A 57,671-nucleotide genomic window follows, 5' to 3' on the forward strand; every position below is an offset into this window, starting at 1 on the left:
CGGGCTCGAGCCGCCGCGCGCGACCGACCCGGACGCCGCCGAGCCCGACTGGGACCACCGGAGCGGGCCTCCCTCGCCCGACCTCGGCTTCGTGCTCTCCCCCGAGCGGGAGGACGGGCTCACCCAGGAAGCCCTCAAACTGGGGCTGCGGGAGTTCTCGTACGCCGGGAAGCGGTTCCCCGACCATGTGCGGGACGAGTCGTTGCGGGCCGTCGAGACCCACCCCGACATCGCCCTGCTGCCCGTCGGGTTCGGCGTCGCCGAGCGGCGGGGCGCGGGCTGGCGACCCGCCGGAATGTTGCAGCCCACTCCGCACGAGGCGCGGCGCTCGCTCTACATGGGAATGACCGAACTCTGGGCCCTGATCTACGAGTTCGGCGAGCACAAGACCGAGCGCTACCGGCTGGCCGGCGAGCAGTTCCGCGCAGCCGGGCGGGCCAACGAGGTCCGCATCGACGACCGGCTCTTCCGGATCTGCCGCATCGAGCGGCTCGTACGGTGCGGAGAGGACGGCCCCGAGGCGCCCCGCCCCTCCGACATCGACCAGTACGGACCCATGAAGATGCACCCGACGATGGACCTGGACGGGGTCCTTCATCCGGAGAGCTGACCGTACCTCCCGCTCCTCTCCGCTCAGCTGCGCTTGAAGAACTCCACCTCCGCCACCGCTATGTGCCGGCCCTCGGAGAGGCCCGCCGATTCGTGGGGGGTGAGTTGGATCGAGACGACGTCGCTGTAGCCCGTCTGGATCGTCTGGGGGCCCGGTTTGTCGGCCAGGGTCACCGTCTTCTTGTGGACCTTTCCGTCCGCCGCCGTCACCACCAGGTCCACCTTCGTCGGGCGGGCCTGGTTGCGGAACGCCTCCGCCTTTGCCGAGACGCCCGTGTGGATGACCACGTCCACCAGGCGGAACGGGGTGGTGAATTCGAAGGAGAGTGATTCGCCCGTCTTCGGCGTACCCCAGTACGTGTTGCTGAGGCCGTCCGTCGCCAGGGTCGGGCCGTGTTTCGGGAGCGAGGCCGTCGCCGTGGTCGACGCCGGGGTGATGTGGGTCGCCTTTCCGAGTTTGTCGCGCACGTCCTCGTACAGCCAACGGCCCGCCGGGATCAGGAAGTAGCCCCCCACCAGGAGGCCCAGCACCACCAGGGCGATCACCGAGCGGCGCACCGCCTGGCCCGAGCCCGCGCGTACCTTGCGGCGGAACGGCCACACCGTGCGCCACCACGGCAGCGGCACCACCCGCGCCGCCGGCTTCAGCGGGGCCGCGCAGCGGCGGCAGAAGCGGCGGTCCGGGGCGTTGGGTGTGCCGCACTGCGGGCACGGCGGGCCCACCTGCTCGCCCTGGGGCCCGGCCGCGCGTACCTTCGGGCGCTGCGTGATCGGCTTGGCCGGTTTCACCGCGCCCACCGGCTCCGCCGACTCCGTCGGGTTCGTCAGGGCCGTCGGGGGTTCTGTCGGCGCCTGCGGCATGCGGGCGGGGGGCGCGGCGGGGCTCGGCGGGACAGGAGGGCGTGGGGGTGGCGTCGGGTCGTGGCTGGGCCTTGGCGGCAGCACGGGAGCAGGGCTCGTCGGGCGAGTTCGGTTCTCGCGCTGCTCCTCCGCAGGCTCCTCGGCGGAGGTCTCCGCTGCCGGGAGCTCCACCGGAAGCTGCGTCGGGATCTCCACCGGGAGCTCCGACTGGAATCCCCTCAGGAGACCTCTCAGGAAGCCCGGTTGGGGTTGGGTCGGGATCTCTACCGGGAGTCCCGCCGGAAGTCCCGGCAGGTCCGGTGCCAAGGCCGTCGGGATCTCCCCGACAGATGCGGCGAGCGGCGGGAACTCGGGTTGTGCTTCCTCTTCGCCCCCTCTGGAGTCCTGCCGTTCGCGGCCGCCGTCCCGGTCGCGATCGTGGTCCCGGGTTCGCGTGCGGCTCCCGTCGGCGGGCTGGTCACGCCCGTCGATGCGGTCGCTGTCGTGGTCGCCCCCGTCCTCCTCGTGCTCCCAAGCCCGCTCCCTGTCGCGCGCCTTCTCCTTCTCCTCGTCCCTCGACCAGCCCACGTACGCCCCGCAGTTCCCGCAGAAGTCGTCCGTGTCGCCGTTCGCCGTGCCGCAGTCCGGGCAGACGCGCATGTCAGTTGCCCCTCTCGTCCGACTCGCCCGTCATGATCTCCACGCGGCACGTGAGGTGGACCGGGCAGGAGGCCTGGACCACGTCCAGGACCTGGCGGGCGTCCACCGGGCCCCTGACGCGGACCAGGAGTTCGCCCGTGGGGGCCTCGGGCAGGGGGGTGTTCGGGGTGGTCGACCACGCCGCTCCGCCGCCGTCGACGATCTCGGCCTCCACGCCCAGGCAGAGGCGCAGGTGTTCCACCAGGCCCCGGCGCGTGCCGCGCAGGCGGTGGAGTTCCATCGCGCGGGCCACGACCGTGCGGGCCAGGTCCTCCGGCCGGTCCTCGTCCAGGTCGACGCCCAGCCAGCTCGCCAGCCAGCGCAGGAAGTCCGGGGGCGTGAGCGCAGGGTCGAAGTACGCCGGGAGGTTGTCCAGGGTGGAGAAGACGGGCGCCAGGACCGTGTCGAGGCCCGCCGTGAAGCGCTGCGCCAGGTCGTCGTCCGCGTACAGGGCGGGGAGCAGGGCGCCGATCGGGTGCCGGCTCGGCAGGCCGGGGATCGCCGCTCTGGTCACATCGCACCGCCGCCGAGGTCACCGGGGGTCACGACCACCTGGTGCTGGTACGAGAAGACCAGGGCGTTGCGCGCCACGTCGATCCGCTCGACCGGGGAGCCTCGCCTGCCCGTCACCGGGTCCGCGGGGAAGAGGCGGACGTCCTCCACCAGGGTGTTCTGCGCCGCCCGTTGCAGAACCGCGAAGACCTCGCCGTACTGGACCGGGCGGCCGAACGGCCAGCCCCTGCCGTCGGCTCCGCCGACCAGCGGGTTCAGGTGCCGGAAGAGCGCGTCGAGCGCGGCCTCCCGCACCCGGTCCACGTCCTGGGGCTCGGCCACGAGCCGGGCGACGACCGTGACGCCCTGGTACGCGGGCGGTTCCACCACCAGGCGCGTGCCGACCAGGCGGCGCTCGTCCAGGCGGGTCGTGATCGCCGACATGACCTGGTCGGAGGGGATCAGCTGCTCGAAGCGGAGGCGGTCGTCGCCCTCGTCCGCCACGGCGTCCGGCACGATCAGCACGCGTACCGCGCCGCCCTCCCCCGCCACCGCCGGCAGGCAGCGGACCCGCTTCACCGAGGGGGCGGCCTCGCGGGCGATGAACTCGTAGTCCTGGGCGGTGACCGCTCGGTCCCGCATCCGCAGGACGTGCGGGGTGCGGATCTTGGCGTTGTCGACGCTCTCGCCGTCCACCCCGCCGCGCGCCGCCTCCCGGTTCTCGACCCGGTCGACGTACGGGACGGAGCTGCGCAGCACGGAGATCGCGCCGCGCGCCACGTTGCCGGTGGCGCCGCCGCCGGTGCGGTAGCGCGGGACGCGTACGTGGGCGCCCTGGTCGGGGACGGCGCCGTAGGTGCGCAGCGTGCCGTCGGGTTCCCGCAGCGCGGGCGGGAAGGTGAACTCGCCGGTCGTGGCGTCCACGACCAGGTGCCGGTCGGCGGGCGTGGAGTCGCCGAAGTGGTCGACCGGCGTCCAGGTCTGCCAGCCGTCGGCCGAGGACACCTCGACCACCGGCGGTTCGCCGTCGAGCAGCAGCGGCGGGCGCGGGACCCGGAAGCGCTGGCCCGCGACCCCGTCGGAGGTACCGAGCATGGTGTCGTGCACGACCTCCGCGTGCTCGACGGTCATGGTGCCGCCGACGGTGAACACCTCGGCCTCACGGACGGTCGGGGACTCGGAGTAGAACGGCTGGCCCGCCTCGGGGGCGACCACCCGGCAGCGCAGCCAGCCGGCGCGGGTGCCCGCGAGCACCGACGCCGTGTGGCCCGCCGGTACGAACACGATGATCTCGCCCGGTCGGTTGAGGCCGCCCGTGGTGTCCGAGTCGGTCTCGCACAGCACCCATCGCGCGCCGTCCCAGGCCTCCCACACCAGGGGCGGCTGCCTCGGGTCGACACCGACGCCCTCGACGCGGCTGTCCAGCTGGACGGCGACGATGCAGCGCGGGACCGCGGTCGGCAGGCCGAACAGGACCGCGTCCCCCGGGGCCGGAGCGGCCTGGAAGCAGGGGATGTCCCGGCCCTCGGCGAGGGCGGCCGTACGGTCGGTCTGCTCGCCGCCCGCGTGACTGGTGACCAGGCGGGTCAGGGAGCTGGGCACGATCGGCAGGTCCGCGGTGGTGCCGAAGACCACCTCGTCCTCCGTCCCGCCGTGTTCGGTCGCCACCTCGACGCCCGCCGGCAGCATCACCGTGTCGGGCTGGGGCGCGGACAGCCAGAAGTCGACCTCCGCGGTGGCCGCGGTCGGCGGGAAGAGCTTGACCCCCAACAGGTCGAGGAAGGCCATGTAGTTCTTGTCCGGCACCCGGTTCAGCCGGTAGAGCAGCTGGTCCACCATGTACGCGAAGGTCTCGATGAGCGTGACTCCGGGGTCCGACACGTTGTGGTCGGTCCACTCGGGCGTGCGCTGCTGCACGTACCGCTTGGCCTCGTCGACCAGTTGCTGGAAGCGCCGGTCGTCCAGGTGGGGTGAGGGCAGCGCCATCAGCGCACTCCCCTTTCGTCGGAGCCCTCGGTGGAGGGGATGGAGTAGAAGGGGAAGACCAGGTTCCGCAGGTCGTTGGTGGACCGGATCGTGTAGCGGACGTCGATGTAGAAGACGCCCTCGTCCACGGCGTCGAACGCGACGACCACGTCGTCGACCTCGATCCGCGGCTCCCAACGCTCCAGTGCCGTCCGCACCTCGTGGGCGATCCGGCCGGCCGTCTCGTCGTCACCCGGCGCGAAGACGTACTCGTGGATCCCGCAACCGAACTCGGGGCGCATCGGGCGCTCGCCCGGAGCCGTGCCGAGGACGAGGCGGATGGCCTCCTCGATCTCCCGGTCGCGTTCCACCATCCCGATCCCGCCGGTGGGGCTCACCCGGAGCGGAAAGCCCCAACCGCGGCCTATGAACCGCTCGCTCACAGCGGCCCCCCGATGAGCACGTTCGGCGCGCCCGCCAAGACCTTCGCTCCGCACGTCGTCATGTCCGTCGCGCAGGCGGCGGGCAGTCCACCGATCAGGACGCGGCGGCCGACGGCGCGCGGGTCCGCGACCAGGTTGGTGACGGCGAGGTACGCGTGCGGCCCACAGGCGTTCACGCTTCCGGCCACCGCGGCCGGCTTGCCGCCGATGAACACGGTGGCGACCCTGGCGGTGAAGGGCCCGGGCGGCGGGACGGCGAGGACACCGCCGTGGGCCGTGGGGTCTCCTACGCGCGCTGCGGGAGGCATCGGCTTACTCCTTGCTGTACGACGAGGTCGAAGCGGTGCGGGGGGGTGGGGGTGGGGGTGAGGGTGGGGGGGGTGAGGATGAGGGTGGGGAGCCCGGTGGGCGATCAGTTGAGGTTGATCATCGCCGCCTTGACCGTCGCCGCCGTCCCGCCGGTGACGGTGACCCCGGTCTTGGCGCTGATGTTCATCGAGGTCTTGGCGTCGATGTTCATCACGGTCTTGGCGTTGATGTTCACGGTCTGGCCGTTCAGGTTGAGGGTGCCAAGACCCGCGTCCAGCGTGATCTCCTTCGGGGTCAGCGTCATCGACGTCAGCGGTGTTCTGCCGGTCGGGTCGTAGACGGTGACGCCGATCTCGTTGAGGCGTTCGTCGAGCTGCACCTCAAGACGCCCGCTGCCGGTGGCCAGGCGAAGCCCGGAGACGCCGGTCCTGGTGTCGAGCAGTTCGAGGCGGTGGCCCGAGCGGGACACGAGGGAACGGCGCTGGACCTTGCCGGTGGCCTTCTCGATGAGCGGTACGTCGTGCTTCGACGGGATGTCGACGCCGTTGTAGAGGCCGCCGATCACGTACGGGCTGTCCAGCAGCCCCTGTTCGAAGCCGACGAGGACCTCGTCGTTGACCTCGGGGCTGAAGACCCCGCCGCCGCCCTTGCCACCCCACTGGACGGTCCGTACCCAGTCCGTCTCGTACATGTCGTCGAGCCAGGGGAACTTCAGCTTCACCCAGCCGCGCTGCTGACGGCCCACCTCACGGACGTTGGTGACCACGCCGATGGCGAGACCCGGCATCCGCCCGGAGCGTGCGGGCGCTTCGGCGCCCGAGGCGATGCCGAGGAGGGAGCGGTCGGGCGAGGCGCTGACCACGACCGTCGTACGGTATCCGCGCGCCGGCTCCAGGACGTGGTGGACGGCGGTGGCCGTGTACCTGCCGGAGAAGTCCTTGCCCACGTTGCCGAGGGCGACCGGGGTGCCGGCGCGAAGCTTGGGGTTCCCGTCGACGACCGCCTCGAACTCGCCGAACCCGGAGCTCACCGACGCGGCCACGGCATCGGCCACGGCCTTCGTGGCGGCCTGCGTACGGTACGGGGTGTCGGCGACGGTGATCTCCGCCTTCTTGCCGAACGCGGACGCCTTCGACGGGGGGAGCCCCGGGACGAGGGTCTTGCTGGCGACGGAGGCCGTGGTCCCCACCAGCGGCATCTTGGTGTTCAGGTTCCAGCCCCGCACGTTCACCTTGCTCGCCCCGTCGGCGGCGGTCAGGACGGCACGGAGGGCGTGCAGGTTGGCGCCGTACTCCAGGACCATCGGGCTCGCGGTCGACCGGGTGGACGGGGCGGGCGCGGCCGAGGCGGGCTTCGGCTTCACGAACTGGAGCATGCCCTTCTCGTCGACCCGCACCTGGGCGCCGCTCTCCCCCGCCAGGTACTGGAGGAACTCCCAGTCGGAGACGTTGGGTTGGGAGATCTGCTTGTGCGCGCCCCCTGCGGCCTGGACCTTGCCGACGGGCAGTCCGGCCCCGGCGGCGATCTGCCTGACGATGGCCGCCGTCGTCATGTTGCGGAACGCGACGACCTTGCGGCCACGCTGGAGGCGGTGCGCCTTGGAGTGCGCGCGGATCACCGTGTACGAGCCCGTGTCGTCGGTGTCCAGCTCCAGCGCCGTCACCTCGCCCGTGAACAGCCGCACGTGGGACTGGCCGGCCTGGGCGGTCGCGACCGAGATCTTCAGCGGTGTGCCGATGGTGATGCCGGTGACGGTGAGCAGTTCGTGGTTCGGGTCGCGGAACGAGACCAGGGCGGTGTCCGGCATTCCGACGTTCTCGTCGACCTCGCAGATGACCACCTGCTTGTCCCAGGGGTCGGGCAGTTTGTCCGGGGCCTCGACGATCGGGTCGGCCGCGAACGACCGGCCGCCTCGGGTCGGGCTCATTCTCCCTCCTCGGGGGTCTCGTCCTCGGTGCTGGGCACGATGAGTTCCGTGCCGGGAACGAGCACCATGGGGTCGTCGATGTCGTTGGCCTCGGCGATGGTCCGCCAGGCGGTGGCGTCGCCGTACTCGCGCCAGGCGAGCAACGGCAGGCTGTCGCCCGCGACGACACGGTGTGTACGGCGTGCCTCGCGCGAGCCCGATGTCGGGTTCTGGCCCGCCGGATCGACGCTCGCCTCCTCGATGGAGAGCGAGCAGGTGGCGCGCAGCGGCTTCCCGTCGACGTCGAAGAGGCTGTAGTTGACGGAGAAGTTGGAGAGGACGCCGTCGAAGGAGGTCGTCTTCGACGTACCCCATTCGAACCGCACCCAGGGGCTGGCCGGCGTCTTGCGGGCCAGGCTCGCCTTGGTGGGCACGAGGGCGATCATGATCTGCTGCACGGCCTTCTCGACGGAGTTGTCGTGCTTGGCCGTCGCGTCGAGGAAGACCTCCAGGGAGAGCGAACGCGGCCCGCTGCCGACGAACTCGGGCAGCGCCGACTGGCCGGCCATCCGGGAGGGCGTGCGCCGCCACTCGGTGGTCTTGCTCATCGACAGGGTCGACGGGTTGAACTGGAGCTTGACGCGGGCGAGGGTGCCGCCCGGCTTGGCACCGACCTTGGTGGGCGGTTCCATGATCGTCAGTTGGGCCTGGGTGCGGTTGGCGCGGCCGCGTGCCATCGGGTACGTACCTCCTCTCGGCGTCCGGTGTCGGGGGTCAGGAGGGGCGCAGGCCCTCGTGGGCGATCTCCAGCGTCTCGATCGCGGCCTGCGAGTTGGCCGGATCGAACGAGGGGCCCTCCCAGCGGACCGGCACGATGCCCTGCACCTGCCAGCCCACGATGCGGCTGAGGTCGGGCTTGAGCGCGACGATCTCACCGTCCTTGGGCTCGACCCGCCGGACGATCTCGTCGAGCCAGCGGGCGATCTTGACGGTGTCGGCGGTCACCGGGCGGGTCAGAGTGATGTTGGACCAGGTGATGCGGCCGGGGAGCTGCCAGGCGAACCCGTTGTTGCCGCCCTCCGCGTACTGCTCCACCTCCACTTGGGCGCCGAGTCCGGAGCAGGTGTGGAAGGCGCCCAGGTCGTTGCCGCCGATCGCGAGCCGGAAGAACACGCTCGTCGCGACGATGCTGTCCGTCATCTCTTTCTCCTTGCCCGGGGGGCGCGTTCTGTGATCGTTCGGGGGGTGGCGGGGGGCTGCTTGTGCCTGGTGCGGGCTCGGGGGAGGTCAGCGGCGGTGGTCGTGGGGGCGGCCCGTGCGTTCCCGTCCGCGGCGCATGTCCGCCCGGAGCAGCCGGGCCACCGGGTCGATCAGTGCCCTCGCGAGCTCGTCGAGCTCCTTGCCACGGGGGACGGTCGAGTGGGTCTGCGTGCCCGTGGAGGTCGACGTGGACGTGGAGGTCGACGTGGACTTCGAGGTCGAGGTGGAGGTGGAGGTGGAGGCCGAGGTGGAGGTGGACGTGGGCGAGACGTCGCGGGCGACCGGGATCACCGGAACGCCGCTGAGCCCCGCCTCGGCCATCCGTTGAACGGCCTTGGCCTGGAGCTGCCGGCTCGCGGCCCCCACCACGGGGGTCGCGGGCGGTTCGGTCACCGCGCCGGGCACGGCTCCCCTGGTGTACGTCAACGGCTGGGCCGCCTGGCGCTGCACGGGGGCCGGGGTGTGCTGCGTGGGGCTCGTGTGGAGGCGTACGACGGGGACGGCCGGGGTGGGTTTCACGACCGGTGCCGCGTTGGGCCGCGGGTGGGCGGCGCGCTGGACCGGGGCCTGAACCGGGTCGGCCGGGCGCGCCGTGGCGAGCGGGTCGCGCCCGAGCGGGTCGCGGCCTGGCGGGGTCGGCCCGGTGGCGGAGCCGGTCCGGCGCGGGGGACGGCTGCCGCGCCCGCTCCCGTGCGCTTGGGCACGTTGGACGGGCGCGGTCGGCGACGCGGGGGCCGGGTCCGCCGGTGTCCCGGGGACGGGGTCCCTGCGCCAGGTGGCCGCGACCACGGGGCGCGGGGGTGCCCCGGCCGCGGCCGGGGCGACGGGCGTCGACGTGGAGAACGCCTCGGCGGCGCCGGTACTCATCGTCAGCGGCCGCTCGGCGAGCAGTCCGCGGGAGCGCTGGACGTGGGGGGCGACGGGGGCGACGGAGACGGCGGGGGTGGACCGGTTCGCCTTCCCGGCAGGAGTGCGGGGGGTGACACCAGTGCGGTCGGCGGGGGCGCCCTTTCGTGCGTCGGTGGTCGTCGGCGCGGACGGCGAGGTGGCGAGTCGGGCCTCGGACTTCTCGACCTCGCGGGCGACGGGGACCAGCGCGTCCGGCCGGGCCTCCGCCGGACCGGCGGGCGCGACCGCAGGGCCCGACGGCTTCTCGACCGCGCGGGCGACGGGAACGCGCGGCTCGGTCCCGGACTCCCGCGGACCGGCGGCCGGGGCGGACCCGGTCGAAGCGTCCGGGGCCGCCCCCAGGAGCGGAGCGCTGTGCGGGCCGGACGGCCTCTCGACCGCGCGGGACACCGGCACCAGGGGTTCCGGTCGGTCCTCCGCCGGGGCGGAGAGCGGAACCACGGGAGTGGCCGGTGACGGCGTGGCCGCGTCCGGGGCGGAGGCCCTCTGCACGGCGGGCACGGACTGCGTGAAGGACGTCGGCCCGGGCGACGTGGTCGTCGGCGCTTCGGAGGCCCGGCCGGTCGTCGGCGTGCGGTCGACGGACCGGGACACGGGTACGAGGGGCTCCGGGCGGGCGCCCGGCTCACCCGGGGCCGCGGAAGCCGCCGCCGGGCCGGAGGGGCGCTCGACCGCGCGGGACACCGGGACCACCGGGGTGGCGTCCGGGGCGCCCGCGCGCGGGCGGGCCGGTGCGGGGGCGTCCGGGGCGTCCGGGGGCGTGACCTGCCGGTTCGGGAGCGTGCGGCGCTGGATCGCCGACTCACCGCCGAGCAGGGAGGCCGCCGGCGTGGCCGTCGGGGGGAGTTGACGGAGCGGGGCGCCGAGGCCGGAGCGTCCCGGCCGGGGCGAAGGCGCCGGAGCCGGTGCGGGAGCAGGCGCCGGAGCGGGGGTGGGCGCCGGGCTGGGCGCCGTCGGGACCTCGGGCTCGGTCACCCGGCGCATGACCGGCATCGCCGGGGCCCCGCCGGACGCGGCCGGGGCAGGAGTCGCGGCCGGCGGCGTGGCGCCGGAGCCCATCGCGCGTGCCGTGGCGGGCAGTTCGCCGATCGGCGCGCCCAGGCCCGGGCGGGTCGGGGTGCGGGGGGACGGGTCCGCGGCGGCGGACGGGCCCGACTCCTCCCGTACGTCGGGGGCTTGGGGAGCCGGTCGGGTGGTCGCCCGGTCGGCGGCCGTGGCCGAGGCGCGCGGCGGAACCGCGGCGAGCACACGCGGTGCCATCGCCGGGCGCCTGGCCACGACCAACGGGGCGCCGACCGGGCGCGGCCGGACAGGGGAACCCGGCCGGGTCCGCCGGGGGGCGGCGGACGTCTCTGGGGTCCGGGGCTCCGGACCGGTGGTGCCGGGGTCACTCGTACCGGAGGCCTGCGGCCCCCTGCCCACGACGGGAAGCACGGCGGGGCCGCCGGTCGCGGCGGCGCTCATACCGCTGCCGGTCCCGTCGGAGCCGCCGTCAGCGGAGCCGCCCGCGCTGGAGCCGCCCGCGTCCGTGATCCGGCGGGAGACCATCGGAGCCGCGCCCAGGACGGGCGCCGTGGCCGACGGGCCTGCCGTGTCGGCCCGTTCGGGGACGGGCGGCGGGGTCTGCGGGCTGCCCGGCCGCGAGCCGGCAGCTGGTTCGGCCGCACGCTGGATCGGCCGCTCGGGACCCTGCTCCGGAGTGCGCGTCCCGCCCGCCGCGTCCGCGGTGGCCGGTGCCGTACGCCGAGAGACGACCAGCGGGTCCACGATCCCGGCGCCCGAGCCGGGCGCCGGTTCGGCCGCACGCTGGACCGGCCGCTCGGGCTGCCCCTGCTCCGGAGTACGGGTCCCGCCCGCCACGTCCGCGGTGGCCGGTGCCGTACCCCTAGACACGACCAGCGGGTCCACGATCCCGGCGCCCGAGCCGGCCGCCGGTTCGGCCGCACGCTGGATCGGCCGCTCGGGCCCGGAGCCCGCGCTGCCCGATCCCGTACGCGGACCCGAGCCCGACCGGGGCCCGGACACCGAGCCGGAGTCCGGGCCCAGCTCCGTCCCCGTCCCCAGCTCCTGCTCCTCCCCGCCCACCGCGCGCAGCAGCAACGGGCCGCCGCCCGCGTACGGTGCCGGGCGCGAGGCCGTGGCCGGGCGGGCGACGCCGTGGATGAGGCCCGCGGGCGCGGACGGCAGGAGGCCGTGGCCGAGTTCCTCCGTGAGCGTGGGGTTCTGCCAGGAGGCGAGCCCCGAGCGGAACCGGAGCCCGTCGCTCACGCCCAGGGCCGAGCGCGCGATCGTGAGCGGCGCCGGGGCGACCTCGCGCCAGCCGCCGTCCCAGTCCGGAAGACCGGCCGGGGCTTCGGGCGCGGTGGCGCGGGCGGGCTCCCGCTCCGCGCTGTCGCGCGGGGCCGTCTTCGACGCCGCGTCCGAAGCCGACGCGTCACCGCCGCCGTCCCGCCGGAACCTGTCCCAGAAGCCCATGCCCTCACCTCACCCGCCTTCGTTCACCCGTGTGTTGATCCGCGCTATCTCCCGCACCCACTCCTGCCGTTCGGCGTGGGTGAGGTCGAGGATGTCCTCGCGCTGCCAGTGGAAGTGGTAGGCGACGTACGCGATCTCCTCCCGCAGGCGGGGAAGGGCGTACGTCACTATTCCCCCAGGCGCCCGCCGGAGAGGTCCACCTCGAAGGGGTTGTGGCAGTGCGGGCAGGTCACCGCCGCGTGCGTGTGTCCCTCGCTGTTGATCCGCCGGTAGAAGTCCTGCAGGAAGGCGACGTCGGTGGCGTACATGCGCTCGACGACCCCGGCGTGGATGTCGGTGACGGTGCCCAGGCTGGTGATCACCTGGCTGAGCAGCACCACGCTCAGGTACGCCGGGTTCTCCTTCACCCGCAGGTCGATCTGCGGGCGCAGCTCGTCCCTGGCCGTCGCGAGCCGCATGGTCCCGCTGCGGTGGACCGTGCCCTCGTCGTCGACGTAGCCGCGCGGCAGCTCGAAGGTGAACTCGTTCTGGAGCTGCTCCCGTTGCTTCGCCGCCGGCGGGGCCGCCGGGGCCGGGGCGGCCGCCTGCTCGGCGGCCGCCGCGCGCTCGGCGGACGCGGCGGCTTCGAGGAGTTCCTCGATACCGCCGGAGGTGACCGTCCTGCGCCTCATTCGATCACGATCTCCTCGAAGGTGATGGTCACCGTCTCGGTGGCGGCGCTGGACTCGCCGGCCTTGAGCGAGGGGCCTTCCCACTTGCTCGCCCAGCCCTGCATCAGCTGGATGCGGCGGACGGTCTCGCCCGCGGCGTCCTTGACCTCGATCGTGAGGTTCTGGCGGGCGGAGTCGACCTGGCCGTTCTCCAGCGTCTCCTTCACCCACTTGGTGAACTCGGTGCTCTTGTCCATGCCGCGGGTGATCGTCACCTCGCCGGCCTGGCGCGCGCCCGGCTGCTTCTTGATGAGCAGCTTGCCGTCGGGGGTCACCTGACGGACCTCGACCACGTCCTCCTCGTAGGACAGGCCGCTGATCTCCTGGATCGACTCGACCATGTAGCCGCCCAGCTGGACCCCGAAGATATGGGTGGAAAGAGCGTCGCCCTCTGCCATGACTGTCTTCACCTTTTCCTGTTAACCCGTTGTGGCCCGTTGACGAGTTACTCGTTGACGAGGCTGGTGCTGTCGGAGAACTGCGAGAGTCGGAAGATCACGAACTCGGCGGGCTTGACCGGCGCGACACCGATCTCACAGATCACCTGGCCGAGGTCGACCGACTCCGGCGGGTTGTTGTCGCGGTCGCACTTGACGTAGAACGCCTCCGCGGCGGTGCTGCCGAAGAGCGCGCCGCGACGCCATTCCTCGCTGAGGAAGGCGGTGACGTTCCGTCGGATGCTCGACCAGAGCCGCTCGTCGTTCGGCTCGAAGACCACCCACTGGGTGCCCAGGAGGATCGACTCCTCCAGGTAGTTGAAGAGCCGGCGGACGTTGAGGTAGCGCCAGGCCGGGTCCGAGGACAGGGTGCGCGCGCCCCAGATGCGGATGCCGCGGCCGGGGAAGGCGCGGACGCAGTTCACGCCGATCGGGTTGAGCAGGTCCTGCTCGCCCTTGCTGAGCCGGATCTCCAGGTCGACGGCGCCGCGGATGACCTCGTTGGCCGGGGCCTTGTGCACCCCGCGCTCGCCGTCGCTGCGCGCCCATACACCGGCGACGTGGCCGCTCGGCGGGACGGTGGTGTTGCGGCCCGTGGCCGGGTCGAAGACCGAGATCCAGGGGTAGTACAGGGTGGCGTAGCGGGAGTCGTAGCCCGCCTCGTCCTGGCGCCAGGTACGGATGGCCTGCGCGTTCATGTTCGGCGGGGAGTCCAGGACCGCGACCCGGTCGCCCATCTGCTCGCAGTGCGAGATGACGGCGAGCTGGACGGTGCGGAGTCCCTCGGCGTCGATCTCGCCGCGCTGGTGGGCGCTCATCAGGTCCGGTACGGCGACCATGGTGATCTCGTCGATGGCCTCCAGACCGGCGAAGCCGGTGCGTGCGGAGGAGTCTCCGACGTACTCGTTCGGGTCGAGCCGCGCGACACCGCCCGGGGCCGCGGTGGCCGCGGGGGTCGCGGCGGGGGCGGCCGGCAGCGCGACGGTCTGCGACGCGGGCCTGGTCTGGGCGGCGCCCGGCTGCTCGGCGACGTCGATGAGCTTGGAGCCGCGCACCTGGTTGAGCAGGTAGCCCTTGACGTTCTTGCGGACGGAGGCGTCGTACGTCTCCACCACCTTGTCGCCCTGGCGGACCAGCAGCTTGAAGCGGTCCTCCGGCGGGTTCTCGCCGTCGGCGTCGGCGATCTCGACCGAGACGTCCGCGCCGGCGCCGGTGCGCGCCGAGACCAGGAAGCCGCCGATCGCGGTGGGCGCGGGGGCCTGGATCGCGGCGGGCTTGGAGCCGTCGGCCGTGTCGGCCGCCGGGCCGCCGACGCGGACGACGTACGCCGTGCCGCCGCCGTTGGCGAAGTAGCCGTAGACGGAGTGGGCCAGGTAGGTGCCCTCCGTGAAACCACCGAACGTCTGGACGTACTGGTCCCAGTTGGTCACCAGGGTCGGACGGTGGAAAGGCCCCTGCTCCGCGAACCCGACGAAGGCGGCAACCGCGGTGCCCACACCTTCGATCGGCCGCGCACCGGACTGCACCTCCTCCACGTACACGCCCGGGGTCAGGTACGACGGCATACTCGCTCCTTCAAGTGGCCACTGGGTCACCACCGAGTCTCGCCGCCGTGATGTGCCTGGTCATAGGCCCGGGAGTCCCGGCGAAGGGGCAAGGGTGCTGCCTGAACGGGCAGTACGGGCGGGGCAACCCGGCAGTTCGGGACCGCGGAGCAACCCGGCACGCCGGAATCCCGTCGGCCGGTCCCGCACCCGGGGCAGCCGCCCGCCCCTACGCTCTAACCCGGCGCCACCGTCCGCTCGTTCCGCAGCCACGGGCCGAACTCGCTCTCCAGGACCAGGCGTCCGAGCTTGCGGTACTCCTGGAGCACGGCGGTGACGAGCTGCGCCATCCCGAGCGGTTTGCCCGCTTCGGCCGCGAGGTACGCCGCGGTCACCGCGCAGGCCCGGATCGAACCGCCCGCGAGCTCGAAGCGGTCCGCGCAGAACCGCAGATCGAGGCTGTCGTCCCGGGGCAGTCCGGGTCCCAGACAGCGGTCCCACAGCGCGAGGCGCTGGCGCGCGTCGGGCATGGGGAAGTCGGCGATCACATCGATGCGCCGGGTGAACGCCTCGTCCAGGTTGGCCCGGAGGTTGGTGGTGAGGACGGCGATCCCGTCGAAGGACTCCATCCGCTGGAGCAGGTACGCCGATTCGATGTTGGCGTTGCGGTCGTGCGCGTCCTTCACCTCGGAGCGCTTGCCGAAGATCGCGTCCGCCTCGTCGAAGAGCAGGACGCCGTTGACCTCCGACGCCTCGACGAAGATGCGCTCCAGGTTCTTCTCCGTCTCGCCGATGTACTTGTCGACGACGGTGGAGAGGTCCACCACGTACAGCTCCATGCCGAGTTCGGCGGCGACGACCTCCGCCGACATCGTCTTGCCGGTGCCGGACTCGCCCGCGAACAGGGCGATCACCCCGCGTCCGCGGCCGCCGCCGGGGCGCATCCGCCACTGGCCGAGGACCTGGTCGCGGTGGCGGGCGCGCAGGGCGAGTTCGCCGAGCTGGCGGCGGGTGGGCGGGGGCAGCACGAGGTCGTCCCAGCCGACGGCGGGGTCGATCCGGCGGGCCAGGCGTTCGAGGCCGGCGCCGTTCTGTCCGCGGACCGCGGCCCGCAGGTCCTGGGGGCCGACGGGGCGGCGCTCGGCCGTCGCGGAACGGACGGCGACCGTGGCCGCCTTGCGCACCTGCTCGGAGTCGAGGCGGTACGAGGCGACGGCCGGGCCGAGTTCGTCGTCGCCGGGCACGTCGACGGGTACGCCGACCGTGGTCGCCGCCGCGTCGAGCGCCTGGCGCCACTGGGCGACCGCGCGGCCGGTGCCGGCGGGGCCGACGGTGAAGGGGACGGGGCTCTGCCGGGACCACAGGGGGTCCCAGTTCTTGGTCCCGTACGTGATCAGCGGGACGTCGCTCGCGGTGGCGCACAGCTCGCGCAACCATCGGGCCCGCTCGGGGCGTTCGGGCTCGAGCGCCTCGATCGGGCCGACGACGAGGCCGCCGCCGGACAGCCGGGCCTCGGTCGCGAGGAGGTGCGGCACGCGGGCGGTCTCCGCGTCGGTGGCGAGGGCCGCGACATCGAGCACGAGGGCCCGGCGGCCGGCGGCCGCGAGCGCCTCGACGGCGGCCCGGCCGGCGTCGCCGCCCCTGGCCCGCAGGTGGACCGGGCCGCCGCCGGTGAGGGCGGCCTCCGCGACCCGCGCCACCAGCGGGTCGTACGGGCCGGGGCCACCGGGACCGCCGTGGCCCGGGGCGCCATGGCCCGGGGCGACGAGGCCGGGGGCGAGGACGCCGGCCAGTCGGGCGTCGGGCTCGTCGTCGCCGAGCAGATGCGCGGTGACCCGGTCGGGGACCCGGAGGGTCCGGGAGAGGAACGGGCGGTCGGGCTCGGTGATGTCCAGGAGCCCGCCGCTGATCAGGGGCGCGGCGGCGGAGAACCGGAACCGGCCCGGGCCCGCGACGGGCAGGCCGCACAGGTCGAGGGCGAGCCCGATGGTGGGGCGCCGCCGGGTGAGGTCGTCGTTCAGGTAGCCGTACAGCGCCTCGAAGCGGGCGTCGAGGTCGGGGGCGAGGGCGACGAGCAGCAACTCCTCGTCCAGCGGCAGGAGTCCGAAACCCTCGGCGAGCCGCCGCAGCCGGGAGCCGTCGGGGCCCGCCGGGGCGTCCGGGAGTCCGGCGGCGGAGCCGGGGTGGAAGGCCGCCGGGGCGCGCAGGATCCGCTCGGCGCCCTCCGGGGTGAGGTACTGGCCCCGGTACGGGTCGTCGGGGGCGGGGTCGGTCGCGTGGCGGGCGGCCACGGCGTCGCGCACCCGCATCTCGACCCGGCCGAGCCGCTCCCAGAGGTACGCGAGACCGGCCGGGTCCGTCCGCTCCGCGGGGGCGATGTCCATGGGTGTCCGTACGTCGTCCTTGATCACCGCACCGGCCCCCGGTGGCGGCGGGTCGGCGCGGGCTTCTCGCGGGCGGCGGCGAAGCCCTGCCCGCCGGGGTCGCCTGCGCCGTCGTAGCGGAGGCGCCGGCCGGGGGGCTGCCCGGTCGGGGTGTCGTCGCCGGTGGCCGGGCCGACCCGGACCTCCAGGCCCTCGGTGACCGGTGGCGCGGCGTCGACGAGTTCGCCCGCCAGCGGGGCGAGCACCCGCAGGTCGATCGCGGCCTTCAGCTCGCCGCCGAGGGCGGACCACACGTCGCCGGCCGAGCGGCCCTGCTGGGCGCCGCCGGCCACCTCCAGGGGTACGGCGAGGCCCAGTTCGGCGAGGGTGCCGGTGCGCAGCCGGGCGGGCAGCACGTCCGTACGGGCCATGCAGCGCAGCACCTCGGAGAGCAGCCGGTGCTCGTCCTGCGGCCGGTTGGTCCAGGCCGTGACCAGGTAGGTCAGGTCGAACCAGCGGGGCGGGGTGCGGTAGGCGACGATCCGCCCGGTGTCGTCGTACTCCTCCAGCCTGCCGGTCCGCCGCCGCTCGATGTCCTCCCTGATGTCGTACAGGAAGACGCTGATGGTCGGGGCGTTGCGGCGGGCCGCCCATTCGCGGGTGGGCGGGTCGAAGACCAGGTCGACCCCGCTGTCGGTCAGGCCGGACTCGGTGAGCAGCAGCCGCAGCCCCTCGTCGACTTCGTGGATCACCGGCGGGCCACCTCGTCGGGCGGGGCGACGTTGCCGGTGACGACCAGGAAGGGCGTGGTGACCGGGGAGAACCCGGCGCCCTTCGCGGTGATGACACGCGGGCCGGTCTGGTCCTTGGCGAGGATCAGGAGCTGGGCGATGAAGGTGCCGTCGGCCTTGGGGACGGTGGGGACGGCCGCGGCGGTGATGCCGGGCTTCCAGGACAGCGTGACCGGGGTGCCGGGCGGGAAGTCCTTGCCGCGGACGGAGGTCACGAAGCCGGGCTTGCCGATGGCGGGGACGGCCACGATCCTCGGCTGGAGGATCCTGATCCGCTGCCGGTCGGCGTTGTCCCTCGGGTCGGCGTCGGTGCCGGAGGTGGTGAGCCGGCCGGTGGCGGTCGTCGTCAGCGCCTTGTTCGGGGACAGGACGATCGTGACGACGGTGGAGGCTCCGGGGGCGAGGTCGCCGAGGGCGCACACATTGTTCACGCAGCCGGCCGGGGCCTTCCCGGCGGGGATGCCGGGCGGCAGGCCGAGCCGCAGGGACAGTCCGGTGGCGAGCGCTTCCCGGCCGTTGCGGACGGTGTACGTGAGGACCACACGGCCGCCGACGTAGCCCGGTTCGGGCTGGGCGGTGATGGTGAGCGCGGGCCCTGCCTTCGGGGCGGGCGGCGCCGGAGTGGGCTTCGGCGGGGCCGGCGTCGGCGTGGGTGTCGTCGGCGTCGGGGTGGACGGGGTCGGGGTCGGCGGCAGCGGGGCGGCCTCGACGGGGACGAGGGTGCGGGTGGCGTTGTCGGTCGGGCTGCGGTCGATGACGGCGCCCGTGACGGACCAGTCGACGACCCGGTCGCCGGGGGTCACGCCGGTGAGCCGCACGGTGACGGTGACGCTCTCGCCGGGGGTGAGGACGCCGAGTTCGCACTGCGGGGAGCCGGGCGCGCACCGCCCCTTCGACGGGGTCAGCCCGTCGACGCGGACCCCCGGGGGCACGGCGGCCGTGAAGGTGGTGCCGGGCGAGGCGGAGGGGCCCTGGTTGGTGACGGTCACGGTCACCGTGCCGGTCTCGCCCTCGGTCACCGGGTCCGCGGTGGGCGGCGCGGTCACCGTCAGGTCGACGGACTGCTGGTACGCGGGCTCCTTCTGGCGGCCCGCGAGGGCACCGGTCAGGGACGTCACGGCACCCGTGGCGACCTCGACCGTGGACAGGGCTTCGGGAGAGTTGGGGGCGAGGTCGCGGCGGGAGCTGAAGACGAGCCGGCTCGCGTCCGGCGACCAGGCCACGTCTCGCGGCTGGTAGGGCCCGGTGGCGGAGGTGTCGGGGACCTGCTGCCTGCAGCCGTCGGCGTCGCCGGAGCGGCCGGCCGGCAGGAGGACCTGGCAGCGGCCGTCGGCGAGGTCGGTCAGCAGGACGCTGTTGCGCTCGTTGACGCGGCCGCCGCCGTCCTTGCGGTTGAAGGCGAGGCGCTTGCCGTCGGGCGAGAACGCGGGGCTGTCGTCGATCACCTGGCAGGTGCCCGGGCAGAGTTCGGTGCTCAGGTTCCGCTGGCGGCCGAGGTCGTTCGCGGGCGCGGTCCAGATGTGCTTGTTGCCGCCCACGCCGTCGACGACCGCGTTGCGGGTGAAGGCGAGGGTGGTGCCGTCCGAGGACCAGGTCGGCTGGGCGTCGCCGCCGGTCTGTCCCGCGGGCGGGCGCACCTCGCCGACGAGGGCGCCGGTCGTGGCGTCGGCGACGAGGATGCGGCCGGGTCCGGAGGCCTGGCCGACGCCGCCGGGCGAGGTGCGGGTGAAGGCGAGGAACCTGCCGTCGGGCGAGAAGGCCGGGTCGGTGTCCCAGTCCTTGTCGCCGCGCCCGGCGAGCGGCACGACCTTCGGGTTCGAGCCGTCGGCGTCGGTCAGCCAGATCTGCTCGATCCGGCCGGTCTCGGGGTCGCCCTGGAAGCGGGAGACGACGATCCGCCGGCCGTCGGGGGTGTAGCTCTGCCGCTCGGTCCAGGGGTCGTAGGTCCTGGCCGGGTTGAAGAGCGGGTCGGCCGCCGGGTCGGTGTTCGTCCGGGCGGCCGGGTCCTCACGGAGGATCTTGACGCCGAGATCGCGGGGGTCGGTGCCGTCGGGCCGGATGTCCTGGAGGTACGCGTGGTTGCGGGCCTCCGCGGTGGTGCGGGTGACGAGGACGGAGCCGCCGTTCTGCGGGCCGAGCCAGGTCGGCGAGTCGACGGCCCGGTCCTCGTAGAGGAGGGACTGCGCCGTGGTCGTGGAGTGCGCGACGGCGCGGTAGACGGTCTCGTACGGGTTGGTGCAGCCGCAGGGCCCGTTGATGCTGAGGAAGAGGATGGTGTCGCCGTCGGGCTGCCAGGCGGCCTGCCGGGTGTTCCAGCCGGCCTGTTCGCCGGAGAGCAGCGGGCCGTCGGCGCCCGGCCCCGAGGTCACCCGCAGCCGGGGGCCGCTCGGGTCGGTGCCGGGCGCGGCGGTGTGGGTGTAGGCGACGAGGTCGCGGTTGACGGTGTCGTCGACGGGGTTCCAGGCGGGGTCGTCGGCGGTGCCGGCCGGGGCGTCGCTGATCCGCTCGTACGCTCCGCCGTCGAGGGCACGCCGGTAGATCTGCCGGCCGCGCAGCGGGTCGGCGTCGCTGACGTACGCGATCCTGGCGCCCTCGGGCGAGACGGTGGGCGCGGTCTCGTTCCGGCGCGGGGAGTCGGTGAGGCGGCGCTCACCGCTGCCGTCCGTGCCGACGATCCACAGGTCGCGCTGGGTTCCGCCGATGCCGGGTTCGGCCGAGTCGAAGACCACGGACCGCCCGTCCGGGGTGAGTTCGGGGTTGGCCGCGTCCCGGTCGGAGGTCAGCTTGCGGATGCCGCCCGCCGCGTCCCGCAGGTACACCTGGGGCCGCTTGCTGTCGCGGAGGCTGGTGAAGACGACCTGGTCGCCACGGGCGTAGGCCTCGGTGTCGTAGTGGGCTGGGCCCGCGCCGAGCAGCGGGGCGGCCGTGGCCGGGTCGCCGGTGACGCGGCCGATCGAGCGGTGCTCGGTGCCCGCGTAGACGATGCGGCCGGTGTCGGCCGCGGCCGCCGCCGCGCGGACGGGCGCGGCGGCGGGGGTCGCTGCCTGCGGTGAACTCACCGCGAGGAGGGGCACGATCACCGCCACGGCGACGGCCAGTCTTCCCACCCGGGTACGGCCCGCCGGGCCTGGGGTGCCGGTCACGTCCACCTCGCAGTCTGAGAACGGTTCACCGTGATCGAGCGTCACAGCCCCGGGCGGGTCGCGACAGGCCGCGAGTACCCGCACCGGGGGAAACGTCCGCTGCTCTTTCGGGCACCTGCGGGAGTCGTACGGGTCCGCCCGGGTGCCGACCGAGTCCGCGCGGAGGCCGCGCGCGACCCCGCGGGGGTCATATGAGTCCGTGCCGCATGGCGTAGCCCACCGCGTGGGCGCGGTTGCGCAGGTTGAGCCGGGTGGTGACCTCGTGCAGCACGTTCTTGACGGTCCGTTCGGAGTACGAGGTCTTCTGCGCGATCTCGACGGTGTCGAAACCCTCGGAGACCAGGCGGAGCATGTCGGCCTCACGGGTGGTGAGGGTGGAGAGGGTCAGGCCGCGCGGGTCGAGCACGGTCCGCTGGAGGCTGCTGACATGGGCCAGGAGCTTGCCGAGCAGGTCGCCCGGGAGCACGCCCTCGCCCTTGGCGAGCGCGGTGACCAGGTGGACGAGCCGGTCCTGGTCGGCCTCGGAGCGGCGCAGTACGGCGGCGACGGAGCACTCGATCATCGTCTGGAGCGCCCCGGCCTCGAACCGTCCGACGACGAGTCCGGTGCTCGTGGCGGTGTTGCGCTGGAGGCGGCGCAGCAGCTGCACGGTGGAGTCGTCGACCGTGTCCACCACGACCAGGGTCGCCCTGGCCTTGTCGGCCTCGGCCTCGGGCAGCAGTTGCACCTCGGGCCGCCGCCGCAGCTGTTCGACGATGCCCGCCTGCAGGATCAGGTCCTCGGCGTAGACCGAGACCGAGACCCTCGTATCGCACTGATCATGATTCGTCATGGTTCCCACCCGTTTTCTCGTCGTCCGCCGACCGGTTCTGGTGCGGTCGGCGGCTGGTTGTGATGTGGCGCGTGTCCCGCGCCGATGGTCCTTGGGGGCAGTCGCGCTGCCCGGTCGTTGGCCCTCACGCCCCTGGAGAAGGGCCAGTTGGCGACCTAGGTTCCGGAGCGTGACGACTTCTGCCGAACTCGATATGCCGACCGTGACGGTCTCGCCCGGTGGCGAGGCGACGACCACTCTGAACGTCCGCAACGACAGCGACATCGTCGAGGCGTACACGTTCACGGTGGTCGGCGAATGCGCCGCCTGGACCACCGTCGAACCGGCCCGTGTCTCGCTGTATCCCGGCACGTCCGAGACGGTGACGGTCAAGCTGGCGCCGCCGCGTTCCTCCGACGTCCGGGCCGGTGAGAAGCCGCTCGGTGTGCGGGTACTGCCCGTGGAGCACCCGGAGAACGTGGTGGTCCCGGAGACCACGGTGCGCGTGGAGGCGTTCCGGGAGCTCCAGCAGGAGCTGCGGCCCCGCCGGCGGCGCGGCTGGCGCGGCGGGCGGTACCGGATGGCCCTGCGCAACCTGGGCAACACCCCGGTGTCGCTGGCGCTGTCCGGCCGGCAGGCCGGTGAGGAGCTGAGCCTCAAGGCCACCCCGAGCAGGCGCCGCCTGGAACCGGGCGAGTCCGCGGAGGTCGGCCTGAAGGCCTCGGTCCGCTCGCTGATCTGGTTCGGCGAGCCGGTGAGCTGGCCCTTCCAGGTCGAGGTCGCCGACGCCGGCACGGAGGCCGGTGCCTCGCCGAAGACCGACGGTGCTCCGGACGACGTGCCCGCCCCGCCGGCCGACGCACCCGCCGTCGTCGAGGGCGAGTTCGTCCAGCTGCCGATCCTGCCGAAGTGGCTGCTGATCCTGCTCGCGATCCTGATGGCGCTGCTGGTCGCCTGGTTCGCGCTGGTCCGTCCTGCGGTGCGCAGCGCCGCGAAGGAGGCCGCGACCGCCGCGCAGAAGGAGGAGAGCGCGAAGCAGCAGGAGGCCGAGAAGGCCAAGCCCAAGCCGACCCCCGCCCCCGGTGGGGAGCAGGGTTCCGGCGGGCAGGGCGACGGCGGGTCCGGCGGCTCGGGCTCCGGTTCGGGTCCTGGCGGCACGGGTGGCGGTCAGCAGAGTTCGGCGACGATCGACATCAAGACGGGCACCGGTGCCAAGAAGGTGGGCACGTACCAGGTGCCCGCGGGCAAGGTCTTCGGGATCACCGACGTGGTCGTGGCCAACTTCCAGGGCGACGAGGGCATCATCACGTTCTCCTTCGGAGACCGGAAGATCACCACGATCGCGCTGGAGACGTTCCGCAACCAGGACTACCACTGGGTCACCCCCATCGAGATCCCGGAGAACGCCACCGTCACCGCCGAGGTGACCTGCGCGAAGCCGGGCACCCCGGCCACCGGGAAGCAGGCGTCGGACTGCCACGAAGTGCTGAACGTCAGCGGGGTGCTCCGCGACCTCCGACCGTAGAAACAGCAGTGAGGGAAGTTTTGTTCGAGGTAAGGGCCACGAGAAGGCCTGGACCACGCAGTCGACCGGAAACCGACGTCCTGACCTGCGCAGCGGTCGGCGCCACGGAGATCGTCGTGGCGTGAACCCTGCGGTGGCCACGGCACGTTCGTCCTGCTTCCCTGGTCGGTTCGGGGCAGCAGGGTAGGCAGGTCGCAGTGCCGAAAAAGTGACGCTCCCCGGGGGCGTCACCGGCCGGCTCCGGCGCGTCATCGGACACCGCCGGTCAGGTCGCCGCCGGAGAGGCCGCCGTCGCCGCCGGACCCGGGCTCCGGCAGGCGCGCGAGCCGCTCGCGCAGCTGCCGGGCGTCGGGGTGCCCCAAGTGCTCGAAGAGCGCGGCGGCTTCGCTCCAGGCGGCCGTCGCGGCCGCCGGCTCTCCGGCACCCTCGTGGCTGTCGCCGATGTGCGCGAGGGTGTCGGCCTGGAGGCTGAGGTCGCCGACGGCCCGGTAGAGGTCGAGGGCCCGGCCGTACGCGACGAGGGCCTCGCCGAACTCGCCGCGGTGGTGCCGGGCGACGCCCACGCTGTCCCAGGCCGCCGCCTCGCCGTTGCGGTTCCCGTTCTCCTGGTGCAGGACCACGGCCTTCCCGCAGTCGTCCAGGGCCTGCTCGTAGCGGCCGGTGAGGATGTGGGTCCAGCCGATCTCGTTGAGCACGGCCGCCGTTCCCGTGCGGTGGCCCGATCTGTCGTAGAGCGCGGACGCCAGCCGGTAGTGCTCCAGGGCCTGCGTGTGCTCCCCCAGGCCGTTGCTGAGGAACGCCAGGCTGCGGTGCGCGGTCGCCTGCCCGTTCGGGTCGCCCGCGCCGGCGAAGCGGTTGAGGGCCCGGGTCAGCGTCTCGCGGGACTCCGCGGGCCGGCCGAGGCGGCAGTACGCGAACCCCAGCGCGCGCAGCGCGTAGGCCTCGCCCGTGAGGTCACGGTCCGACCGGGCGGAGCTCAACGCCAGCTCCTGGATCACCCGTTGCTCGCCCCAGCGGCCGGCCCGGTCGAGGAAGAGCTCCAGGGTCGCGGCGAGCCGCCAGCACAGGCCGTCCCTTTCGCCGCCGCCCAGGGCCGCCGCCCCGTCGACGGCGGCCAGGAGCACCTGCCGCTGCCGGTACAGCCACTGCGCGGCCTGCCGCTCGGTGGCCGGCTCCTCCGGTACGACGCCCTCGCCCGGCGGCGGCAACGGCACACGGTCGCGGTACGGGGCGAGGAGCGCGTCGGCCGCGTGGGCGCTGTGCAGATAGTGCTCGAACAGCCGGCGCCGGGCCCTGGCCCGCGTCTCCTCGTCGTCCCGGGCGAAGCTCAGCTCCTTGGCGAACGCCCGCAGCAGCTCGTGGCAGGAGAAGCGGCCGGGCTCGTCCTCCGTCAGCAGTCCGCTGTCGAGGAGTTCGCCCAACCGGACGCGCGCGTCCCTGGCCCGAACCCCCGCCAGGCTCGCCGCGGCGGCCACGGAGAGCTCCGGGCCCGCGTGCGCGCCGCCGATCAGCCGGAACAGGAGTTTGGCGGGTTCGCTCAGGCCGCGGCAGGACCAGGAGAAGACGCTACGCGCGTCCACCTGGGCGTCGCTGCTGGTGAAGGCGTCCAGACTGCCCCGGGTGACGCGCAGTTCGCCGGCGATCGCCTCCAGCGCGAACCGCGGGTTGAGCAGGGCGCGGGCGGCGACGATGGCGAGGGCGAGCGGCAGGTGGCCGCAGAGCTCCACGATGTCCTCGGCCGCCGCGGGCTCGGCGGCGACCCGCTCCGCGCCGAGGCGCCGGGCCAGGAACTCGACGCCCTCGGCGAGGGAGAGCACCTCGAGACCGAGGAAGCGCACGGTGTGGGTGGCGAGGAGACCGTCGAGGCGGTGCCGGCTCGTGATGAGCGTCAGACAGCCGGGCGCGCCGGGGAGCAGCGGGCGCACCTGTTCGGAGTCGCGGGCGTTGTCGAGCAGGATCAGGAGCCTGCGGGAGGCGAGCAGGCTGCGGTAGAAGGCCGGAAGGGCCTCGGGGGTGTCGGGGACACGTCGGGGCGGGACCCCGAGCGCGGAGACGATCTCGCGCATGACGTCGGGGGCGGCGAGCGGGGCCATCGTGGGGTGGAAGCCGCGGAGGTTCACGAAGAGCTGGCCGTCGGGGAAGCGGTCGGCCACCTGGTGGGCCCAGTGGACGGCGAGCGTGGTCTTGCCGACTCCGGCCATCCCGCTGATCGCGGCGATGCCGGGGGCAGGGGTGGCGGCGGCAGGGGTCGCGCCGCCCGGGGTCGCGGTGGCGCCGAGAGCGCTCTCCGGGCGCGTGGCCGCGGCGGGCAGCACCCCGGAGACCTCCAACTCGGTCCGCCGGCCGGCGAAGGTGGCGATGTCGGGGGGCAGCTGGGCCGGGAGGAGCTGCGGGGCGGCCACGGGGGCGGGCTGCGGGGCGGAAACGGGCTGCGAGGCCACCACAGGCCCCGACTCCGGCACGCGCACGCGCATCGCCAGGGACACCGGGACCGCCTGGCGGAGGACCCGCTCCTGCGCGGCGCGCAGCTCGGGGCCCGGGTCGACGCCGAGCTCCCCCGCGAGCCGGGCGCGGACCGACTCGTGGACGGCCAGGGCCTCGGCCTGCCGGCCGAGCGCGGCGAGCACGGTGACGAGCCGGGCGTGCAGGGCCTCGTCGAACGGGTAGTGGTGGCCCGCCTCGTGGAGCAGCACGAGGACGCGCTCGCCGTGGACGTGGTCCGTCGCCAGGGCGGCGTCGGCGGCCTCCTTCACCGCGGCCAGGTACTCGTGGTTCAGCGCGGTGAAGAGCGGGTGCGCGGCGACCCTCGGGGCCAGTCCTGTGCCGGCGGGCCCGCTCCACAGGCCGAGCGCGTCGACGAGCAGGTCGACACCCCGCGCGCGGTCCCCCGCGGCCGTGGCCCGCCGGGCCTCCTCGCGCAGGGACCGGAAGCGCAGCAGGTCGAGCTCGCCCGGGCCGACCGGCAGGCGGTAGCCGCCCGCGCCCCGGAGCAGCCTGCGGGCGTCCGCCCGGCTGGGCAGCTCGGGCTCCAGGAGTCTGCGGAGCGCCCCGACATGGCGGTGGACCACGTTGACCGCGCTGCCCGGCGGCTCCTCCCACAGGGCGTCGATCACCTCCCGCTGGGTCAGCAGCTGCCCCGCCCTGGCCAACAGCAGGGCCAGCAGTGCCTGTTGCTTCGGCGGTCCCAGGGCCAGCTCGGTGTCCCCCCGCCATACCCGCACCGGTCCGAGGATCCGGTAGTGCATGCTGTCGCCCTCACCTTTCTGCGATGCGGGCGGTCCATGACGGGTCCCACCGCGCACCGGCCGCGCCGGGGATGGTCGGCCCCCGGTCGCGGAATCGCTCCACGCACCGGCGCTCGCACCGGTGTTCGCCCACGTTAGGCGGCGGGACGGGTGAACTAGCAAGTCGAAACGTCGGCGTTTCCGTCACGTAATCTTTGGCGAACCGGCCAACCCGGGCGCAGATGGGACAACACATGGCAACGCTTCTCTACGTCACCGACCTCGGCTACCAGGCGCGTGGGCGCCGCTACTGCGACGAGGACATCTGGCTCTCGGGGCGGCTGCGCGAGGAGTTCGAGGTCGCGCTCTGCCATCCGCTGGACGCGGCCGGGCTGATGCACCGCTTCGACGCCGTGGTCGTCCGCAACAGCGGGCCCGTACTGCACTACCAGGAGGCGTACGACGCGTTCACGCGCGCGGCGCGGGAGAGCGGGGTGCGGGTCTTCAACTCCCTGACCGGAAAGGGAGACATGGCCGGAAAGGACTACCTCCTGCGGCTGTCGAGGGAGGGATTTCCGGTCATTCCGACGGCGGGCCGCCGTGAGGAGTTCGACCGGCTTCCGGAGGCTGCGGAGTACGTCGTGAAGCCGCTGCTGGGGGCGGATTCGGTGGGCCTGCGGTTCGTGGAGCGGTCCCGGCTCGGGGAGGTGGACCCGGCGGGGATGCTCGTACAGCCGCGGATCCCCTTCACGTACGAGGTCTCGTTCTACTTCGTCGGCGCCGCCTTCCAGTACGCGCTGTACGCGCCCGACCCGGAGGCCCGTTGGGTCCTTCAGCGGTACGAACCGACCCTCGCCGACCTGGAGTTCGCGCAGCGGTTCGTGGACTGGAACGACCTGGCCCACGGGATCCAGCGGGTGGACGCGTGCCGGGCGCCGGACGGCGAGCTGCTGCTCGTGGAGCTGGAGGACCTCAATCCGTACCTCTCGCTCGACCTGGCCGGGGAGGCGGAGCGGGAGGCCTTCGTCGCGGCGATGAAGTCGTCCTTGCGGGAGCTGGTCACGTCCTAGGGGGTGGGATGCCGCTCAGGCCGAACGCTTGCGCGGCGCCGCCTTCTTGGCGGGCGTCGAGGCCTTCTTCGCCGCCGCCTTCTCCGCGGCCGCGGTCCTGGCCGTGGTCTTCTTCGCGGTGGACTTCGCCGTCGTCTTGACGGTGGACTTCGCGGCGGACTTCTTCGCCGTCGACTTGCGGGCCGGGGCGGCCGTCTTCTTCGCGGCCGTCTTCGCCGTGGACTTCCGCGCGCCCGTCTCCTTCGGGGTGCCCGGCGCGCTCTTGCGGGGCGCGAGCGCGGTGACCTCGGCGACGTCGCCGCTCTCCCCGCGCGCCTCCTTCGCCGCCCGGACACTGCTCTCCAGGGCCGCCATCAGGTCGATGACCTGGCCGCCGCCCTCGGCCTCCGGCTCCGGGGGCGCGACCGCCGCGCCGCCCTCCGCCTTGGCGGCGATCATCTGCTCGACCGCCTCCCGGTAGTCGTCGTGCAGGGTGCCGATGTCGACCTCGCCGAGGGTGGCCATCAGGGCGTCCGCCAGGTCGAGTTCCGCGTCCCTGACCTGGACGGGCGTCTCCGGGGCGATGCCCTCGGGCGCCCGGATCTCGTCCGGCCAGAGCAGCCCGTGCATGGCGATCACGTCGTCCACGACCCGGAGCATCCCGAGCCGCTCACGCCCGCGCAGCGCGTACTTGGCGACCGCCACCTTGTCGCTGCGCTTGAGCGCCTCGCGGAGCAGGATGTACGGCTTGGCGGCGGGCACCCCGCTCGCGGAGAGGTAGTACGCGGCGTCCATCTGGAGCGGGTCGATCTCCCCGGCCGGCACGAACGCCACGATCTCGATCGTCTTGGCCGTCGGGAGCGGCAGCGCCGCCAGGTCCTCGTCCGTGATCGGGATCATGGTCCCGTCGGACTCCTCGTAGGCCTTGCCGATCTCGGCCTGCGAGACCTCCTCGCCGTCCAGCTCGCAGACCTTGCGGTAGCGGATGCGGCCGCCGTCGGCCGCGTGGATCTGGCGGAAGGACACGGACCGGCTCTCGGTGGCGTTGACCAGCTTGATCGGGATGCTGACCAGGCCGAAGGAAATGGCGCCGTTCCATATGGATCGCACGTTTCATCCCTTTCGCACGACACTTCCGGATTCGTGGGATTCTCATCGTATGACGCCGATCACGGAGGTGGAGGGGCGGCGCCTCCCGCTGAGCAATCTGGACAAGGTCCTCCACCCGGCCACCGGCACCACCAAGGGCGAGCTGCTGCACTACTACGCCACCGTCGGGGCCGCGATCCTGCCCCATCTGCGCGACCGGCCGGTGTCCTTCCTGCGCTATCCGGACGGCCCCGAGGGGCAGCTCTTCTTCACCAAGAACCCGCCGCCCGGCACGCCCGCCTGGGTGAAGACCACCCCGGTCCCCCGCTCCGACGAGCCGCGCGCCCGGCAGGTCGTGATCCAGGACCTCGCCTCGCTGATGTGGGCCGCGAACCTGGTCGTGGAGTTCCACACCCCGCAGTGGCGGGCCGAGTCCCCCGCCGTCGCCGACCGCCTCGTCCTCGACCTGGACCCCGGGCCGCCCGCCACCGTCGTGGAGTGCTGCCGGGTGGCCCTCTGGCTGCGCGAGCGGCTCGCGGCGGACGGCCTGGAGGCCTTCGCCAAGACCTCCGGCGCGAAGGGCCTGCACCTGCTCGTCCCGCTGGAGCCGACCCCGTCCGAGACGGTCTCGGCGTACGCGAAGGAGCTGGCCGTCCGGGCCGAGGCGGACCACCCCGCGCTCGTCGTCCACCGGATGGCGAAGGCCCTGCGGCCCGGGAAGGTCTTCGTCGACTTCAGCCAGAACGCGGCGGCCAAGACCACCGCGACCCCCTACACCCTGCGCGCCCGCCCCCTGCCGGCCGTCTCCGCCCCCGTGACGTGGGAGGAGGTCGAGGCGTGCGACGCGCCCGAACGGCTCGTGCTTCTGATGGACGACATCGCGCCACGTCTGGAGCGGTACGGGGAGCTGCTCGGCCCGCTCCTCGACCCGGCCCGGGCCGGTGCCCTGCCATGACCCCGACCCCGGCCCCCACCCCGGCGAGCGGACCCGTCCTGCGGCCGCCCGTGGACGTGATGCGGCCCCGTCCCGCCGACGAGATCCCGGCGCAGGGGAGCATCCCCGGGGGCTTCCAGTACTCCCTCAAGCTGGACGGATTCCGCGCCCTGGCCTTCGTCCTGGAGGACCGCAGGGTCGTGCTCCAGTCGCGCTCGCACCGGGACCTCGCCCCGGAGTTCCCCGAGATCGCGGCCCATCTGGGCGACCGGCTTCCGGCCGGGCTCGTCCTGGACGGGGAGCTGTGCGCGTACCGGGACGGGCGGCTGAGCTTCACCGATCTGCTGCGCTCGGCCGCCGACCGCAGACGGTCGGGCGTCCCGGTCTCGTACATCGCCTTCGACGTGCTCGCCGTCCCCGGCCGGGACGTCAGGCCCCTGCCGCTCGCCGAGCGCTGGCGGCTGCTCGGCACCGCCCTGGAGGAGATCGGTCCGCCCGTGCAGCGCGTCCTCGCGACCCCGGACGAGGAGACCGCGCGGGACTGGTTCCGCGAGCTGCGGGCGGTGGGCGTGGAGGGGATCGTGGCGAAGGCGCTGCGCTCGCCGTACCGGGCGGGCGAGACGTGGTCCTGGCGGAAGGTGCGGCACGCGGACACCCTCGACGGCCTGCTCCTCGGCCTGGTCGGCCCGGTGGACCGGCCCAGGGCGCTGGTGGTCCGGCTGCCCGACGACCGTACGGTGACGACCTCGCCCAAGCTCACTCCGACGCAGGCCCGCGAGGTCGCCGCGCTGGCGGCGGGGCGGCTCGGGGCGGCCGTCGACGACCCCGAGCACGGTCCCGTACGGCTGCTCGCGGAGCCGCTGCCGGTCGAGCTGAGGCAGCTGTCGGGGCGGCAGGAGACCGCCCGCTTCGTCCGCGTACGGTCCGACGGATAGCGGTTGCCGCGGGCAACTCCGGGCGCCCTTCCCGTGGATGGCGCAATCCGAGCGTCCCGAGGGCCCTTCCGAGACCGCGTCCGGTCAGCGGGTCCTGGTTCACGGTGCGGTGGTGCACACTTGCGTCCTGGTACAGCTCACGGGGAAGGCGGCGGCCGCATGCTGACGGGGATCGAGGAGGTCGACTGGGCCTCGCTGGGGCATGCTTACGGCCCTGCCGACGATGTACCGGGGATGCTGCGCGGACTCGCCTCGTCCGACCCCTCCGAACGCGAACTGGCCCTCGACGGGATGTACGGGGCCGTGCACCACCAGGGCGACGTGTACGACTCGACGCTCGCCTGCATCCCCTTCCTGCTCGAACTCGTCGCCGATCCCGAGGTCCAGGACCGGGGCGGCATCGTGGAGTTGCTCACCAGCGTCGGCGGCATCGATCTGAGCGGCGAGGAGGAACTCGACGAACTCGACATGGACGACGAGGAGTTCATTCCCGCGGCGAACTACGCGATGGCGGCGTCCGCCGTCGCGGCCGGCGCCGACGTCTTCCTCGGGCTCGTCGGCGACCCGGATCCGGAGGTCCGGCTCGCGGCGCCGTGCGCGCTCGCCTCGCTCCACCCCGACCCGGCCCGGGTGCTGACCCTGCTGCGGGAGCGGCTGACGGTCGAGCGCGACACGGAGGTGCGGCTCGCCCTGGTGGAGGCCGTCGGGCGGATCGCGCGGCGGCACGAGTCGCTGCGGGACGAGACCGTCGAATGGCTGGGCTGGCTGACCCGCGCGGCCCAGTCGCCCGGGCTTCGGCTCGCGGCCCTCGCCCAGCTGGCGCGGTGCGCGCCGGCCGAGGTGCCGGACGACGTGGTGGAGCGGGTGACGGGGCTCCTGGACGAGGTGCGGACTGCGCCGCCGGAGCCGGACGCCCGGCCGGGCACGGCGGCGGGGCAGGTCCGCGAGCTGTTCGAGGAGCGCTCGACCGGCCGCCCGACCCCGTGGACCGACGAACTGCTGCGGACCCTGCACACCGCGCTCGACGACCGGGTCGAGGAGCGGACCGCGCTGATCCTCGCCCAGCTCCGCAGCCCCGACCGCTGCCAGCGTCTTGACGCGATCTGGCTGTGCGGGGGGCTGATACGGGTCTGGCGCGGTCGGTACGAGGAGGTCGTACGGCTGGTCGGGGCGCAGCTCGCCGACCCCGAGCCGAGGCTGCGCGACGCCGCCACCTCGTTCCTCGAAGGCCTCTTCGAGCTGACGGGGCCCGCGACGGACGCCCTCGCCGCGCGCCTCGCCCGCCGCCCCGACAGACCCGAGCGGCCGGAGTGGGCCGAGCGGCCCGACGGCCCGCCCGGCGGTCCGGACGGCCGGGCCAGGGCGCTCCTGGCGCTCGCCCGGTCCGGGGACGCCCGGGCCGTACCGCCGCTCGCCCGGGCGCTGGTGGAGCCGGACGTGCGGCGGGACCTGCTGTACGCGGTGCCCACCCTGGGTCCGGCCGCCGCGCCGCTCGCGCCGCTGCTGCGCCGCAGGCTGGCCCGGGTCGATCTGGACGACCGGCTGTACGAGCACGCGGCGCCGCTGCTGTTCGCGCTGGCCTCGGTCCGGGGCGTGCAGGCGGTGCCCGAGGTGCTGCGGGTGCTGCGCGGGGCACCGGCGAACCGGCGGGACTGGGTGCAGGAGGCGGCGCTGACCGCGATGGCGGCCTTCGGGCCCGCCGCGCGGGCGGTGATCCCGGACGCGCGGGCGCTGCTCGAGAGCGAGGCGGCGGCGGTCTCGGCGCAGGCGGCGCTGACGCTCTGGTCGGTCGAGGGCGACCGGGAGGCCGTGCTGCCGACGCTGACGGGCTGGCTGGGTCCCGACGCGACGGCGCCCGACCGGTGCGCGGCGGCCCGGGCGCTCGGCGTGATCGGCCCGGCGGCGGCGCGCAGCGGGCCGGCCCTGCTCCCCGGTCTCGCCTGCCGGGACCTGTGGGTACGGGTGCGCAGCGCGGCGGCCCTGTGGCGGGTGTCGGGCGACGCGGAAACCGCGCTGCCGGTGCTGCTCGACGCCTGGGAGGAGAACCGGTACGCGCGCGTGGACATCGCGGAGTGCCTGGCGGAGATGGGGCCCGCGGCGCGGGAGGCGCGCGGGGTGATCCGCGCGGAGCTGGACCGCAAGCGGCGGCACAACGTGCGCGAGAGCGGCTACAACAGCCATGACGTCCACGAGGACGAGAAGCTGCTGACCTTCTGCCGGGCGGCGCTCGACCGCATGGACCGGCCGTAGGCCCTGACCCTGGGGGCCCGGGCCTGTGACGACTTCGTCGCGGGGCCTACGGCCCACTGTTACAAGGCCGCAATAGCGGACATTTAGCTTCGAATCCATCAGCAGTCGCCGCGAGGATCCGGAGCCGTCCATGCCGTTCATGCGCCCCGCCGTCACCGACCGCCCGCGCCGGCGCCGGCGGCTGTTCGCCGGTTCCGGGCTCGCGCTGGCCCTCGGCGGCGGCCTCCTCGCCTGCTCGACCGTCGCGGGCGCCGCTCCGGGACCCGTCGCCCCGGATGTCTCCGTGACGAACGTCTCGGTGGCCCCGTCGCGGCACGAGGCGCCGCCGATGGCACCCTCGGAGCCGACGCGGCTCGTCGTGCCCGCGGCGGGTGTGGACACCTCGCCGGTGCTGCGGCTCGGCCTGGACGCCGAGGGCGGCCTCCAGGTGCCCTCCGTCGACCGGGCCGGACAGGCGGGCTGGTACACAGGAGGGGTGACGCCGGGCGAGAAGGGGCCCGCCGTCCTGGTCGCGCACTACGACACGGCGAAGGGCCCGGCGCTCCTGCGCGACGTCGCGAAGGTGCGCGCCGGGGACCTGATCGAGGTCGGCCGCGCGGACGGCTCCACCGCCGTCTTCGAGGTCCGCGCGATCGAGCAGGTCGACAAAAAGGACTTCCCTACGAATAAGGTCTATGGGAAGACCGACCGTCCCGAGCTGCGGCTGATCACCTGCGGCGGACCGATCGAGGACGGCCATCGCACCGACAACATCATCCTCTTCGCCGACCTCGTGCAGTAGCGGGTCACGGAGAGCGGACCTACGAGGAGCGGAGTGGGACAGCGCGGACTGCGGTTCGTCGCCGCCGTGGCCCTGGCCGTGGCGGCGCCGTTCGTGCTGTCCGGCTGCGGCACCGAGGGGCAGCTGAAGAGCGCGGGGGCCACCCCCACCGCCATCGGCCCCGTACGGCTCTGGCCCGAGCTGCCCCCGGCCACCGAGCCGCCGCTCGACTACGGCGAGACCGACACCCAGTCCGTGCCCGGCATCGACGTCCCCGACAACGACGTCCGCCGCGTCGACGCCGTCGCCGTGGTCCGGGCCGAGGTGAACGCCCACCCGGACACGTACTCCGGCGCGGACGGCATGTACGAGGAGACGGCCCGGCAGATCGGCCGGTGCCCGCAGGAGCCCGGGAAGTGCCCGGTCCTGCGGGCGTACTACCGGGACCTGACCGGCAACGGCCGTGACGAGCTGATCGTCGGCATCCGCATGCCCGACCAGCAGGTCGGCGTGCGGGTCTACCTCGCCGAGAACCACGGACTGACCCGGATCATGGCCACCGTCGACCAGGTGATCAGCGTCGAGCTGGCCGGCCGCGACCTGATCGTGCGGGCCGCCTCGGCCGGCATCCCCGGGTACGAGTACCGCACGGCCTGGTCCTGGGACGAGCAGCAGCGCGCGATGCTGCCGACCCGGGACGAGATCGTCCGCGTCAAGCCGCGGGGCCCGTCCGCCCCGCCCGCGCCCGAGCCCCGGCTCGTAGAGCCCACGCCCCGCCCGTCGCCGGCCGCCACCTCACGCGTGCCCGGGCCCTCGGGCTCCCCCGAGCCCCCTGCCTCGTCCACCGCTTCCGGCTCGGGCTCCGACGACCCCTTCGTGGAGCCCTCGTGACGGCCCGCCGCGGGCGCAGGCCCCGGCTCCCGGCCTGGACCGCGACGCTCACCTGGAAGTCGGCGGTCTTCATCACCGTCATGTGCTGCGCCCTGGCGGCGCTGCTCGGCGCCCTCGTCCATGTGTCGGTCGCGGGCCAGACCGAGGACGACTTCCGTGAGCGGGCCCTGACCCGGCTCGGCGCCGCCTCCCGTGCGTACGAGGCGGGCGACCCGCTGCCCCGGGCCGCCGGGATCGACCCCGAGGGCCTGCCCGAGGAGCTGCGCGCGCTGGCCCTGAAGGGCCAGCGGGGCACGGTGGTCGAGGACCACCGGGGCCGGGCGACGATGTGGGCGGCGGCGCCGGCGGATGGCCGCGCGCTCGCCGTGCGGGTGGACTACTCCCCCGGCAAGGAGATCATCGAGGGGCTCGACCGGTCGATCCTGGGCTCCTCGGTCCTCGCGATCGGGGCGACGCTCCTCGTGGGCGCGTTCGCGGTCACCCGGGTCACCCGGCGACTGCACCTGACCGCCCAGGTGGCCCGGCGGATCAGCGCGGGCGACCTCGACGCGCGCGTGGACGACCCGCGCACCAAGGACCCCGCGCGCCCGCAGGACGAGGTGGCCACGGTCTCCGGGGCCCTCGACACGATGGCCTCCTCGCTGCAGCGCAAGCTCCAGACCGAGCAGCGCTTCACCGCGGACGTGGCGCACGAGCTGCGCACCCCGCTGACCGGCCTGTCCGCGGCGGCCGAACTCCTGCCGGAGGGGCGCCCGTCGGAGCTGGTCAGGGACCGGGTGAAGGCGATGCGCTCGCTGACCGAGGACCTCCTGGAGATCTCCCGGCTCGACGCCCGCAACGAGACCGTGGACCTGGCCGTGCACGATCTCGCCGCGATCACGCGGGGCGTGGTCCGCGCGTCCGGCACGGAGACGGACGTGCGGGTGGTGCGCGACGCGACCGTCGAGACGGACCGGCGGCGCCTGGAGCGGGTCCTCGGCAACCTCGTCGCCAACGCGCACCGGCACGGCGCCCCGCCGGTGGTGCTGACCGTGGACGGCGCGGTGGTGACCGTGCGGGACCACGGCCCGGGATACCCGGAGTACCTGCCGGCGACGGGTCCGCAGCGGTTCCGTACCGAGAGCGGCGGCAAGGGGCACGGTCTCGGGCTCACGATCGCTGCCGGGCAGGCCGAAGTGATCGGCGCGGAGCTGGTCTTCGCCAACGCCCCGGACGGCGGCGCGGAGGCGCGCCTGACGCTGCCGGAGTACGTGAGCCTCGCCGAACCGGACGAGGAACCGGAGCCGTGACGGGCAGGACGGGCGTGGCGTGACGGCACACCGTCACACATAAGGGATATAAGCCATATCGCTTGCTACGTTGCGGTCCATGACCGCAACGACGGCGGACGCTCCCCCGCCCGGGGTTCGCACCCCGAAGCGCCGCGGCGTGGAGCTCTCCCTCCTCGTCTGCGCCGTCCTGCTCTCCGTCCTCGGCTATGTCGACGTGGGCCTCGCCCACAGCGGCGCCGTGCCACCGGACGCGCTGCGCCACGGGGCCGGTCTCGGCGGGCTCGCGCTCCTCGCCCATCTCGCGGTGCGGTTCCGGGCGCCGTACGCCGACCCGCTGCTGCTGCCGATCGCGGTGCTGCTCAACGGCCTCGGCCTGGTGCTGATCTACCGGCTCGACCTGGAGACCCCGAAGGACCAGGCGGCCTTCGCGCAGCTGGTCTGGTCGGCGCTCGGGGTGGCGCTCTTCGGCGCCGTCGTGGTGCTGCTGCGCGACCACCGGACGCTCCAGCGGTACGCGTACCTCTCGATGGCCAGCGCGCTCGTCCTGATGCTCCTGCCGATCTTCTTCCCCGCGGTCAACGGGGCGAAGATCTGGATCCGGATCGGCGGACTCTCCTTCCAGCCCGGCGAGTTCGCGAAGATCCTGCTCGCGGTCTTCTTCGCCGCCTATCTGGCGGCCAACCGCAACGCGCTGGCGTACACCGGGCGCAGGATCTGGCGGCTCCAGCTGCCCACCGGCCGGGTGCTCGGGCCGATCGCGGCGATCTGGCTGCTGAGCGTGGGCGTGCTGGTCCTGGAGCGGGACCTCGGCACCTCGCTGCTCTTCTTCGGCCTCTTCGTGATCATGCTGTACGTGGCCACGGGCCGGACCGGCTGGATCGCGGTCGGGCTGCTCCTCGCGGGCGTCGGGGCGTTCGCGGTCGGCTCGGTCGAACCGCATGTGCACAGCCGGGTCGAGGACTGGCTGAACCCGTACGCCTCCATCGAGGCCGGCGACGGGCCGAGCCAACTCGCCCAGTCGCTGTTCTCCTTCGCGGCGGGCGGGATGCTCGGCACGGGTCTCGGCCTCGGGCACTCGATCCTGATCGGCTTCGCCGCCAAGTCCGACTTCATCCTCGCGACGGCCGGCGAGGAGCTGGGCCTGGTCGGCCTCACCGCCCTGTTCCTGCTGTACGCGCTGCTCGTCGCGCGGGGGTACCGCGCGGGGCTCGCCCTGCGCGACCCCTTCGGGCGGCTGCTCGCGATCGGCCTCGCCTCGATCCTGGCCCTCCAGGTCTTCGTGATCGCGGGCGGGGTGATGGGCCTGATCCCGCTGACCGGCATGGCGATGCCGTTCCTCGCGCAGGGCGGCTCGTCCGTCGTGACCAACTGGATCATCGTGGCGCTGCTGATCCGGGTCAGCGACTCGGCCCGGGCGCCCCGCCCGGAGCCGGTCGAGACCGGGGTCGTCGCGCCGATCGTGGAGGACGCCCGGTGATCCCGTACATCCGGCGGGCGGCGGCGCTCTGCCTGGTCCTGCTCGTGGCCCTGCTCGTCAACGCGGCTCGGGTGATGGTCGTGCAGTCCGGGTCGCTGGACGAGAACCCGGCCAACCGGCGTATCGCGATCTCCCGTTGGGGCGAGCCGCGCGGCGAGATCCTGGTCGACGGGCGGCCGGTGACCGGATCGCGGGACAGCGGCCAGCAGCTGCGCTACGAACGGACGTACCAGCAGGGCCCGTTGTACGCGCCGGTGACCGGCTTCGCCTCGCAGACGTACGGCACGACGTTCGTGGAGCACGCCGAGGACGGCGTCCTGGCGGGCACGAGCCCGCTGCTCTCGCCGTTCCCGTTCTGGAACGACCTCAGCCGGGGCCGGCAGTCGGGCGGCGACGTGGTGACGACGATCCGGGCGTCGATGCAGCAGGCCGCGTACAGGGGGCTGGCCGGGAAGCGGGGCGCGGTGGCGGCCGTCGAGCCGTCGAGCGGCCGGATCCTGGCGCTGGTCTCCTCGCCCTCGTACGACCCGGGTGAGCTGTCGGGGACGGGGGACGGGGTCAAGGGGGCCTGGGCCCGCCTGAACACCTCGCCCAGCCAGCCGATGCTGAACCGGGCGATCCGGCAGACGTATCCGCCCGGCTCCACGTTCAAGATCGTGACGGCGGCCGCCGCCCTCGACGCGGGCACGGTGACGGACGTCGAGGCACCGACGGACACCCCCGACCCGTTCGTCCTGCCCGGGACCCGGCAGGTGCTGCCCAACGCGGCCACCGGCTGCGGCAACGCGTCCCTGGCGTACGCGCTCCAGTGGTCGTGCAACACCGTGATGGCGGGGCTCGGGGTGGACGTGGGGCTCACCGGGATGGTCGACGCGGTCGAGCGGTTCGGCTTCAACGACACCGGCCTGACGATCCCGTCCTGGGTGGCCAGGTCCAACTTCGACCGCGCGATGAGCGACGACCAGCTGGCGCTCTCGTCCATCGGCCAGTTCGACACGACGGCGACGCCGCTGCAGATGGCGCTGGTGGCGGCGGCGGTGGCCAACAGCGGGGAGATCGCACACCCGTACCTGGTCGAGCGGACCACGACGGCGCGCGGCCGGACGGTCGACACGACCGGCCGGCGCAGCTACCGGCAGGCGATGCGCCCCTCGACCGCGACCCAGCTGCAGCGGCTGATGGTCAGGGCGGTCGAGGAGGGCACGGGCGCCAACGCGGCGATCCCGGGAGCCACGGTCGGCGGCAAGACGGGCACGGCGCAGCACGGCCTGGGCAACACCGGCACTCCGTACGCCTGGTTCATCGCCTGGGCCCAGGCCGCGGACGCGGCCCAGCCCGCGGTGGCGGTCGCGGTCGTCGTCGAGGACGCCGAGGCCAGGCGTACGGAGATCAGCGGCGGCGGCAGCGCGGCGCCGATCGCCCGCGCGGTCATGGAGGAGGCGCTCCGCGCCGAGCCGAACCGCTAAGGCCCTAGTTGATCGGCTTGCGCATCTCGGCGCGGACCTTCGCCGTGGTCTCGGCCAGTTCGGCCAGGTCGACGTCGTACGGGTCGGCGGTGGCCGACTCGGTGGTGACGACGGCGACGAAGGAGGCCGTGTTCTCGTCGCCCCAGGCGCACATGGGGAGGGTCGCGGTCCCGGTGGCGTCCTTGGTGGTGGTGACCTGGCAGCTGACGGTCACGTCGTGGCCGGCCGGCTTGAAGTCCTTGGGCTTGATCACGAGCGTGGTGCCTTTGTCCTTGGCCGCGCCGGAGAGGATCGAGGCGCGGGTGAGGGACGGGTTCTTGATCCTGCCGTGGAAGCCGGAGACGACGAGGACGGAGCTCTCCGCGCCGGTGTACTGGGCGATGGCCGCCTTGGGGTCCTTGACCGTGGGGTCGTAGGTGTCCTCGACCTCCTTGCCCTCGGTCTCGGAGGCGTCGTTGGAGAGCGTGAACTTCCCGTCCAGGAGCGTCTTGGGCACGACGAGCTTGTGCGTCGCCTCCGGGAAGTCGCCGGTGACGCCGGCACCGTCGAGGACGAGCTTGCCCGCGTAGCCGAGCCCGGCGACGACGGCCAGGCAGCCGACGACGAGCCCGACGATCAGCCCGGTCCGCTTCTTCTTCGGCGGCGGCCCCATGGGCGGCTGTCCCCAGCCGCCCGCGCCGGGCCCCGGGTACTGCTGGGGGACGCCGGGCTGCTGCGGGTAGCCCTGGTGCGGCGGGCCGTAGGGACCGGGCTGCTGGGGGTACCCCTGCGGCGGGCCGTAGGGACCCGGCTGCTGCGGGGGCGGGACGGGACCGCCGTAGGGGTTCTGCGGCGGCTGGTTCGGCGGTGGCGGCATGCTCATGGCGGGCACGGTACGTCACGGGTGTGAACGCCGGAAATCCCGGGTCCCCCGCACCGCCGGGCCTGCCCGCCGGACAGCGAGCACTCCGTCAGTGCCCGTAGGTTTCCCGATGCGCGCCGGCGCCGTCGGTCAGGCGAAGGCAGCGGCGTTGCGCTTGGCCCAGTCGGCGAAAGTGGTGGCGGGGCGGCCGAGGATCTTCTCGACGTCGGGGCTGACGGTCTGCTCGCGTGGGGTGGGGGTGCCGATGATGTCGAGGGTGGTGTCGGCGACCGGGGCGGGCATGAAGGTGAGCATCTGGGCGCGGGCCTCCTCCCGGGTCTGGTCGATGAAGGTGACCTGCTCGCCGATGGCGTCGGCGATGGCGGCGGCGCGCTGGAGCGGGGTGGTCGGGGCGGGGCCGGTGAGTTCGTAGCTGGCCTTGGTGTGGCCGGGCCGGGTCAGGACGGCGGCCGCCACGGTCGCGATGTCGTCGGGGTCGATGGCCGGGAGGCCGACGTGACCGAAGGGCGCGGCGATGGTGCGGCTCGTCTTGACCGAAGGAGCCCAGGCGTAGGCGTTGGAGGCGAAACCGCCCGGGCGCAGGATGGTCCAGTCGGTGCCGGAGTTCATGACGGCCTGTTCGTAGGCGGCGAAGGCCTGTCCGTGTGACAGAGAGTCGGGTCGGGTGGCCACACCCTGTGAGGAGAGCAGGACGATCTTGCCGTAGCCGGCGAACGGAGCGACGACGGCGGTGGGGTCGCCGGTCATCATGAGGTCTCCACCGACGAGCAGGAAGACCGCGTCCGCCGTGGCGGGCAGATCGGCGACCGGCTGGGCGAGGTCGGCGGCGGCGGCGCGCACGCCGGGCGGGACATCGGCCTGGGTGATGCGGCGCGAGACCGCGGTCACCTCGTGTCCCTGCTCGGTCAGGAGGCGGACGAGCGTACGGCCGACATTTCCGGTGGCACCAGTGACAACGATCATGAAGGGGTCCTCGCATCAGAGCCTGTTAGTTAGTCGACTGACTAATACAGCGGAGCGTAGCACGAGTCGGGTCGTATAGTTAGTCGGGTGACTCACTCAAAGCAGCCCGCCCGTGCGCGAGTCGCCGGCGCGAAGCGGCAGCGACTGATGGAAGCCGCGGCCGACGTCGTGCACCGACGAGGCGCCGAGCGCACCACCATCGCCGATATCGCGCACGCGGCCGAAGTGCCCGTGGGCAACGTGTACTACTACTTCAAGACCAAGGACGAACTTGTCGCCGCCGCACTGTCCGAGCACGAGCGACACCTGAACCTGCTCGTCGGCCATCTGAGCCGGCTCCCGGATCCGCGTGAGCGCCTCAAAGGCCTGATCGAGGGCTGGGTGGGCCAGCGCGACCTCGCCGTCCGCTACGGCTGCCCGACCGGCACTCTCGCCGCGGAGCTGGGAAAGCGCGATCAGGGTGGCCTGGACGTCGAAGCGGGCAGGGTTGTCCGGCTCCTGCTGACCTGGGTGGAGGGCCAGTTCCGCGAGCTAGGTCAGCCGGATCCCAAGGGCATGGCTCTCACCCTGGTGGGCGCCTATCAGGGCATGTCCCTGCTGACCAACGCCCTGCGAGACCCGGAGGTCATGGAACATGAGGGCGCTCGCCTGACCGCCTGGATCGACTCCCTCGAGGCCTCCTGAGCCCAGCGTGCCGCACCCGGAGATGAGGGGCTGCACCTCTCACAGGAGTCGACGAGCCGGGCCAGGTGCTCGCCGGCGACAGTCGAGGGCGTCTCGCTCCTGAAGACCCGTGCGGCGAGTTCGGCGCCTTCGAAGGTTTCTGGATAGATCGTTCGTTCTAGCTTGTGGCCGCATGGGCACCGTGCTAGCTTCCGACTAGTTAGAACGTTCTTTCTAGAAGTTCTCGATGCGAGGAGCTGGAGATGGAGATGGAACACAAGCGGATCACCGTCAACGGCCTGGACCTGGCCTACGTCGAAGCAGGAGAAGGGCCGCTCGCCCTGATGCTGCACGGCTTCGACACACCCAGGCTCTACCGGTACCTCATGCCCGCTCTGGCCGAGGCGGGATACCACGCCGTGGTCCCCACGATGCGAGGGTTCGCCCCGTCCCAGATACCGCCGGACGGCAGCATGCGCCTCCCCGACCTGATCGCCGACGCCAACGGCCTGCACGAGGCGCTCGGCGGCGGCTCCGACGCCGTCCTGATCGGGCACGACTGGGGCGGGTTCACCACCTGGGGTGCGGCCGCGGCCGCACCCGAGCGGTGGGCCAAGGTCGTCGTCAACGATGTCCCGCCCTTGGAGTTCTACGACCGCAACAGCGCGGATCCCGCCAGGATCGAGCGGTACGTCCACTTCTATTTCTTCCAGATGGCCATAGCCGACCAGCTCGTCGCGGCCAACGACCTCGCCTACCTCGACTGGCTCTGGGACCACTGGACGGGGAACGTCCCCGGCTACGACTCCACAGAGGACCGCAAGGCGATGAAGGAGGGGCTCGACACGCCGGAGAGGCTCCACCTCGGCCTGGAGCTCTACCGGCAGAACTTCCCGGCCGCAACATTCGGCACCTCGCAATGGGAGATGGTCAGCGTGCTGGACAAGCTGCCTTCCCAGCCCACTCTGTACCTCCACGGAACCGAGGACCCCGTGGTCGACGAGGCGACGCTCGCCGACATCGTCGCCATGCTGCCGCCGGGATCGGACGGCGCGATGATCGAAGGCGCCGGCCACCATCTCCTCGCCGAGAAGCCGGAGGAGGTCAACCGGCGCATCCTCGCCTTCCTGACCCGCTGATCACACCCCTGACTCCCGCCGGAGAAGGCATCCACCGGAATCCGGGGCCTTCACTCCCGGCATGAGGCCGGAACGCCGGCCTGCGCTCCGCTGGGTGCGGGGGCGAGGGGAGTCAACGAGGCTCTTGTGTTGATGAGTTGAGCCGTCGAGCACTCACTCAACGGCACAGGAGCCTCCACCTGTCACCACGTCACGCCCGGGGCCGTCTGCCGACGGATCAGACGACGGAGGTGGGCCTGTCGTTGGGCATGCCGGTGGCCTCGCGCTGCCCGAACGGGGCGCTCCAGCTGCCGGTGCCCTTGTACAGGTACGTGGTGTCGTCGCCGGCGACGGTGACGAACAGGTCGGGTCGGCCGTCACGGTCGGCGTCACCGACACCGACGATGTGGCTGTACGCGCCCCAGCCGGCGCCGACCCTGATGCGCGGTGCGAAGGTGCCGTCGCCCTTGCCGAGGTACAGCCAGAGGACGCCCGAGCTGTCACGGGCGACCAGGTCTCCGGCAGGCGCTCCGGCGATGTTGCCGGTGGCTGTGATCAGGTTGTGTCCCTGCCAGCCCGTACCGATCTTCACGCGCGTCGCGTACGGCGTCCGCCAGCTGCCGGTCCCCTTGTAGAGCCACATGGCCCCGGCGGCATCGGTGGCCACGAGATCGGGCTTCCCGTCGCCGTTGAGGTCGCTTCCAGCGGCGATCTTGTTGTAGACGCCCCAGCCCGAGCCGATCTTGTACCGGCCGGCGAAGGTACCGTCGCCGTTGCCGAGGAAGTGCCACAGAACACCGGCCGTGTCACGGGCGACGATGTCCCCGTGGGCGGCTCCGGCGATGTTCCCGGCAGCCTCGATCTGGTTGTAACCGCCCCAGCCGGTACCGACGAGCTTCTGCTCCCCCGACGACAGCCGGTGTTTGGAGGGGTCGTAGTAGTCGTAGGGGCCGTAGTGCGAATCGGTGCGCCACAGCCGTCCCGAGCCGTCGCGCAGGAGCACGTCCGGGGAGCCGTTGTCGTTGTAGTCGTGCGGAGCGGGCTTGCGGACGACCTTGAACGTGCCGGTGGCGGTCAGGGCCGGCCCCATGCCGTTCAGGGGATGGGCCTCGATCTCCCAGGTGTAGTCGCCGTTGTACGCCGTCTCGTCGTTCATGGGCGCGTTGTCGAGATGGCCCATCCAGTCGAAGCGCACGACCCCGTTGTCCGGGAAGCGGTACCCCTGAGGGTTGCCCACGATCTTTCCGGTCCGGACGTGCCGCAGGGTGACCCAAGCCTCCACGTTGGCCCGGGACAGCTTCCATTCGAGCGACGCCTGGCCCCGGTTCCGATCGAGGTCGACCGTGGCGGGGATGTTGTGGCTCACCAGGGTGACCTTGGTGGACTCGCCACTGCTCGCGACGAGCGTGGCCGCGGGTGTCCCGTCGGCACCGGGGGCGATCCGGTACAGACCCTCGCCCTGCTCGACCGTGCCGCCGCGAACGATCCGCGCGCCGTCGGGCGCGGCAGCGGCCGTCAGGGTGTGGTCGAGGAGCTTGCGGGTGGTGATTCCGTCCTTCAGGCTGCGCGCGGTCAGGGCATGCAGGGGATTCACCTGGGGGTCGGTAAGGCCGCTGCGTGTGCCGTACGTGACCCAGTCGCCGACCAGACCGACCTCGAGGTCGCGCCGCCACAGGTTGCCGACCGCGAAACTCTGCGCTGCCTTCGTCGCGCGGTCGAAGGCGACCACCGTGGCGTGGGACGCCGCGTCGTACTGGACCCAGGCGAGGTGCGTCGCCGAGAGGACGATGCCGCGCGTGTAGGCACGGGGCAGTTCGTACGTCTCGGTCACCGTGTTGGTGGCGAGGTCGATCGTGGCCACGTACCTCTTGACCACCGCATCCGTCTCGACGTTGTAGCTCAGCAGGGCGTGATCGGGCGTGCCGGCACTGACGCTCACGTATTCGGCGCCCCCCGGAAGACCGGCCGTCACCTTGCCCGGCCCGCCGGTCTCGGTGTGCATGTGGAGGACGTTGTCCCCGTCCACGTCGAACACTGTGGTGAACAGAGCCTTGCCCGCGGCTCCCGCGTACAGGCCCTCGGCAGAGGAGACAGAGGCCAGCTTCTGGCCGGTTGCCATGTCCGTGAGTTCGGCACCAGTGAGCCGGCTGGAGGACACGATGTCGCCTGAGCCGGTGCTCTTGGTGTCGGCGGCCCAGTCGAGGGCCGTTGCGGGAGAGCCGTCCGCCGGAACCCAGGACCGCGTGGATTCGGAGTCCCGGGGGTGGGATTCGGTCAGGTAGCCCGTGGCGGTGGCACCGAAGACGGTGCTGTTCCTCGGGAACGGTGCGACGTTCGTCGTGGTCACCGCCGCCACCCCCGCCGTGCCCTCGGCGGCCGGGGCGGCGATCGCCGGGGCGGTCAGAGCGGTCGAACCGGCGGTGACGGCGAGCACCGTGACGACGGCGGTTGCGAGACGCCGAAGGGCGGGACGGGCGTGGGACAAGGTTGGTTCTCCTCAGGAACACCAGGCGCATCATTCGTTCCGCCGGGTCAGACTCCCGAGCACGAAGAAGGTTGTACCTGGTTGCACGCCCCCTGCGCGATCGGGGCTGCTGAAGCGCGGGGGGGGATCTCCAGCCTGGGTCGCTCGCGCGGCGGGTACACCAACAGGCTCCACCTGAGCGCGGACGGCCGCTGCCGCCCGCTGTCCCTCATCGTTCGTTCAGAGCGAGGGCAGGCCGTGCTCGTAGCCCTCGACCTCGTAGTACTTGAGCACGCGCGAGACCGCTTCCCGAACCGGCCCTCTCAGGTAGGGGATGGCATCGCTTGGGTGGATCGGGGCATGCCCGGCCGCATCCACCTCCATGCGTGATCGCCCGGGCAGTTCCTAGTCCGCGGACTCGGCCCCGCCCTGCGCGATGGCCTCCGCCACCTCGGCCACCCGCTCCCGCTCCTCCACCTCGAACCGCTCGCGGTCCAGCGCCTCCGCGATCTCCTCGTCCTGGCGCATCAGCAGGTCCAGGTTGGAGTCGCCGAGGTCGAAGACGCCCATGTCCAGATAGGCCTTCTGGAGCCGTTCGCCCCACAGGCCGATGTCCTTGACGCACGGGACGATCCGGCTGAAGAGCAGCTTGCGGAAGAGGTGCAGGAACTCGTTCTGCTCGCTGTACTCCTCCGCCTCCTTCCGCCCGATGCCGAAGTTCTCCAGGACCTCGATCCCGCGCAGCCGGTCCCGCATCAGGTAGCAGCCCTCGATCACGAACTCCTCGCGCTCGCGAAGCTCCGCGTCCGACAGCTGCTTGTAGTAGTCGCGCAGCGCCATCCGGCCGAAGGCCACGTGCCGGGCCTCGTCCTGCATCACGTACGCCAGGATCTGTTTGGGCAGCGGCTTGTCGGTGGTGTCGCGGATCATGCCGAAGGCGGCGAGGGCGAGGCCCTCGATCAGGACCTGCATGCCGAGGTACGGCATGTCCCAGCGGGAGTCGCGCAGGGTGTCGCCGAGCAGGCTCTGGAGGTTGTCGTTGATCGGGTAGAGCATCCCGATCTTCTCGTGCAGGAAGCGGCCGTAGACCTCCGCGTGCCGGGCCTCGTCCATGGTCTGGGTCGCTGAGTAGAACTTGGCGTCGAGGTCGGGGACGGACTCGACGATCCGCGCGGCGCAGACCATCGCGCCCTGCTCGCCGTGGAGGAACTGGCTGAACTGCCAGGAGGCGTAGTGCCGGCGCAGCTCGCCCTTGTCCTTCTCGGTCATCTTCGCCCAGTGGCGGGTGCCGTAGAGGGTGAGGACGTCGTCGGGGGTGCCGAGCGGGTCGTACGGATCGACCTCGAGGTCCCAGGCGATGCGCTTGTTTCCGTCCCACTGCTTGTCCTTGCCCTTCTGGTAGAGGGCGAGGAGACGTTCCCGACCGTCGTCGTAGTCCCAGCTGAAGCGGGCCGAACCCGTCGCGGGGACCTGCCAGATGGGGTCTTCCGGGGCTTTCGTGTAGAGGTCGCGCGTCGACACTGACGACTCCTTACTCTCCCTGCGAAGTGCTCGCCGGACGTGGTCCTCCCGGCAGGCTGACACCTTGGTAGACACCGGGTCAACAAGTCGTGCGCAAGGGATTGACGGTCTTGCTGACGGGCAGTCTCATAAATGACGACCGGGCGCTACCGCCGGTATCCGGTAACCCGACCGCGAGCACAGCGAGGTGTCGTACCGCCATGACCACCCGTACCGAGCTGGACTTCACCCTCCTGCGGGACGCCCTCGGCCCGCTGCGCGACCGTGAGCAGGTCGCCGCCCGACTCCTCGAGTCCTCCCTCAAGCACTCCTTCGACCCGGAGAAGGAACTCGACTGGGCCGCACCCCTGGAGGACGGCAAGTGGTTCTGGCCGCCCGAGCTGGTCTCGCTCTACGACACCCCGATGTGGCGGCGGATGTCCGAGGAGCAGCGGATGGACCTCGCCCGGCACGAGGCCGCCTCGCTCGCCTCGCTCGGCATCTGGTTCGAGATCATCCTGATGCAGCTGCTCGTCCGGCACATCTACGACAAGTCCCTCACCAGCGACCACGTGCGGTACGCCCTCACGGAGATCGCCGACGAGTGCCGACACTCGATGATGTTCGCCCGCATGATCCAGAAGGGCGGCGCGCCCGCCTACCGGGTGCCTCGGATCTACCACAACCTGGCCCGCGTCCTGAAGACCGTCTCCACCACGCCCGGCTCCTTCGCCGCCACACTCCTCGGCGAGGAGATCCTGGACTGGATGCAGCGGCTGACCTTCCCGGACGAGCGCGTCCAGACCCTGGTGCGCGGGGTCACCCGCATCCATGTCGTCGAGGAGGCGCGGCACGTCCGCTACGCCCGCGAGGAGCTTCGGCGCCAGATGATCACCGCGCCGCGCTGGGAGCAGGAGTTCACCCGGCTCAGCTGCGGCGAGGCCGCCCGGGTCTTCTCCACCTGCTTCGTCAACCCCCAGGTGTACGACAACGTGGGGCTGGACCGCCGCCAGGCCCTCGCCCAGGTCAGGGCGAGCGGCCACCGCAGGGAGGTCATGCAGTCCGGGGCCAGGCGGCTGACGGACTTCCTCGACGACATCGGCGTGCTCCGGGGGCCGGGGCGACGGCTCTGGAAGTCCTCCGGGCTGCTGGCCTGAGACCCGCGACCGCACCCCTAGGGTCTTTCGTTCGGATCAGGCCGGATCAGGGAGCGGGGTCTGGTGCATGGGGTCTCCCCAGGCCCTCTGGGCCTAGGGGACGGATCGCAAGGCGGAGGAGGGAGTCAACGCGGAGCGTTGGCAACCGACGACAACGCGGCGAGGCACGGCACCAGGGCCCGCGAGCCCGGCGTGATCCAAACGAGAGGCCCTGGGTGTCACCGAGCAGAGTTACCCTGCGAGGCATGACCAGTGCCGCCTCGCCCGCGTACCGCCGGCTCAGCGTCGAGGAGCGCCGGGTGCAGCTCCTCGCCGCCGCCCTGACGCTCTTCGCGCACCGGGCGCCCGACGAGGTCTCCCTCGACGACGTCGCCGAGGCGGCGGGCGTCTCGCGGCCGCTGGTCTACCGCTACTTCCCCGGCGGCAAGCAGCAGCTGTACGAGGCGGCGCTGCGCTCCTCCGCCGACGCGCTGGAGCGCTGCTTCTTCGAGCCGCCGACCGGGCCGCCCACCGAGCGGCTCGGTCGGGTCCTCGACCGGTACCTGGCCTTCGTGGACGAGCACGACGCCGGGTTCAGCGCCCTGCTCCAGGGCGGCAGCGTCGCCGAGACCTCCCGGACCACCGCGATCGTGGACGAGGTGCGGCGGGCCGCGGCCGAGCAGATCCTCGTCCACCTGGGGGTGGACGAGCCCGGCCCCCGGATGCGGATGATGGTCCGTACCTGGATCGCGGCCGTGGAGGCGGCCTCGCTGATCTGGCTGGACGAGGGGAAGCAGCCGACGGCGGGCGAGCTGCGGGACTGGCTGGTGGACCACCTGGTCGCGCTGCTCGCGGCCACGGCGGCGACCGACGAGGAGACCGCGTCGGTGGTCAAGCGGCTCCTCGCCCAGGAGAGACCCGACGGGCCGGTGGGGACGCTGGCGCGGCGGGTGACACCCGTGGTGAGCGAGGCCGCGCACCTCCTGTGAGACCGGTGTGTACGAGACTGGTCGGGTGAGAAGCGAGAAGACCCCCTTCCGAGGCGGCCCCCTGGACGGCGAGATCCTGCCGATCCTCGTCGGCCCGACCGGGCACCCGCCGAAGTGGTACGACGTGCCCGTACCGGACGCGGACGGCGGCCCGCCGACCGTCCACACCTACCGCCGCGAACCGGCCGGCCACACCAAGCGGCTCAACCTGCCGCGCGGCTGGGTCTACGAGTACGTCCCGGAGGGCCGCGAGCCGTTCAGGCCGAAGTGGCCCTGGACCAAGCCGAACGGGTGAGGCCGTTGGGCTGATTCGCCCCTTTGTGCGCTCATCCGACCGCACGGTCCCGCCATCATCTCGGTGGAGGTGATGACGTGTCAGGAAGGCTGCTGCGCACGGTCTGCACGGGGGTGCTCGCCGCGTCGACGGCGCTCGCCGGGGTCCCCACGGCCACGGCGGACGACCCGGCGGACCCGACGGTGGAGGCGCCGGCGACTACGGTTCCCCCGGGGCCGGCGGAGGCACCGGTGACGGTCGAGGGCCAGGAACCGACGGAAGGCCCGGCGGAGGACGCCGACGGCACACCCGCCGACGGCGCCGCCGAACTCCCGCCCCCCGGCGGGAACTCGGTCGCCGGGCTGCTCACCCGGCTCCGGACCCTCTACCGCCAGGCCGAACAGGCCACCGAGGCCTTCAACGCGACCGACGAGGCCCTGCGCCTCCAGACCGCCGACACGAAGAAGGTCACCGACGCCCTCGCCGGGGCCCGCGAACGCCTCGCCCAGGGCCGGAGCGCGGCCGGGCGGCTCGCCAGGGAGCAGTACCAGGGCCGGGTCACCACCTCGACGTTCTCCCCGTACCTGCGGCTGCTCCTCGCCGACGACCCCCAGCGGGCCCTGGACCAGAGCCACCTGATGGACCGCGCCGCCCGGGACCGGGCGGGCACCGTGGCCCGGCTCGCGGCGGACGAGAAGAGGGCCGGCGAGCTGGCGACCGCCTCCCGCAAGGCCCTGGAGGCGAAGCGGAGCCTCTCCGCACGGCAGGGGAAGCAGCGCGACGACGTCCGGAAGAAGCTCGGGGAGGTCCAGAAGCTGCTCGCCTCGCTCCCGGACGACCAGCTCGCCCGGCTGACCGAACTGGAGCGGACCCAGACCGCCGGCGCCCAGCGCGAGCTGCTCGACTCCGGCGTCCTGGACGGCGACCGAACCCCGTCACAGCAGGGCGGCGACGCGCTGACGTACGCGGTCCGGCAGATCGGCAAGCCGTACGAGTGGGGCGCCGAGGGACCGGAGTCGTACGACTGCTCGGGGCTCACCTCGCAGGCCTGGGCGAACGCGGGCCGGGAGATCCCGCGCACCAGCCAGGAGCAGTGGCGCACCCTGCCGAAGGTGCCGCTGCGCGAGCTGCGCCCGGGCGACCTGGTGGTCTACTTCCCCGAGGCCACCCATGTGGCGATCTATCTCGGCCACGGCCTGGTCGTCCAGGCCCCCCGCCCGGGCGCCAAGGTCAAGGTCTCCCCGATCGCCGCCAACCCTCTCCTGGGCGCGGTCCGGCCCGACCCGAGTGCGGCGGCCCTCCCGTCGTACACACCGCCCGAGCTTCCGGCGGGGGCCACGGACGGGTCTGACGAGGGGTACGACCGGGGCGGAGCCTGAGACGGAACGGAGGAAGGCGTTCCACTTCCCGATATCAACTGGCGTTGAGAACCGATCAGTTGGGGCTGATACTTATGCGATCATGACAATGATTTCCGGCCACGGGCCGGAACCTTCTTGATTGCAGAGGACCATGAAGTTCAACCCGATCACCCGCGCCCGTCGCGGACTGCTCGTTCTCGCCGCATCCCTCGGCCTCGTCTTCGGCGTCTCGGCCCTTCCGGCCCAGGCCGCGCAGATCTACTCCGCGGGCACATTCACGGTCCGCGTGGGCCACTCCAACCAGTGTCTTGAGGTGGCGGACTGGAGCACGGCGAACGGCGCGGCCGTCCGCCAGTGGCCCTGCACCGGTGGCGCCAACCAGCAGTGGGAAATCCTCTACTACAGCGCCACGCCCGTCGGCGCGTTCTACTACCGGAACGTCAACAGTGGCAAGTGCCTGGAGATCGGCGGCTGGGGACGCCACAACGGTGCGACCGCCAACCAGTGGGACTGCCACTACGGCTGGAACCAGCTGTTCCACAACAGTTCCACTCTCCAGACGGACCCCGAATACGTCTGGGGCAAGTGCCTGGAGATCGCCGACTGGAGCACGCAGCCGGGCGCCCGCGCACGGCTGTGGGACTGCCACGGCGGCGCCAACCAGAGCCTTACCAGGCGGTTCGTGTGACCCCCGGGCGGGCGTCGGGCACCCGCCCGGCGCCCGCCCGCCCTCTTCCCCCGACCGTCAGGCCCCGGTGACCGACGCCAGGTAGGCCTCGGTCTTCTCCGGCTCGTAGAAGAAGTTCTCGAAGTCGGCCGGGTCGTTGAAGCCGTTCGCGAAGCGGTCGGCGACCGGCTGGAGCTGGCCGGCGGCGCCGATCAGGTTGAGGACGTGCTCCGGGGGAACGCCGAGCATCGCGTTCGTCCACTTGGTGACGTGCTGGGCGGTGTTCCAGTACCGGTCGAAGGTGGACTGCATCCAGGCCTCGTCGAAGGGCTTGTCGCCGTGCTCGACGATCGCCGCGAGATAGGCGGCCGCGCACTTGGACGCCGAGTTCGAGCCCTGGCCGGTGATCGGGTCGTTGGCGACGACGACGTCCGCGACGCCGAGCGCCAGGCCGCCGCCGGGGAGGCGGCCGATCGGGTTGCGGACGGTCGGGGCGTAGCGGCCCGCCAGCGTGCCGCCCGCGTCGGTCAGTTCGACCTTGGTGGCCCGCGCGTACTCCCAGGGCGTGAACTTCTCCATCAGCTCCAGCGTGAGCGAGAGGTGCTCCGCCGGGTCCTTGCTCCCCTGGAAGACGTCGAGCGGGCCGCCGGGTATGCCCTCCCAGAAGAGGATGTCGGCACGGCCCGACGTGGTCAGGGTCGGCATGACGAAGAGTTCGCCGACGCCCGGGACCAGGTTGCAGCGGACCGCGTCGAAGTCGGGGTGCTCGGGGCGGGGGCCGAGGCCGTGGACGTACGCGACGGCCAGGGCGCGCTGCGGCTCGCCGTACGGGGAACGGGCCGCGTCGCGGCCGAACATGGAGACCAGCTCGCCCTTGCCGGCGGAGACGAGCACCAGGTCGTATGTGCGGGAGAAGTAGTCCAGGTCGGAGACGGCCGCGCCGTGGATGACGAGCTGGCCGCCGCGCTGCGCGAAGGTCTCCATCCAGCCGGCCATCTTCACGCGCTGGTCGACGGACTGCGCGTGGCCGCCGAGCTTGCCGACCCAGTCGATCACGCGCTGCGCTGTGTTTGTCTCAACAGCGAGGGGGCCCGCGACGGAGACGCCGAGGCCCTCGATGCGCGGGGCCTGGGACTCCCAGAAGTTGATGCCGAGGTCGCGCTCGTGCTGGAGCGCGGTGTCGAACATGCACTGGGTGGACATGACCCGGCCGGACCGGATCTCGTCGGCCGTGCGGTTGGACATCAGGGTGACTTCGTACCCCTGCGCCTGCAGTCCGAGGGCGAGCTGGAGACCGGACTGGCCGGCTCCGACGATGAGTATCTTCCGCATGGCGGGTGTTCCTAACGACGTACGGACCTGCGGACCTACGGGGTCGGTCCGGCTATTCGGGGGCGGCTTCGAGCGCGTGCGCGACCATCGCGAGCAGGGTCTCCACCACGCTGTACCGCTTGCGCGCGTCCATGATCACGACGGGTACGTGCGGGGGGACGGTGAGCGCGTCGCGGACGTCCTCGGGCTCGAACCGCTCGGTGCCCTCGAAGTGGTTGACGGCGACGATGTACGGCAGGCCGCAGCTCTCGAAGTAGTCGAGGGCGGGGAAGCAGTCGGTCAGCCGGCGGGTGTCGGCGAGCACGATCGCGCCGATCGCGCCGCGCACCAGGTCGTCCCACATGAACCAGAAGCGCTGCTGGCCGGGGGTGCCGAAGACGTACAGGACGAGGTCGTCGTCCAGGGTGATCCGGCCGAAGTCCATCGCGACGGTCGTCGTGAGCTTGTCGGGCGTCGCGGAGAGGTCGTCGGTGTCCTGACTGGCCTGGGTCATCAGCGCCTCGGTCTGGAGCGGGGTGATCTCCGAGACGGCACGGACGAAGGTCGTCTTGCCGACGCCGAAGCCGCCCGCGACGACGACCTTGGTGGCTATCGGGGCCCGGGTGTGGTCGAGCTGCCAGTCCTGCGCGCCCTCTTCGGGCTCGGCCTGGGCGGCCTGGGGCTGGGCGGGGATGCCGGCGAGCGCCGGGGCAGCGGCTTCAGAGACGGCGGAGTCCACTGAGCACCCTTTCGAGGAGCGCGCGGTCGGGCTGCCCGGTGCCGTGACCGGTCCCGTACACACGGATCTTTCCCTGGTCGGCCAAGTCGCTGAGCAGCACACGGACGACACCGAGCGGCATCTTCAGAAGCGCCGAGATCTCCGCGACGGTACGCATCCGGCGGCAGATCTCGACGATGGCCCGCATCTCGGGCATCAGGCCCCGGACGAGCCCGCCGTCCGTCAGGACCTTCCGCGCGGGCGCCGCTTCGAGGGCCGCGACGAAGGTCTCGACGAGCAGGACGTGGCCGAACCGGGTGCGGCCGCCGGTGAGCGAGTACGGGCGTACCCGCGCGGGGCGGCGGCCCTCCCCTCGTACCGGCAGTCGGTGTGTCGCGCTCACTGGGCGTCCTCCATCGATTTGCGCAGCTCGCTGCGGAGTTCGGGGGTGAGGACGTGTCCGGCACGGCCGACGAAGAGCGCCATGTGGTAGGCGACCACGCTCATGTCGCAGTCGGGCTCCGCGTGCACACCGAGCAGCGAGCCGTCGCTGATGGACATGACGAAGACGCTGCCCTCCTCCATGGCCACCATCGTCTGCTTGACGCCGCCGCCGTCCATCAGCCGGGCGGCGCCGACGGTGAGGCTGCCGATGCCCGAGACGATCGTGGCGAGGTCCGCGCTGGAGCCGCGCGGGCCGCGCGGGCGGTCCGCCGGTGCGGGCGCCGTGTCCTGCGCCGCCGGGTCGGACGAGAGCAGGAGCAGTCCGTCGGAGGAGACGACGGCGACCGAGCGGACGCCGGGCACCTCCTCGACGAGGTTGCCCAGCAGCCAGTGCAGGTTCCGGGCTTCCTTGCTCAGTCCGAACGCTCCGGTCGTCCCGGTCTCAGGTGTTCCGGTCGCAGATGTTCCGGTCGCAGTCAACCGCGTGCCTCCTCGACGTTCTCCCCCGTCTTCTCCTCGGTACGTGCTTCGATCTCTGCCTCGACGTCCCTGCGGCCCTCCTCGGCGCCTCGGTGGAAGCCGCCGAGCCTGCGGCGCAGGACCTCCGGGTCCACGCCACCGGGGCGCGGGGCGGGGGCGGAACCGGCCTGCGGGACGATCCTCGGCGTGCGCTTGGGGAGTCCCTTGTCGGTGACGCGTGGGGCGGCCGCCGGTTCGGTCTCCTCCGGGGCGCGCTCGTGCGTGTCGGGCTCGGGCGGCGGGTCGGGCAGCCGGACCTGGAGCGTGGTTTCGGCGACGGACGGCTGGGGGAGTTCGGGGCCGTCGGCGGGCTCGGGGGCGGTGGGCATGGCCTCGGGGACCTCGGGGACCTCGGGCGCCTCAGGGGCCGTGAGCGTGGCCTCAGGGGCCTCGTTCGCCTCGGGGGCTTCCTCGGTGTGCGCCTCGGTCGCCTCTGCGGCCTCTGCCGCCTCAGGGGCGTCCGCGGCCTCCGTTGCCTGCGCCGCCGCGATGGCGCGCTCCGCCGCCTCCACGAGCGGGTCCCGGGTGCGGGACGGCAGGGTGTTGGAGTTGGCCTCGGCGACCGAGCCGGGGAGGTTCAGGGTGGGCGCTCCGCCCGCGACCGGGACGGCCGGCGGGCCCGCGGTCGGCGGGGCCGTCGCGAGGAGCGTCTGCGGCAGGACGACGACCGCCGCGATACCGCCCTGCTTCTGCTCGCGCAGCTGCACCCGTACGCCGTGGCGGGCGGCCAGCAGCGCCGTGACGCGGATGCCGAGCCCCTCGCCCTCGATGTCGCCCGGGTCCGCCTCGGCGAGCCGCGCGTTGAGCTCGGCGAGCCGGGACTCGGCCATGCCGATGCCCTCGTCCTGGACGGAGAGCATGACCTCGCCGCTCTCCAGGAGCCAGCCGGAGAGCTGGACCTGTGCGTCGGGCGGCGAGAAGGAGGTGGCGTTCTCCAGGAGTTCGGCGATCAGGTGGCTGAGGTCGTCGGCGGCGAAGCCGGCGATCTGGGCGTGCGGCGGCAGGGACTGCAGGGTGACCCGCTCGTACCGCTCGATCTCGCTGACGGCGGCGCGGAGCACGTCCACCAGCGGGACGGGACCGGGGTGCCCGTGGACGTGCTCGTGGCCGGCGAGGACCAGCAGGTTCTCGCTGTGCCGGCGCATGACGGTCGCCATGTGGTCGAGCTTGAAGAGGGTGGCGAGGCGATCGGGGTCCTGCTCGCGCTCCTCCAGCTTCTCGATGACGCCGAGCTGCCGCTCCACGAGCCCGAGGCTGCGCAGCGAGAGGTTGACGAAGGTGTGCCGGACGGTGTGCCGGAGCCGTTCGAGCTCGGCCGTGAGGAGGGCGGTCTGACCCTGGAGTTCGGCGCGTTGGGCGGCCAGCTCGGAGCCGAGCGCCTCGCGCGCGCCCGCCAGGTCGGCGCGCTCGCTGTCGAGGGCCGCGACGCGCCGGCCGAGGTCGGCGAGCTTGGAGTGGAGGGTGTTGAGCGACCGTACGACCTGGGCGAACTCGTCGTTGCGGCCGGTGAAGCGGACCGGCTCCTCCCGCTCGGGCTCCGGGGCGGCGGCGAGCCGCGCGGCGCCGATGCGCACGACGGCGAGCGGGCGGGTGAGGCTGCGGGCGACGAAGGTGGAGATGCCGATGGCGACGAGGAGGCAGCCGCCGAGGAAGGCGATACGCACTTCGAGGGCGGTGACGTCCTCGTCGCGGAGTTCGGCGAGGCGCTCCACGCGGGTGGCGGAGAGGGCGGACTCGACGCCGCGCATCTGCTCGATACGGGCGGAGAGCGCGGCGTCCAGCTGCTCGGGGTCGGTCCTGCGCTCGGACTTGGTGAGTTCGGGCTGGTCGGTGAGGCGGGCGAGGAGGCCCTCGGCCTTCTTGACGTCCGGTCCCGTGACCGTGGCCGCGAGGGAGTCGCGCCCGGTGGTGGCGGCGGACTGGTCGAAGTCGGCGAGGGTGGCCAGTTCGCGGACCCGGGCCTGCTGGGCGGCGGCCGTGAGGGCGTTACGGGTGCGGTCGGCCTCGTCGGCGCCTTCCGCCTTCTTGGGGACGTAGGTGCCGGTGATCGGGTCGTACTCGACGCCGTCGGACTCGGGCTGGGGTACGGCGAGGGCGGCGAGGAGCAGGCCGCGGGCGGCCGAGGCCTGTTCGACGGCGCGGCCCAGGGCGGCGGGGGCCCGGGTGGCGTCGGCGGCGCGGGCGGGGGTCTGCTCGGCGAGCTCGTCGGCGAGGGCCTGGAGCTTGGCGATGACGTCGGTGTACGCCTTGTGGGCTTCGAGCGCGGTGCCCTCGCCGGTGAGCGCGGTACGGCGCAGGGTGGGCAGGCCCGCGAGGTCGCGGCGCAGTTCGGCGGGGGCGGCGGGCCTGATCTCGTCGATCTGGCGGTCGACGCGGGTCGAGCGCGCGCTGGTGACCTGCCGCTTCTTGGCGGTGTCGCCCTGCTGCTCGTCGCGTCCGGCGGCGATGTAGGCGACGACCTCGTCGCGCTCGTCGGCGAGGGAGTGGGCGAGGGTGACGGCCTGTCGGTCCAGTTCGGCGAGGGTGACCAGGCGCTGGGAGTCGGTCAGTTCGCCGGAGGCGGTGAGGATCGCGGGCGCGCCGGCGGCGAGCACGGTGACGCCGACGAGGGCGACACCGGCGACGAGCCGGTTGCGGACGCGCTTGGGTCGCCCGACGCTCGCGGGGACGGGAGCGGGAGGCGTGCTGCTCCCGGGCGTGGCGATTCCGGGTACGGCGCCGGGGCCCGTGGCGTCGCCCGTGCTCAGCGGGTCACCGGGGGCCTGACTCCGCGTGCCGTTCTTGCTCCGAGGCCGCTTCTTCTGCACCGGTGCTGCTCGCATTCTCGACTCGTCCGCCCATGAAGCAGAGGTGACGACCGGTCACGTGCTGAGAGCGCCCCCACCCCTGGTACGGCTTCCGACCATTCCAGCGCTTCTGGGAAGGGGACGCGCATCGGCCGCTCCGCCACCCGAACGAGTGAACAACACTCCTGAGTTGGCGAACAACTCCGTGCGCCGACATTTCCGGGGCCGTACGGAGCGCCGGTTGGATCTTCCGCGCGGGCTTTGGCAGGATGCCCGCCCGCAGCTCGCCGGAGCCTCCGCTTCCGGCTCTTCCGAGGCCCTCGAAGCCTTGGTACGGACCGGATTCGGCCGTTTGGAGACGCTGTGAAGGTGCGCCGCGGCACCGGGGCACCGGCGGGGCAGACTGGGCGGCATGCGCACCGAGGTCGTCACCCTTCCCGGCAGTCCCGAACGCCCCAACGAGGACTGGGCGGCCACGGCTCTACCCGCGTCCGGAGCGGGCGGAACGGTCGTGGTGCTCGACGGTGTGACACCGCCGGCCGGTGATGACGGTTGTGTGCACGGCGTTCCCTGGTTCACCGCCCGGCTCGGCGGTGCGCTGACCGAACTGTCCGCTTCGCGAGGCGATATGACGCTGTCCGGGATTCTGGCCGAGGCCATCGGGCGCACCGCAAACGCCCACCGCGACACCTGTGACCTTTCTCACGTACGTACACCTCAGGCGACGGTCGCGATGGCGCGCTGGGACGAGGCTCGCGTGGAGTTCCTCGTCCTGTCGGACTCGGTCCTGCTTCTCGCGGCCCCGGACGGCCGGGTGCGGGCGGTGCTCGACGACCGGCTCGACCGGATCCCTGACGAGGTGCGCCGTTCGCTCGCGGCGACGGACCGGCTGCGGAACCGCGAGGGCGGCTTCTTCACGGCGGCTGCCGACCCGGACGTGGCCCGGCGGGCGGTGACCGGGACGGCGCCCCGCACGGAGGTACGGGCCCTCGCGGCGCTCACGGACGGAGCGTCGCGCTGGGTGGAGCTGTTCGGCGAGGGTGACTGGGCGGACTGCTTCGCCGTCCTCGGGAAGGAGGGCGCGCACGGGCTCCTGGCGCGGGTCCGCGCGCTGGAGGAGTCGGGTGGCGCCGTGCACCGCTGGAAGCGGCACGACGACGCGACGGCGGTGTACGCGGTCCTGTGAGGCCCTCGGGGGCTGACTCAGCTCTCCGCCCGCGCGTTCAGCTGGTGGAGCAGCCGGGCCAGTTCGGCGACCTCGGCGCGGTCCCAGTCGGCGAGCTTGCGGACGTACCGCCCGCGCCGGGCGTCCCGTACCC

At 72.9% G+C, this 57,671-nt stretch carries 49 protein-coding genes (2 of these 49 running past the window's edge); 19 read left to right on the top strand and 30 right to left on the bottom strand.

What is annotated here, in order from left to right:
• Positions 1–610 carry the 3' portion of a DUF5954 family protein gene (locus ACF09C_RS17605; RefSeq protein ID WP_392092318.1) on the top strand. The gene continues 401 nt to the left of window position 1, outside the view, so the window shows 610 of its 1,011 coding nt (coding positions 402–1,011); its start codon lies beyond the left edge, outside the window; it ends in the stop codon at positions 608–610.
• A gap of 23 nt (positions 611–633) precedes the next feature.
• On the opposite strand, the gene ACF09C_RS17610 is transcribed toward ACF09C_RS17605, so the two are convergent.
• From ACF09C_RS17610 to ACF09C_RS17690, 17 genes are all read right to left on the bottom strand, one after another.
• Entirely contained in the window at positions 634–2,109 is a 1,476-nt protein-coding gene (locus tag ACF09C_RS17610) for an NADase-type glycan-binding domain-containing protein (RefSeq protein WP_392092319.1), read from the bottom strand.
• A gap of 1 nt (position 2,110) precedes the next feature.
• Positions 2,111–2,662 carry a phage tail protein gene (locus tag ACF09C_RS17615; protein WP_392092320.1) on the bottom strand — a complete coding sequence of 184 codons (552 nt, stop codon included), beginning with the start codon at positions 2,660–2,662 and terminating at the stop codon, positions 2,111–2,113.
• Positions 2,659–4,626, bottom strand: a complete 1,968-nt coding sequence (locus tag ACF09C_RS17620) for a putative baseplate assembly protein (protein ID WP_392092321.1) — start codon at positions 4,624–4,626, stop codon at positions 2,659–2,661. The genes ACF09C_RS17615 and ACF09C_RS17620 overlap by 4 nt, the downstream gene beginning before the upstream one ends.
• Positions 4,626–5,048, bottom strand: a complete 423-nt coding sequence (locus tag ACF09C_RS17625; RefSeq protein ID WP_392092322.1) for a GPW/gp25 family protein — start codon at positions 5,046–5,048, stop codon at positions 4,626–4,628. Before ACF09C_RS17625 ends, ACF09C_RS17620 begins: the two co-directional genes overlap by 1 nt.
• Entirely contained in the window at positions 5,045–5,356 is a 312-nt protein-coding gene (locus ACF09C_RS17630; protein WP_392092323.1) for a PAAR domain-containing protein, read from the bottom strand. Before ACF09C_RS17630 ends, ACF09C_RS17625 begins: the two co-directional genes overlap by 4 nt.
• 104 nt (positions 5,357–5,460) lie before the next feature.
• A complete protein-coding gene (locus ACF09C_RS17635) occupies positions 5,461–7,284 on the bottom strand; it encodes a VgrG-related protein (RefSeq protein WP_392092324.1) in 1,824 nt (607 codons plus the stop codon).
• Positions 7,281–8,000 carry a LysM peptidoglycan-binding domain-containing protein gene (locus tag ACF09C_RS17640; protein WP_392092325.1) on the bottom strand — a complete coding sequence of 240 codons (720 nt, stop codon included), beginning with the start codon at positions 7,998–8,000 and terminating at the stop codon, positions 7,281–7,283. The genes ACF09C_RS17635 and ACF09C_RS17640 overlap by 4 nt, the downstream gene beginning before the upstream one ends.
• A 37-nt stretch (positions 8,001–8,037) precedes the next feature.
• Positions 8,038–8,463, bottom strand: coding sequence for a phage tail protein (locus tag ACF09C_RS17645; protein ID WP_392092326.1), 426 nt, complete (start codon positions 8,461–8,463; stop codon positions 8,038–8,040).
• Between the two features lie 87 nt (positions 8,464–8,550).
• Positions 8,551–11,907, bottom strand: a complete 3,357-nt coding sequence (locus tag ACF09C_RS17650) for a hypothetical protein (RefSeq protein ID WP_392092327.1) — start codon at positions 11,905–11,907, stop codon at positions 8,551–8,553.
• 9 nt (positions 11,908–11,916) lie between these two features.
• Positions 11,917–12,075, bottom strand: a complete 159-nt coding sequence (locus tag ACF09C_RS17655) for a DUF6760 family protein (protein WP_176729256.1) — start codon at positions 12,073–12,075, stop codon at positions 11,917–11,919.
• Positions 12,075–12,578 (bottom strand): hypothetical protein, encoded by a 504-nt coding sequence (locus ACF09C_RS17660; protein WP_392092328.1) that lies wholly within the window; start codon positions 12,576–12,578, stop codon positions 12,075–12,077. The genes ACF09C_RS17655 and ACF09C_RS17660 overlap by 1 nt, the downstream gene beginning before the upstream one ends.
• The gene (locus ACF09C_RS17665; RefSeq protein WP_362003859.1) at positions 12,575–13,015 is read right to left on the bottom strand and encodes a phage tail protein; all 441 of its coding nucleotides are present in this window, start codon (positions 13,013–13,015) and stop codon (positions 12,575–12,577) included. The genes ACF09C_RS17660 and ACF09C_RS17665 overlap by 4 nt, the downstream gene beginning before the upstream one ends.
• 47 nt (positions 13,016–13,062) lie before the next feature.
• Positions 13,063–14,619, bottom strand: a complete 1,557-nt coding sequence (locus tag ACF09C_RS17670) for a phage tail sheath family protein (RefSeq protein ID WP_392092329.1) — start codon at positions 14,617–14,619, stop codon at positions 13,063–13,065.
• Positions 14,620–14,834: 215 nt separating this feature from the next.
• Positions 14,835–16,982 (bottom strand): ATP-binding protein, encoded by a 2,148-nt coding sequence (locus tag ACF09C_RS17675; protein WP_392092409.1) that lies wholly within the window; start codon positions 16,980–16,982, stop codon positions 14,835–14,837.
• Between the two features lie 23 nt (positions 16,983–17,005).
• A complete protein-coding gene (locus ACF09C_RS17680; RefSeq protein WP_392092330.1) occupies positions 17,006–17,713 on the bottom strand; it encodes a DUF4255 domain-containing protein in 708 nt (235 codons plus the stop codon).
• Positions 17,710–20,895 (bottom strand): hypothetical protein, encoded by a 3,186-nt coding sequence (locus ACF09C_RS17685; protein WP_392092331.1) that lies wholly within the window; start codon positions 20,893–20,895, stop codon positions 17,710–17,712. The genes ACF09C_RS17680 and ACF09C_RS17685 overlap by 4 nt, the downstream gene beginning before the upstream one ends.
• A gap of 187 nt (positions 20,896–21,082) precedes the next feature.
• On the bottom strand, positions 21,083–21,736 hold the full coding sequence (locus ACF09C_RS17690) for a response regulator transcription factor (RefSeq protein WP_392092332.1): 654 nt from the start codon (positions 21,734–21,736) through the stop codon (positions 21,083–21,085).
• 184 nt (positions 21,737–21,920) lie between these two features.
• On the opposite strand from ACF09C_RS17690, the gene ACF09C_RS17695 reads away from it, so the two are divergent.
• On the top strand, positions 21,921–23,231 hold the full coding sequence (locus ACF09C_RS17695) for a hydrolytic protein (protein WP_392092410.1): 1,311 nt from the start codon (positions 21,921–21,923) through the stop codon (positions 23,229–23,231).
• Between the two features lie 248 nt (positions 23,232–23,479).
• On the opposite strand, the gene ACF09C_RS17700 is transcribed toward ACF09C_RS17695, so the two are convergent.
• Positions 23,480–26,476, bottom strand: a complete 2,997-nt coding sequence (locus tag ACF09C_RS17700; RefSeq protein ID WP_392092333.1) for a BTAD domain-containing putative transcriptional regulator — start codon at positions 26,474–26,476, stop codon at positions 23,480–23,482.
• A 233-nt stretch (positions 26,477–26,709) separates the two neighbouring features.
• Between ACF09C_RS17700 and ACF09C_RS17705 the strand changes: the two genes are divergently transcribed.
• Positions 26,710–27,525 (top strand): hypothetical protein, encoded by an 816-nt coding sequence (locus ACF09C_RS17705; protein WP_392092334.1) that lies wholly within the window; start codon positions 26,710–26,712, stop codon positions 27,523–27,525.
• 15 nt (positions 27,526–27,540) lie between these two features.
• Here ACF09C_RS17705 and ACF09C_RS17710 read toward each other — a convergent pair whose 3' ends face one another.
• Positions 27,541–28,614 (bottom strand): Ku protein, encoded by a 1,074-nt coding sequence (locus ACF09C_RS17710; RefSeq protein WP_392092335.1) that lies wholly within the window; start codon positions 28,612–28,614, stop codon positions 27,541–27,543.
• 49 nt (positions 28,615–28,663) lie between these two features.
• Here ACF09C_RS17710 and ligD point away from each other — a divergent pair, with 49 nt between their 5' ends.
• The 8 genes from ligD to ACF09C_RS17750 all read left to right on the top strand — a co-directional run bounded on the left by ligD (position 28,664) and on the right by ACF09C_RS17750 (position 38,577).
• Complete coding sequence (gene ligD / locus ACF09C_RS17715) at positions 28,664–29,548, top strand: non-homologous end-joining DNA ligase (RefSeq protein WP_392092336.1); 885 nt, start codon at positions 28,664–28,666, stop codon at positions 29,546–29,548.
• A complete protein-coding gene (locus tag ACF09C_RS17720; protein WP_392092337.1) occupies positions 29,545–30,462 on the top strand; it encodes a DNA ligase in 918 nt (305 codons plus the stop codon). The genes ligD and ACF09C_RS17720 overlap by 4 nt, the downstream gene beginning before the upstream one ends.
• A 159-nt stretch (positions 30,463–30,621) precedes the next feature.
• A complete protein-coding gene (locus tag ACF09C_RS17725) occupies positions 30,622–32,712 on the top strand; it encodes a HEAT repeat domain-containing protein (protein ID WP_392092338.1) in 2,091 nt (696 codons plus the stop codon).
• Between the two features lie 139 nt (positions 32,713–32,851).
• On the top strand, positions 32,852–33,493 hold the full coding sequence (locus tag ACF09C_RS17730) for a class F sortase (RefSeq protein ID WP_392092411.1): 642 nt from the start codon (positions 32,852–32,854) through the stop codon (positions 33,491–33,493).
• Between the two features lie 33 nt (positions 33,494–33,526).
• The gene (locus tag ACF09C_RS17735; RefSeq protein ID WP_392092339.1) at positions 33,527–34,363 is read left to right on the top strand and encodes a hypothetical protein; all 837 of its coding nucleotides are present in this window, start codon (positions 33,527–33,529) and stop codon (positions 34,361–34,363) included.
• Positions 34,360–35,652 (top strand): ATP-binding protein, encoded by a 1,293-nt coding sequence (locus ACF09C_RS17740; RefSeq protein WP_392092340.1) that lies wholly within the window; start codon positions 34,360–34,362, stop codon positions 35,650–35,652. Before ACF09C_RS17735 ends, ACF09C_RS17740 begins: the two co-directional genes overlap by 4 nt.
• 79 nt (positions 35,653–35,731) lie before the next feature.
• Complete coding sequence (locus tag ACF09C_RS17745; RefSeq protein ID WP_392092341.1) at positions 35,732–37,111, top strand: FtsW/RodA/SpoVE family cell cycle protein; 1,380 nt, start codon at positions 35,732–35,734, stop codon at positions 37,109–37,111.
• Positions 37,108–38,577: a penicillin-binding transpeptidase domain-containing protein gene (locus ACF09C_RS17750; RefSeq protein ID WP_392092342.1), complete on the top strand. Its 1,470-nt coding sequence runs from the start codon at positions 37,108–37,110 to the stop codon at positions 38,575–38,577. Before ACF09C_RS17745 ends, ACF09C_RS17750 begins: the two co-directional genes overlap by 4 nt.
• A gap of 4 nt (positions 38,578–38,581) precedes the next feature.
• On the opposite strand, the gene ACF09C_RS17755 is transcribed toward ACF09C_RS17750, so the two are convergent.
• Complete coding sequence (locus ACF09C_RS17755; RefSeq protein WP_392092343.1) at positions 38,582–39,439, bottom strand: hypothetical protein; 858 nt, start codon at positions 39,437–39,439, stop codon at positions 38,582–38,584.
• Between the two features lie 129 nt (positions 39,440–39,568).
• The gene (locus ACF09C_RS17760) at positions 39,569–40,402 is read right to left on the bottom strand and encodes an NAD(P)H-binding protein (protein ID WP_392092344.1); all 834 of its coding nucleotides are present in this window, start codon (positions 40,400–40,402) and stop codon (positions 39,569–39,571) included.
• 147 nt (positions 40,403–40,549) lie between these two features.
• On the opposite strand from ACF09C_RS17760, the gene ACF09C_RS17765 reads away from it, so the two are divergent.
• The gene (locus tag ACF09C_RS17765) at positions 40,550–41,086 is read left to right on the top strand and encodes a TetR/AcrR family transcriptional regulator (protein WP_392092412.1); all 537 of its coding nucleotides are present in this window, start codon (positions 40,550–40,552) and stop codon (positions 41,084–41,086) included.
• Positions 41,087–41,328: 242 nt separating this feature from the next.
• Positions 41,329–42,204, top strand: coding sequence for an alpha/beta fold hydrolase (locus ACF09C_RS17770; protein ID WP_392092345.1), 876 nt, complete (start codon positions 41,329–41,331; stop codon positions 42,202–42,204).
• 217 nt (positions 42,205–42,421) lie between these two features.
• Here ACF09C_RS17770 and ACF09C_RS17775 read toward each other — a convergent pair whose 3' ends face one another.
• The 3 genes from ACF09C_RS17775 to ACF09C_RS17785 all read right to left on the bottom strand — a co-directional run bounded on the left by ACF09C_RS17775 (position 42,422) and on the right by ACF09C_RS17785 (position 46,168).
• Complete coding sequence (locus ACF09C_RS17775; protein ID WP_392092346.1) at positions 42,422–44,668, bottom strand: FG-GAP repeat domain-containing protein; 2,247 nt, start codon at positions 44,666–44,668, stop codon at positions 42,422–42,424.
• Positions 44,669–44,887: 219 nt separating this feature from the next.
• The gene (locus ACF09C_RS17780) at positions 44,888–45,031 is read right to left on the bottom strand and encodes a hypothetical protein (protein WP_392092347.1); all 144 of its coding nucleotides are present in this window, start codon (positions 45,029–45,031) and stop codon (positions 44,888–44,890) included.
• A gap of 21 nt (positions 45,032–45,052) precedes the next feature.
• Positions 45,053–46,168: a ferritin-like domain-containing protein gene (locus ACF09C_RS17785; RefSeq protein WP_392092348.1), complete on the bottom strand. Its 1,116-nt coding sequence runs from the start codon at positions 46,166–46,168 to the stop codon at positions 45,053–45,055.
• Between the two features lie 200 nt (positions 46,169–46,368).
• On the opposite strand from ACF09C_RS17785, the gene ACF09C_RS17790 reads away from it, so the two are divergent.
• The 5 genes from ACF09C_RS17790 (at position 46,369) to ACF09C_RS17810 (ending at position 50,595) form a co-directional block, all read left to right on the top strand.
• Positions 46,369–47,304, top strand: coding sequence for a diiron oxygenase (locus tag ACF09C_RS17790; RefSeq protein ID WP_392092349.1), 936 nt, complete (start codon positions 46,369–46,371; stop codon positions 47,302–47,304).
• 245 nt (positions 47,305–47,549) lie between these two features.
• On the top strand, positions 47,550–48,272 hold the full coding sequence (locus tag ACF09C_RS17795; protein WP_392092350.1) for a TetR/AcrR family transcriptional regulator: 723 nt from the start codon (positions 47,550–47,552) through the stop codon (positions 48,270–48,272).
• 25 nt (positions 48,273–48,297) lie between these two features.
• Complete coding sequence (locus ACF09C_RS17800) at positions 48,298–48,567, top strand: hypothetical protein (RefSeq protein WP_392092351.1); 270 nt, start codon at positions 48,298–48,300, stop codon at positions 48,565–48,567.
• A gap of 77 nt (positions 48,568–48,644) precedes the next feature.
• Positions 48,645–49,925, top strand: a complete 1,281-nt coding sequence (locus ACF09C_RS17805) for an NlpC/P60 family protein (RefSeq protein ID WP_392092352.1) — start codon at positions 48,645–48,647, stop codon at positions 49,923–49,925.
• 121 nt (positions 49,926–50,046) lie between these two features.
• Entirely contained in the window at positions 50,047–50,595 is a 549-nt protein-coding gene (locus ACF09C_RS17810) for an RICIN domain-containing protein (RefSeq protein ID WP_392092353.1), read from the top strand.
• A gap of 57 nt (positions 50,596–50,652) precedes the next feature.
• On the opposite strand, the gene ACF09C_RS17815 is transcribed toward ACF09C_RS17810, so the two are convergent.
• The 5 genes from ACF09C_RS17815 to ACF09C_RS17835 are packed head-to-tail and all read right to left on the bottom strand — an operon-like array spanning position 50,653 to position 56,373.
• Positions 50,653–51,906, bottom strand: coding sequence for a styrene monooxygenase/indole monooxygenase family protein (locus tag ACF09C_RS17815; protein ID WP_392092354.1), 1,254 nt, complete (start codon positions 51,904–51,906; stop codon positions 50,653–50,655).
• 52 nt (positions 51,907–51,958) lie between these two features.
• The gene (locus tag ACF09C_RS17820; protein WP_392092355.1) at positions 51,959–52,624 is read right to left on the bottom strand and encodes an ATP/GTP-binding protein; all 666 of its coding nucleotides are present in this window, start codon (positions 52,622–52,624) and stop codon (positions 51,959–51,961) included.
• On the bottom strand, positions 52,605–53,006 hold the full coding sequence (locus ACF09C_RS17825) for a DUF742 domain-containing protein (RefSeq protein WP_392092356.1): 402 nt from the start codon (positions 53,004–53,006) through the stop codon (positions 52,605–52,607). The genes ACF09C_RS17820 and ACF09C_RS17825 overlap by 20 nt, the downstream gene beginning before the upstream one ends.
• Complete coding sequence (locus ACF09C_RS17830) at positions 53,003–53,527, bottom strand: roadblock/LC7 domain-containing protein (RefSeq protein ID WP_392092357.1); 525 nt, start codon at positions 53,525–53,527, stop codon at positions 53,003–53,005. The genes ACF09C_RS17825 and ACF09C_RS17830 overlap by 4 nt, the downstream gene beginning before the upstream one ends.
• Entirely contained in the window at positions 53,524–56,373 is a 2,850-nt protein-coding gene (locus ACF09C_RS17835; protein WP_392092413.1) for a nitrate- and nitrite sensing domain-containing protein, read from the bottom strand. Before ACF09C_RS17835 ends, ACF09C_RS17830 begins: the two co-directional genes overlap by 4 nt.
• A gap of 391 nt (positions 56,374–56,764) precedes the next feature.
• Here ACF09C_RS17835 and ACF09C_RS17840 point away from each other — a divergent pair, with 391 nt between their 5' ends.
• Entirely contained in the window at positions 56,765–57,538 is a 774-nt protein-coding gene (locus tag ACF09C_RS17840; RefSeq protein WP_392092358.1) for a hypothetical protein, read from the top strand.
• 17 nt (positions 57,539–57,555) lie between these two features.
• On the opposite strand, the gene ACF09C_RS17845 is transcribed toward ACF09C_RS17840, so the two are convergent.
• Positions 57,556–57,671: the 3' end of a MarR family winged helix-turn-helix transcriptional regulator gene (locus tag ACF09C_RS17845; RefSeq protein ID WP_392092359.1), read on the bottom strand. Its footprint extends 379 nt past the window's final position; 116 of the gene's 495 nt are visible here — the last part of the coding sequence; the start codon falls outside the window, past its right edge; its stop codon occupies positions 57,556–57,558.

It is taken from the genome of Streptomyces sp. NPDC014870 (assembly GCF_043081505.1).
Taxonomy (GTDB): domain Bacteria; phylum Actinomycetota; class Actinomycetes; order Streptomycetales; family Streptomycetaceae; genus Streptomyces.

Excerpts from the sequence above, each read along its gene's own strand:
- ACF09C_RS17610 (WP_392092319.1), bottom strand. The coding sequence starts at position 2,109 with ATGCGCGTCTGCCCGGACTGCGGCACGGCGAACGGCGACACGGACGAC.
- ACF09C_RS17620 (WP_392092321.1), bottom strand. The coding sequence starts at position 4,626 with ATGGCGCTGCCCTCACCCCACCTGGACGACCGGCGCTTCCAGCAACTG.
- ACF09C_RS17630 (WP_392092323.1), bottom strand. The coding sequence starts at position 5,356 with ATGCCTCCCGCAGCGCGCGTAGGAGACCCCACGGCCCACGGCGGTGTC.
- ACF09C_RS17635 (WP_392092324.1), bottom strand. The coding sequence starts at position 7,284 with ATGAGCCCGACCCGAGGCGGCCGGTCGTTCGCGGCCGACCCGATCGTC.
- ACF09C_RS17640 (WP_392092325.1), bottom strand. The coding sequence starts at position 8,000 with ATGGCACGCGGCCGCGCCAACCGCACCCAGGCCCAACTGACGATCATG.
- ACF09C_RS17645 (WP_392092326.1), bottom strand. The coding sequence starts at position 8,463 with ATGACGGACAGCATCGTCGCGACGAGCGTGTTCTTCCGGCTCGCGATC.
- ACF09C_RS17650 (WP_392092327.1), bottom strand. The coding sequence starts at position 11,907 with ATGGGCTTCTGGGACAGGTTCCGGCGGGACGGCGGCGGTGACGCGTCG.
- ACF09C_RS17660 (WP_392092328.1), bottom strand. The coding sequence starts at position 12,578 with ATGAGGCGCAGGACGGTCACCTCCGGCGGTATCGAGGAACTCCTCGAA.
- ACF09C_RS17665 (WP_362003859.1), bottom strand. The coding sequence starts at position 13,015 with ATGGCAGAGGGCGACGCTCTTTCCACCCATATCTTCGGGGTCCAGCTG.
- ACF09C_RS17670 (WP_392092329.1), bottom strand. The coding sequence starts at position 14,619 with ATGCCGTCGTACCTGACCCCGGGCGTGTACGTGGAGGAGGTGCAGTCC.
- ACF09C_RS17675 (WP_392092409.1), bottom strand. The coding sequence starts at position 16,982 with ATGGACATCGCCCCCGCGGAGCGGACGGACCCGGCCGGTCTCGCGTAC.
- ACF09C_RS17695 (WP_392092410.1), top strand. The coding sequence starts at position 21,921 with ATGCCGACCGTGACGGTCTCGCCCGGTGGCGAGGCGACGACCACTCTG.
- ACF09C_RS17700 (WP_392092333.1), bottom strand. The coding sequence starts at position 26,476 with ATGCACTACCGGATCCTCGGACCGGTGCGGGTATGGCGGGGGGACACC.
- ACF09C_RS17705 (WP_392092334.1), top strand. The coding sequence starts at position 26,710 with ATGGCAACGCTTCTCTACGTCACCGACCTCGGCTACCAGGCGCGTGGG.
- ligD (WP_392092336.1), top strand. The coding sequence starts at position 28,664 with ATGACGCCGATCACGGAGGTGGAGGGGCGGCGCCTCCCGCTGAGCAAT.
- ACF09C_RS17720 (WP_392092337.1), top strand. The coding sequence starts at position 29,545 with ATGACCCCGACCCCGGCCCCCACCCCGGCGAGCGGACCCGTCCTGCGG.
- ACF09C_RS17725 (WP_392092338.1), top strand. The coding sequence starts at position 30,622 with ATGCTGACGGGGATCGAGGAGGTCGACTGGGCCTCGCTGGGGCATGCT.
- ACF09C_RS17730 (WP_392092411.1), top strand. The coding sequence starts at position 32,852 with ATGCGCCCCGCCGTCACCGACCGCCCGCGCCGGCGCCGGCGGCTGTTC.
- ACF09C_RS17745 (WP_392092341.1), top strand. The coding sequence starts at position 35,732 with ATGACCGCAACGACGGCGGACGCTCCCCCGCCCGGGGTTCGCACCCCG.
- ACF09C_RS17755 (WP_392092343.1), bottom strand. The coding sequence starts at position 39,439 with ATGAGCATGCCGCCACCGCCGAACCAGCCGCCGCAGAACCCCTACGGC.
- ACF09C_RS17760 (WP_392092344.1), bottom strand. The coding sequence starts at position 40,402 with ATGATCGTTGTCACTGGTGCCACCGGAAATGTCGGCCGTACGCTCGTC.
- ACF09C_RS17765 (WP_392092412.1), top strand. The coding sequence starts at position 40,550 with ATGGAAGCCGCGGCCGACGTCGTGCACCGACGAGGCGCCGAGCGCACC.
- ACF09C_RS17770 (WP_392092345.1), top strand. The coding sequence starts at position 41,329 with ATGGAGATGGAACACAAGCGGATCACCGTCAACGGCCTGGACCTGGCC.
- ACF09C_RS17780 (WP_392092347.1), bottom strand. The coding sequence starts at position 45,031 with ATGGAGGTGGATGCGGCCGGGCATGCCCCGATCCACCCAAGCGATGCC.
- ACF09C_RS17790 (WP_392092349.1), top strand. The coding sequence starts at position 46,369 with ATGACCACCCGTACCGAGCTGGACTTCACCCTCCTGCGGGACGCCCTC.
- ACF09C_RS17795 (WP_392092350.1), top strand. The coding sequence starts at position 47,550 with ATGACCAGTGCCGCCTCGCCCGCGTACCGCCGGCTCAGCGTCGAGGAG.
- ACF09C_RS17815 (WP_392092354.1), bottom strand. The coding sequence starts at position 51,906 with ATGCGGAAGATACTCATCGTCGGAGCCGGCCAGTCCGGTCTCCAGCTC.
- ACF09C_RS17840 (WP_392092358.1), top strand. The coding sequence starts at position 56,765 with ATGCGCACCGAGGTCGTCACCCTTCCCGGCAGTCCCGAACGCCCCAAC.